We start from the raw sequence: 57671 nt of genomic DNA, 5'->3' as shown, positions 1-57671 counted from the left end.
TTTCATCTGGAAGTTGATCCATCAGAATCGAACTATCTGCAAGCATTACATTATTTACAAGCGGTTCAAAAGAAGCGTAGTTTAATACTATTATTTAGTGATATCCAAACATTTCTTCAAGAGGATAGAACGCTTGCCTACTTTGAAGGGATTAAGAAGCGGCATTTATTTCTTCTCGTAACAGTAGAAGATGAATTGATGGTGAAAAGAGCAAAGACGGATCCAACTGGTGTGAATCAAGCAATGATTAAAGGGGTTGCGCAACAACAAATTGTACACAAGAAAAGGCAAAAGGCAAAATGGGAAAGACAAGGTTTCTTACTAGTGGAAACAAAGGAAGAACGACTCGCAACGGAAGCCGTCTCCCAATACATCCACATTATGAATCAAGGCTTACTCTAGGTTGCTTTTGGTATGGTTATTCTAAAAGATGTGGCAATAAAAAAAGGAATATAAGATAGGCTTATCCTCTGAGTAGCCCGTATACACGGAGACTCCTTGAAAAAGAAAACCACTTTTTCTGCGTGCGATGTCTTTCTAAGAAGCTTTCCTTGTCCTATGGGAGGATAGGCATCGGTGAGACCCCGCAGCTCCGAACGAGCGAGGAGGCTCACCAGCCGCCCATGGAAAGTGGAGTGTATACGGGCTACGGACCCGGATTAACAATGAAGTTTACGAAGACAGCTTTTGATTTAAAAAAACTTTTCCGAGTGAAATATAGGCGATCATACCAATTACAGTAATCCCTGCGACAGCATATTTTGCTTCCAGTGAAATGGATGCTGGGGTAATGAAGCCTTCAATAACCCCAGCAATAACAAATAACGGAATAGTTCCAAGAAATAGTTGCACAGCTCGTTTTCCGTGATATTTTAGCTGATAAGCTCGTGAATACTTTCCTGGGGCGAATAACTTATATCCCATTAATAAACCGGCTCCACCCGCAATAAAGATGGCTGTTAACTCGACCATGCCGTGTGGAACAATATAAGCCCAGAATTCATAGGTCATATTAGAATGCCAGAAGAGCCCAGCTAGTGCGCCAACTAATAGACCATTATACACCATTAAATATATGGTCAAAATTCCAAACGTAATACCGCTTGCGAATGCTAGAATCGCAACCTGAATATTGTTCGTCATAATTTCAGCGGACATAAGGGAGGAGTCAATAGCATCATGTCCTTCTCCTAATCGTTCTGGGTCAACATTTTGGGAAACATCTGCAGGTAGAACAGAATAAATATGTAGCGGATCATCAACAATGGCAAGAAACCCTGCTAGACCACCTGCAAAGAATAAGAGCATGGCAACTACAATGAACTTCCATTGCTCAAATAACAAACCAACAAATTTTTTTGTGAAAAAATCACGAATTTGCTTACCACTTGTAACTTGGTCTTTGTATAGTAGATTATGAGATTTTGCCACTAAATCATTAATATAATGAGTAACATCTTCATCCGGAAAATACGTTTGACTATAGGATAAATGTTGGGCTACTTTCTGATACAGACGGTCAAATTCAGAAATGGTCTCATGGGAGATGGTTTTTCTCCCTTTACTTAATAGGCTTATTGACTGTTCAAGCTGCTTCCATTCCTTACGATTAAGCTTAATAAATTGTTTAATATCCAAATTACAAACCTTCTTTCCGAACTTAGTTATTAACTATTATTATAATTTAAAAAATACTGAAACACCAATAGGGGGGGATATGACTGTTTAACTAATTTTTCTTTTTCTGTTCAAAAGGTATTACTTTAGGAAGGTTTTATTCGATGTCATAGCGAATATAAAACTATACAACTTAAACAGGAAACGAGGTGAATAAGCATGTTATATAATCGGAAAATCAAACTTCAAACTACAAAAGAACAACAACTACAGCTAGATGGTCAATCAAAAATATGTAATTGGTTATACAATCAACTCTTTCAAATGGCTGAAGAGGATTATCAAAATGGAAAACCGAAGAAACTGTTAAGTGGTAGAAATTTGCGAAATGAAGTTCCAAAAATAAAACAAAATCATCCATTTTTGTATAAGGTTCATTCCTCCCCACTTAAGAATACCGCATTACGTTTAAAGGAAGCCTATAATCGGTTTTTTGATCCAAAATTAGATAATCAAAAACCAAAATTCAGATCCTGGAAAAAGAAATGGTTCTCTCTCTATTACGATGAACCAAATAAAGGATTTAAACTGTTGAATGAACAAGAATTATCCCTCACCTTTGGAAGGCTGACCGGTGAAGAATACGAAGAATTAAATAAAAAAGATAGAAAAGCAAAAAAGCAAATTACTATTAAGATTACGCTATTAGAATCATTGGTTTTAAATGAAAACGAGTGTATCAAAACAATGCGTATTACCAAAGACTTGAGTGGTTACTATGCAGTTTTTACGATTGAAAGTTTACAGAAAAAAGACATGGTGACAGAAGAAAGTTATATAGTATTCGATCCAAATCACAAGAATCTAGCTGTTGGTATTGATAACGAAGGACGATCTTACGAGTTAAAAGCACTATCTTCTACACTAAAATATTGGGACAAACGAATTGACCAATTAAAATCGAAACGAGATAAGTGTGTAAGAAAATCGAAGTTAGTTCAAACACCATATTCGGAGTATTGGAAACCAAGCAGACGTTGGGAATATTTAAATCGTGCATTAGAGCGAGCTCATCTCACTAGGCGAGAACAAATAAAGCAAGTGTTGTATAGCTATGCTCACTATTTTAATAAGAAATACGATCACATTTTAATAGGAGATTATGTACCAACTCCTGATGTTGCAAAATATGGTTCCATGAAACGAGCGATGTTAAACCAAACACCAATAGGACAGTTTCGTTCAATACTAGAATGGGTTCAAGAGAAGAATAACAAGTACTACACCAAGGTAGATGAAACCAACACGACAAAGGAATGTTGTGTTTGTGGACACAAAGAAAAGAAGGAGCCCCATGTCCGTATGTTTACTTGCAAAAACTGTCAGACAACTCTATATCGTGATATGAATAGTGTGGTTAATATCGGTAAAAAAGAAGGAAAGTTATTGCCTCGCTCGGGCTATGTAGGGGTGGAAAACCCTATGTATACAGTTTGGTGGGATTGGAAACGACAAAACATTGTTCGTGGAAGGTTTCGCAGACTGGCTGGTGTATGTGAATCACCAGGGGAAATAAAAGAGAACTCTTCGGTTGAAGAAGAGTCCCTCTTAAATACTGTTTAATGCTATTCAATTTTGAGTAGGATTGAATAACTTAAGGAGAGCGGGTCAGATATGAATCAGGGACAGGTAGAAATAAAAACACCGGAATTTGTTTCTTTGCAATATCAGATTGCAGGACTCGGTAGTCGAGGGGCTGCCATGATTATTGATCAATTATTGATACTAATTGCCAATATTGTAATCTACCTCATCTTTCTGATGGCAAATGTAGCAAATATATTTTATTTATCGGATTCTTGGATACCAATTGCAATTGCCATTCTTATCGTGTTTATCATCAACTGGGGCTATTTTTTTATTGCAGAGTATTTTTTTGGTGGGAAAACGCTTGGTAAGAAGTTAATTGGGATTCGTGTTATCCAAGAAAATGGGCATAGTGTCACATTACTGTCTAGTTTAATTAGAAATCTATTACGTATAATAGATATGCTACCGACTCTTTACTTCTTAGGAATGATATTTGTCTTCCTTCACTCCAAACATAAGAGATTAGGGGACATGGTTGCAGGCACTATTGTGGTACATGAACGTGGTGCTAAAAAAGAAGGCACATCTAAAATTGATAAAGAAATCTTGCGACGCGGCTTAACCAAAGACAGCTTATCGCTTGATGCTTATGCACTTCGCTCATTAGGAAAAAAGGAGTGGGAATTACTACGCATATACAGTAGTAAATTGCTGAATGTGAGAATGGTTGAAAGGATGCAACTTACAAGACAACTCTCCCAAAAACTTCTACCGAAAATCGGAATAGATGCAAGCGGTAGAGAAATTGCTGAGCTAGAAAATATTCTTTTAACACTTTATCTGATTACGAAAGATGAATGGGAGTATGAATTATAATTGGAGCTAGATTTGCTGATGCTGTAGGACAATTAACAGTTACTTGGTTAATAAACATTAAAGAGGCTGAGACAATACTTTGACTCAGCCTCTTTTTCAAATTTGCATTTTAAAATATTGAAAACTAATTATATAGTAAACCTTTTGACTATCCTTTAGGAGCGAATCCATTTCCAAATCTCACCAGGAGTAGCATTTTTACCATACATTAAAATACCAACCTTAAATATCTTACCAGCTAACTTCATAAATAATACGATACTAATAATTAGAACGACTAACGCAATAATGATTTCTACCCATGGCCATTCATCTAAGGCGGTTAATCGCATAATCAGGACACCAGGCGATGTGAAGGGAATATAGGATGCAACTTTAGCAACCATGCCACTTGGGTCGCTTAACACTGGTCCTATTAATGCGAATGATAGGAATGGTAACATCATTACTAACCCTTGGAAGTTCCCGCTAGTCGACATATCCGCCATCGTAGCCCCAATTCCCACGAAAATTGCTGCAAATAATAAATAGCCAAGTATGGCAATAAATACTAATAATAATGTTTCCGGAACAAGAAGGTACTCTATAATTGGTTCATCGATTTGAGTTGCTGCAAATGGTACGACAAAAATGAGAAGTACAACTACTTGAATAATACCAAGGACGAAATAACCAATAATTTTACCATTCATTAATTCACCAGGCGTTACAGAGGATAAGATAATTTCTGCAATTTTATCTTTCTTCTCCTGTGATGCACTCTGGAAGATCATCATACCAGTTACGACAATCGCAAACAGAATAATACCTGCGAAAATTCCCGGTACCAACTTCTCAAGAGGATTTTCTGAAGAAACGGACTCCTCCCCAGGTAGAGTATAATCTTCAGCTGAGGTTTCTTCAAAAACAATATTACTTGAGATAATCGCTAGTTCCTCTTCCGTTAAATTTAATTGTGCGATTCTAATTTGTTGTAATGGACCAGCAAGTAGTTGGACACTCGTACTGAATCCAGAATCAATGTCGTCTGTTGTATATACCGGGATAACACCACTTTCTAAAGCCTCGACCGTTAAGTAAATGTATGCGATATCTTCACCATTTTCAAGCTCATCTTGAATGGCATCTTCTGACAAATCGGTTCGGTTTACTATCCAATTTAAATCATATTCGTCAACGGTCTCAGCTAACATATCAAAAATTTCGATCTGATCATTTACAAAGACCGTTGTTTCGGTTGGCTCATCATCTGAACCAAATAAAGTACCTAGAAATCCAAATCCAAGAATGAGAAGTGGTGTTAGGAATAGCCCAATAACAAAGGATTTGTTTTTCAAATTTCGCTTTATTTCCCATTTAGCAACTTTCATTGAATTACGCATCTAGTTCACCTCATCCTGGATTAAGTTCTTATTTGTAGCAATATCAATAAAGATTTCATGTAGCGAAATTCGGTTCATTTTTAGCTCATGAACAACTACCTCACTAGGTAAACTTCTTAGCCAATTAGTCGGCTCAACATCTTGTTCAAGATATAGTACAGCCATTTCATCCTTTTGTTCAACTCGTCCAACCTGTGGGATGCTTTCCAATACTTGTAGGTTATTTTTGCCATGGATTGTACATTTAAAGTTCGCATATTTAGTTTTTACTTCATCCAATGTGCCATAAATAACTTTCTGCCCATTTTGAATCATGAATAAGCGATCACACATTTCTTCTACTAAATTCATTTGGTGTGAAGAGAGTAGAATAGCAGTACCATTATCGGCTAACCCACGAATTTCTTCTTTAAATAATTCTTGGCTGACAGGATCCAGTCCGGAAAATGGTTCATCCAGAATTAATAGCTCAGGTTCATGAAGAATGGAGCCAATAAATTGCACCTTCTGTCCCATTCCTTTTGATAACTCATCTACTGCGATCTTTTCCTTTCCTTCCAAATCAAATTTCTTTAAGTACATTAAAATACGTTCTTTTGCCTTATCCAGTGGATAATCTTTTAAGTCAGCAAGATATAGTAAAATATCCATGACCCTTACGTTTTTGTATAGGCCACGTTCTTCCGGTAAATAACCAATTTTATGTCTTGGGATTTCTTTTCCTTGATGATTATGGAAGGTGATCGATCCTTCATCTGGATACATGATCCCCATAATATTCCGGATAGTGGTCGATTTACCAGCACCATTTGGCCCCAGAATGGCCATAATTTCGCCTTTTCTTACTTCAAAAGAAATGCCTTTTAATGCCTGTTTGTTTTTAAAGGACTTTTTCAATCCATCAACCGTTAGCATGACTTCCATATTTGTATTCCTCCTATTGCCCTTTATTTTTAGTTAATAAAAGCGTAATAATATCTTCCATTTCCAATGAACTACGATTCGTCCATTTGGTGTTCATCTGCTCGAAATAGCTTTCTGTCTCCTTAGGATTATTGGAAATAAGGACGTGTTCCTCCCGTGATACAACACCAGGAATAGACTCCTCAGACACGGAATCACTAAGCCAATAACGGGCATAGTTCTCCATTAACGCTTCTTTCTCAAAATGTCCTAAAACTTCCCCATTATGTAGTACGAATAAGTAGTCGGAAAGTTTCTTAATATCGTCAATTTGATGGCTTGCAATAATAATGGATCGGTCACCTGGTTCCATCCAATCTACTAGTAAGTCGATTAATAGTTTCTTAGATGGAATATCCATGAACGATGTTGGTTCATCCAAAATTAATAAAGGTGCGTTTCTAGGTAACGTTAGGGTCAGATTCAGCTTTTGCTGTACACCTTGAGAGAGTTTGCTAAACTTCTTGTTTAATGGAATTTCAAATAACTCTACCATTCTAAGAAATAGACTCTCATCCCAGTTAGGATAAAGTGGAGCAATAAGATCTTTTAGCATTTCTCCCGTAAATGGATCCCATCCAATAATAGTCTGTGGTTGATATGCGACATATGGTTTCCAATTTTCATTGTCACTATGTACGAGTATATTGTTTACTTTGATATTGCCCATTCCTGGCTGCACTAAATTCATAATCATTTTCAGTAGTGTACTTTTTCCAGAACCATTATTTCCTATAAGGGCGGTAATGGTTCCGGGTTCAATCGTCAAATCCAATGGGCCAAGATGAAACTCATCAATCCTTTTTTCGAGATCTCTGATAGATAGTAAAGCATCCATATTACTTATCCCCTTTCTCTTTATCCTGTAATATGTTGAGAAAAATCTCTTTAACCTGTGAAAGATTATAATCATAGCTAAGCGCAGTTTCCACAGCATTTTCTAATATATTATGGACAGAAGTGACTTTTACTTCCTGCTTTAAGGATTCTGCAATATCTGCAACAAATGTCCCTTTTCCTTGAAGTGTTCGTATAAAGCCTTGTACCTCCAAATCCTGATAGGCCCTTCGCGTTGTTATAATGCTTATTTCCAAGTCCTTGGATAAGGCTCTAATAGAAGGGAGTGGTGTTCCAGCAGAAAGGTGACCACCAGCAATTAATGCTTTAAATTGATTCACGATTTGATGGTAGATTGGCTCTCTTGAATCCTTAGAAATCCTGATAGGAAGTTCCATGTTTATACTCCTTTCTATTAGAGGTAATCGATCTGTTTCAATTGTTTCATTAATTTTTTCTTCCAGTAGAAAAATCCTACTGTTGCAGCACTAATGGATAAAAGCGTAGAGATATAGGGCCACTTTTTAGCGATAATAATGGTCCATTCGACTACTCCATAGGTAAAGAAGTATGGAAATGACAGGATTAGTAACAGGATAGCTACAAATAATAACGAGGATAACACGATTGTTAAATTGTTATTATTTGAACTGGAACCTACATCTATTGTCAGTACACTAAAACCAATATAAATACCAAAGGAAAGCCAAATTATAGCAAAGGAAATATAAGTATCTAGTTCCATCGTATTCCTCACATCAGGGCTAATCAGATATAGCATAATTAACATATATAATTGAAATGGAAAGGAATGGATAACGTATTGAACAATTGATTTAAGCACAATAACCTGTTTCTTAATTGGTAAGTGGAGCCCCATAATTGTTGAAGGAGAGGCAAATATTTTCCCATTAATCTTTTGAAGTTGAAGTCCTTTTGGTTTAAACCAAGCCGGTCCAAAAATGAATAGCATCAAGAAAAATAGGTCTAAGCCTACAAATCTAGTTTCCTGAGCATGAAATCCCGTTGTAAATAGAACGGTAAATAAGGAATAATATAGAAATAGACCAATAAAGCTCCCCCATGATAGTTTTAATTCTTGTTTCATTAGTTGCATTGTAACCTTCAAATCGTCTTTCACTTTGCTTCCTCCTTAACCATACATTAACCTTCCTAACGATTTTCGCATGCTGTTTCTCCAGAAATGATAACCAAGGAACGCTAGTAAAATAGAAATCCCACCTGTTGCTAGTGGATAATCCCTTGCAAACAGGATCGACCAGTAAACAATACCATGATCAAAAACAACGTGAACTAGTGTTAGACCGAATAATAATATGATTATTAAAAGGAGAAATATTACACTAAAAATTGTGTTGTTTCCCCAAAACATTCGAACACCTATGTTTAAGCTAGGAACCATATACCCCACATATATGGAGAAGGATAACCAAATGAGTCCAAACGATATAAATGATCCAATGGATAGGATATTATGTAATGATGTCGTACTATAAAGTATTAATAGAGCTACCAATTGCATGGGAAATGTATATAAGGTATGCATAATTAATCTGCTTCTAATAATGACATTATTTTTAATTGCTAAGTGTTTTTGTAATACAACCATCGGTGAAACAAATAATTTACTCTGAATTTGCTGAACCTCAAATGCCTTTGGCTTTGGAAGTAAGGGTGCTGCACCAAACATAAATAGGAATACTAAATCAAAAAAAACTAATCCACTTTCTAAGTACAAAGGAAATTCTCGGGCTAAATAGAGTGAAAAAACAAGCATGACAAGGTAGCTCAGCATGATATTAAATATAGATTTTTTTAGTTCCCATTTGTTTATTTGGTAGGCTATTTTCCAGTTGTTCATACCTAATCCTCTCCTAGTCAAGTGTTATACTGTATATATCTATATACACAGTATAACTTTGGTGATTAGGAATGTCAATGGAGGAAAGAAGGTTCTGCTAATTGCTTGAATACGTGGACTATTCATGGCGTTCACAAACTCGTCAAAAAGATTGTGAAATAATGAGCAAAAAGATATTTACACATTAATATATTCATGATATTATCAAAGTGTAATAAGGAAACACATTTACAATATATTGTGAAATAGTGAGCAAAAGGAATTATAAAATATTATTAATCTGAAGGAGTTGTTTGTATTATGTTAAACTTCATTCGTGAAAATAAAGTAGTTGCAGGTATTCTAACATTTATCCGTATTTACATTGGTTATGCTTGGTTAACAGCAGGTATTGGAAAATTAACTGGTGGTGGATTTGATGCAAGTGGTTTTATCCAAGGTGCCGTTGCAAGTGCTGGTGGAGATCACCCAGCAGTCCAAGGCTGGTGGGCAGCATTCTTAGAAGCAGTAGCACTACCGAATGCGGAACTTTTTAGCTTCATGGTTATGTGGGGAGAAATCCTAGTTGGTGCAGCACTAATTCTTGGAATCTTTACTAACTTTGCAGCGCTAATGGGTGTGACAATGAACTTCGCATTCCTATTTAGTGGCACAGTAAGCACGAACGCTCAAATGGTATTATTAACAGTATTCTTAGTCGTTGCAGGTTTCAACGCTGGAAGATATGGTCTAGACAGATGGGTTATTCCTTTCCTAAAAGACCACACTCCAATTCGCAAATTAACTAAAAAAGTAGCAGTTGCTTAAGTCTAGTAATAAAAGCTGGTCTTCAATTGAAGGCCAGCTTTTTAAATATCTTCTTAGCAAACATAACTTGAAAGCACACTTTGTACTTTATAGATATTTAATTGTTTATTAAAATTCTTTTGTATCGGTGTGCCACTGCCTGATAACCATATTTTAAGTTCAGCTTCTAAGTCAAAGGTTCCTGCAGTTTCAATGGAAAAATGAGTAATGCTTTTGTATGGAATTGAATGATACTCTATCTTTTTTCCAGTAACGCCTTGCTTATCCACAAGAATTAATCTTCTGTCCGTAAAGATAATCAAGTCCCGTATTAATTTGTAGGCATGCTCAACATGCTCCGATTCAGATAATAATTCCTTAAGCTCCTTTTCAGCCTCGTGGTTCTTGATTTCTGACGCGTTTCCCATCATTCCATCAAATAGTCCCATAAGAATATCCCTCCAATAATAATTAATTATCATTAATGCAAGCTGTTATCATAATGTTTGATGCTTATTATTTTCGCAGTTGAAGGAAACTGCGCGGTAACTTTAGAGTTTTTTTGACCCATACATCATTTAGAATCGTCAACATGGTTGAAATGAACTAGAAGAGCGGTTCATTTTGATGACATCGAGATGTTGAAATGACCCACAAGTGCTGGTTGCAGTTCATTTTGATGCCGAGATGTTGGAATGATGAATGGAAAGTGGGCTATACATCATTTTAAAGTGGATCTATGGCCGGAATTGATCAGATGCCCATCCTTCCATCATTAGTCACCGCACACTCTATACAAATTGTGTAACTAACAACAATCTATTAGAAAACAGCTTTAATTTATGTTTAATGATACCTATACATGTAAATAATGTAAACGATTACCAAACATCTGGAGGGATAAACATGAAGAAAGTAAGTTGGTTAGCTTTTTTGGCTGCTTTTGTTGCTATATACATCATTGCCTATGGAGCAACATCGGCAGGTGACGACAAGATTAGTAATGAGGAAGAGAACCCTAGCATAGAAACATCCGGCATGCTTAAGGAATCTGGTAAACCAATATTAGTTACCATGGTTAATACAAATGGCGAAACAATTGGTGAGGCAAGACTTGAGCAAAAACCAGATGGGGTGAGTATAAACCTTGATGCATCGAAATTGCCACAAGGAACACATGGATTCCATATTCATGAAAATGGATCATGTGAGGCACCAACCTTCGAATCAGCTGGTGCACACTTTAACCCAACTAATGCAGAACATGGATTTGATAATCCAAAAGGTCCACATGCAGGAGATTTGCCAAATATAAACGTGAATAATTATGGATTTGTTTCCACGACCGTTCTAGCTAATATGGTGACATTGGAAAAAGGGAAGAAGAATTCGTTATTAAAAGAAGGTGGCACATCCTTAATTATTCATTCCAAAGCAGATGATTATAAATCACAGCCAGCTGGTAACGCTGGGGAACGTATTGCTTGTGGTGTAATTGCAAAATAATTTGAAGAAAAAGGGACACTGAGTGATTACATTCAGTGTTTCTTTTTTTGTTTAGGTAGGTTAGGAAAAAACTTTCCGTACTTAACGAAAAAGCACGGCTGTAGGCTATAATTCTTACCTATGCTTTCTTAATGAATGAAAAAAAGTAACATTAATCATTGACAAATTTGTGATAAAGTAACATAATTATGTTAGTTATTAACATTAGTGCTGTTAGAAAATAACAATTAAGGGATTGATGTTATGCAACCATCAGAACGTAGAAAATGGTTATTAAAAAAAATTCAGGTCAATGGCAAGGTAGAAATTGATCAACTTTCCGAGGAATTAGATGTATCCGCTATGACTATTCGAAGAGATTTGGACCAACTAGAAGAAGAGGGAAAGGTCATTCGAGTTCATGGTGGAGCGGTAGGAGCAAATTCGTTAACAAAAGAGACTCCATTCCTTACAAAAGAAGGACGCAATATTGAACAAAAAAGAATGATTGCCCAAAAAGCGTTGTCACTTATTCAAGATGGACAAACCATTCTTTTAGACTCTGGAACAACGACAATAGAGCTTGCAAGATTATTAAAAACTAAAAATCATCTTACCGTTATTACTAATGATATAAAAATTGCTGCTGAATTAGTTGATAGTAAATTAAAGGTAATTGTTACTGGTGGCGAGCTACAAAACGATGTAGGGGCATTGTTCGGTCCTCAAGCACATCATTTTTTAAATCAAATTCATGTTGATTTATTCTTCTTAGGAGCACACGCAATTGATTTAGAGGCTGGAATAACATCTCCAACCTTTGAAAAATCGCTAATTAAGCAGTTAATGATTAAAGCTGCTGCCCGTACATGGTTACTAGCTGATTCTAGTAAGCTTAATCAAAAGGCCTTTTCAAAAGTATGTGATTTAAATGAATTAAAAGGCTTTATTACAGATGATGGTATGTCAGAGCAGATAAGATTAATTCTTTCTGAAAGACTTGAGATTTTATAGATAAGGGGTTGATATATCATGAAAGTTGGGGTTGTTGCTGACGATTTAACCGGTGCAAATGCCACGGGCGTTCGACTAAGTAAACAAGGATTCACTTCTGCGACTGTAGTATTTAATGATACTATTCCAGATTTGGTGGGATTAAATGCGGTTTGTATTGATACGGATTCCCGTTATGCTTCAGACCAGATTGTTGAAAATAGAGTGAAGAATGCAACACAAAAGTTCCTCGAATGGGGTGCTAAGGTTATTTGTAAACGAATTGATAGTACGGTTCGTGGGAAAATCGGACTTGAAATTGATACCGTTTTAGAAGCTGTCGGCGGAAATAGTGTTGCTGTAGTTGTTGCCTCATTTCCTGATTCAGGTAGGGTCTGCTCTGGAGGATATTTACTGGTAGATGGTGTCCCCGTACAAGAAACAGATGTAGCAAAGGATCCCGTCATGCCAATAACAAAGTCTTACGTTCCATTAATTATTTCTGAACAAAGTAAATATGAAGTTGGACATATTGGACTCGATATCGTCTTATCCAATACAAGCGACATTAAAGTTGAATTGGAAAGACAGATAAAAGAAGGAAAACGGATTGTCGTGGTTGATGCTGTAACCGATGAGGATATTGAAGAGATTGCTGAGGCAATGACACAGATTAAACATGTTAACCTTATTCCTACTGATCCGGGCCCACTTACTGCTGCATATTCAAAAGCGTATACCCATCAGCATTCTGAAACTAATAAGGTAATTGTGACAGTAGGAAGTGTAACAAGTAAGTCTGGTCAACAGCTTCGGTACTTAATTGATAAAACAAATTCTACTCCTGTTTACGTTTCCGCAGAAAAGCTAGCTACAATGGGGCAAAGCTGGGATAAGGAAGTAGAAGGAGCGATTCAAATAGCATTGGAACGCATTAAAGAAGATGATGTATTAATCATTACTACTTACAAAGAAGGCAGCGAATTAGTAAACTTTAAAGCCATTGCAGCCAAAGAAAATACAACACAAGATGCTTTGGCAAAACGTATTACCGATGGTTTAGCTAAAATAACAAGACGAGTAATGGAAAAAACAAATTATCCAATCCAAGGTTGCTTTACAAGTGGAGGAGATGTAACTGCCTCTCTATGTGCATTAAGTATGGCGTCTGGGATTAAGTTGGAGGATGAAGTATTACCGTTAGCTGCATACGGAACTTTTATCGGGGGGCATTTCCCTGGCTTACCAATTGTAACAAAAGGCGGTATGGTAGGGGATAAAAAGGCTATTTACGCAAGTGTTAAATATTTGAAAACAAAAAGGAGTGCTGAGAAATGACACAGGTAAGAGAAATTATTGCAATTCCAATGGGTGACCCTGCAGGGATTGGTCCGGAAATCACTGCAAAAGCATTAGCAAATAAAGAAATTTATGATATGTGTAAACCGGTTGTAGTTGGGGATGCCAATGTATTTACGAAAGCAATTGAAATTGTTGAAAAGGACTTGAAAGTTAATATTATTTCATCTCCTGAAGAGGGACTATATGAGTATGGCACAGTCGATTTTATTGACCTTCATAACATTGATATGAACGAATTAGAGTATGGTGTCGTACAAGCGCAATGTGGTAAAGCTGCTTTTGAGTATATTGAAACGTCTGTAGGTCTTGCAAAAGAAGGCAAAGTGAAAGCGTTAGCTACAACACCAATTAATAAAGAATCGTTAAAAGCAGCAGGAGTTCCTTATATAGGGCATACAGAAATGCTTGAGACATTAACGAATACAAAAGATCCATTAACCATGTTTGAAGTTCGCAATATGCGTATCTTCTTCCTTACTCGTCACCTGTCATTAAAAGATGCCATTGCAGAAATGACTAAAGAACGTGTGCGTGATTATTTGAATCGTGTGGATAAAGCGATGCAACGACTTGGTCTTGAAAATCGTAAAATTGCGGTAGCAGGTCTTAATCCACATAGTGGAGAAGGCGGATTATTTGGAATGGAAGAAGTAGAAGAAATTCGTCCTGGTATTGAAGCTGCGATTGAGGATGGAATTGATGCCGTAGGACCAGTTCCTGCAGACTCTGTATTCCACCATGCGCTAAATGGGAAATTTGATGCAGTATTATCTCTTTACCATGACCAAGGGCATATTGCTGCTAAAATGACAGATTTCCATAGAACGATTTCTATCACGAATGGACTTCCTTTCTTAAGAACATCTGTTGACCACGGTACTGCTTTTGATATCGCTGGTAAAAATATTGCAGCAAGTCTAAGTATGGAAGAATGCATTAAACTAGCTGCGCAATATGCACCTAAGTTTACTGCTGAAACAATGGAATAAAAATAAAAAACAGAAAATTATACGCTGGCTGAGGATATTGAGTTATTCTCAGTCAGCTAAGGGCTCAAATGAAAGCCGTTACAATTGGGAGGGAGAAAGTAACATGGAAGTTTCAGGAACTCAAATGATCATAGGACTTGTATTGGCTGTAGCTGTCTTAATCTTATTAGTTTTAAAAACAAAGATTCATGCTTTCCTTGCATTGATTATTGCTGCATCTATTGCAGGTATCGTTGGTGGGATGAAGCCTACAGATGTAATTAGCACGATATCAAGTGGATTTGGAAGTACACTAGCCTCCATCGGTATTATTATTGGACTTGGGGTTATGATGGGAAGAATATTAGAAGTATCCGGTGCAGCGGAAAAGCTTGCCTATACATTAATTAAAACTTTAGGGAAGAAAAAAGAAGAATGGGCAATGGCCGTTGCTGGTTATATTGTTGCGATTCCGATCTTTGTTGACTCAGCATTCGTAATCTTACAACCATTAGTGAAAGCTTTATCGAGGAAAACAGGAAAGTCCGTTATTGCTCTAGGTGTAGCACTTGCAGTTGGGTTAGCTGCAACACACCATGCAGTACCACCTACTCCTGGACCATTAGGTGTAGCGGGAATATTTGGGGCAGATGTCGGTTTAATGATTATTGCAGGTCTTTTATTTTCTATTCCAATTATCATTGTTGGTGTGTTTTACGCGAAGTGGGTTGGTAAGAAGATTTACCAAGTTCCAGAAGAAGAAGGAGAAGGATTTGTACGTTTAGAAAGCGATAAACAAGTATACAAAGAATTCTTAGATGCAGTGGATGAAAGGGATAAAGAACTACCATCATTCATGAAATCGATTTTACCAATTTTAGTACCAATCTTTCTAATTTTCTTAAATACAACATTAGGTGCACTAGATAGCTCAGGGGCTTTGGCAATAAATGATACACTTCTATCCTACATTCAATATCTAGGTAATCCAATCATTGCTGTTGCATTAGGTTTAATTATTGGTATTTATACGTTGGCAAATCATTTGCGACGTGACGAAGCGCTTAACCGTATGGAAGAAGGTATTCAAACAGCAGGTATTATCTTATTAGTATCTGGTGCTGGTGGTGCATTTGGTGAAGTGTTACGTGTAAGTGGTACAGGGGATTACATTGCAGAGCAAATTGCAACATGGCCAATACCAGCAATATTAGTACCATTCTTCATTGCGACATTTGTACGTTTGGTTCAAGGTAGTGGTACGGTAGCCATGATTACCGCAGCATCTATTTCGGCGCCAATTGTTGCTACATTAGATGTTAACTTAGTATTAGCTGCTCAGGCGGCTGCATTAGGTGCGATGATCTTCTCGTACTTTAATGATAGCTTATTCTGGGTAGTAAATAGAATGCTAGGAATAAAGGAAGTAAAAGAGCAAATCTTAGTATGGTCAATTCCAACAACGATTGCTTGGGGAGTATCATTAGTAATGCTAGTTATTGCTGACTTTGTTATCGGTATGTTTTAATAGAAAAAAGGACTTTGAGGCGTAAATCTCAAAGTCCTTTTATATGTAGTTGGAAAAGTTCTTTGTGCTTTGACTTAGATAGAATCTATGTCCAGTTCTAAGTGCAACTTCGAGACTGATATGTAGGGATAACAAAGGAAAGAAAAATTAACTTTGTCAAAATACGAATACATGTTCGTGTTTTTGGTAAAACTATGCTATAATCGAGGACAAGATAATGTTCTGATGGGGTTATACATTAATTGTGTGGAGGTGATGCTACTGGGGATGTATGAAGTAATGATTATTCTTGGAAACTTTGGCACGTTGCTGATTACATTAATTGCGTTGATTGTAACAATGATCAACAAGAATTAAAAATAGATCCACTAAATTAGAGGACCTATTTTGTGCTTATATACAGTACCCCGGAGAGAACCGCTTATCAAAGAGTTCAGTTGCAGCTGGACTCTTTTCATATACATTCCACAGTATAACATTATTTAGTATAACAGTGTAAGGACACTTTCTAAAATACTATTACATATAGAATGAAAACTTCTTCCTTGTCCCCCATTCCAATTCTAATAAGACTCCTGTATAATATATTTCGAGTATCGAAAGAAGGGAGAAAACTATGGGGGCACATGCTGAAGTACAACACCAAGAAGTAATACAAGAAAAAATTTGGACGCGAGACTTTGTATTAATATGTCTGGCTAATTTTTTTATCTTTTTTGGGTTTCAAATGACCTTACCAACACTGCCATTATTTGTGAAGGAACTTGGTGGCAGTGATCAGTTAATTGGCGTTATTGTAGGAATTTTTACTTTTTCAGCCCTTGTTTTACGTCCATATGCAGGGCATGCGTTAGAGTCAAAAGGACGTAAATTTGTATATATGACTGGACTCGCGATATTTGTTATTTCTGTTGGTGCATTTGCTTTTATCACGAGTATTGCATTTTTATTAATTGTCCGGGTTCTACAAGGTGTTGGTTGGGGACTATCGACAACAGCAACTGGTACAATCGCAACAGATATCGTTCCCGCAAAGCGACGTGGAGAGGGACTCGGGTATTTCGGTTTATCGGGTAATATTGCCCTAGCTATCGGACCAGGCTTAGGACTTGCATTGGTAGGCAAAATTTCCTTTATGTCCTTGTTTTTAATTTGTGCAGCTTTTGGTTTAGTAGCTCTCCTTCTTTCGTCAAAAGTTCGGTATAAAAAGGTGGAGGAGATACCAGATAGGGCGGTTACTCCAAGATTTGATATTTTTGAGAAGACAGCGATTCAACCATCCATTCTAGTTTTATTTATCACCTTTACATTTGGGGGAATTGCAACATTCTTGCCACTACACGCTATTGAGCAAAACGTCGCGGGAATTGAAGCGTACTTTCTTGTATATGCTGTATTTCTATTAATCTCACGAACCTTTGCTGGCAGAATATATGATAAAAAAGGTCATTTATACGTATTCTTACCGGGGACCGTCATGATTTTTATTGCGATGATCCTCTTGGCATGGTTACCAAGTACTTTTATTTTACTGCTAGCTGCAGGACTGTATGGATTAGGTTTCGGAAGTGTTCAGCCAGCCCTACAAGCATGGGCGGTTGATAAAGCTGCAGGGAATAGAAAAGGAATGGCCAATGCAACATTTTTCTCTTTCTTTGATTTAGGAATAGGATTTGGTGCATTAACATTCGGGCAAATTGCGTTTCTTTTCAACTATAGTACGATATATGCAACAGGGGCGGGCTCTATATTAGTATCTATGTTAATCTATATTCTTTTAGTGATAAGAGCAAAAAAACAATCAGTAAGTCATTAAATAAAACGAAGCAATTTGGGAAATTGCTTCGTTTTTTGCACCTAAGAGGTATATTCTAGCTCTGCTTTTCCTATCCTATAAGAATAGAAACGAATCCATTTAAATTTATCCCAATCTCTTATACAATGAGAGTATAAAAGCGTTTTAAAAGGCAGGTTAATAGATTTTGAAAAAACTAAGTGAGATCAATATCCAAAAGCTATTTCCATCATTAATCTATAAACGTGGATTAGAATATTATAATAAAGGGCATGTTTCTGATTTATCCTATGATATCAATTACAATGTATGGACAGCAACAGTACAAGGAACCGAAGATTATTTTGTGGAAATTAATATGAAGGATTTTGAAAAAGGGTCGGTTGATACATATTGTGACTGCCCAGCTTTCCATTCTTATGGGTCTTGTAAGCATATTGCTGCTACATTAATTGGAATTGCCAACAAGGAAACACCACAAGAGATGGCTTACTCAAATTATGACTATGAAATTACTAATCGTTTTATCCGAGCGTTAAGTAATGTTGGTCAGCCTTCTGAGATGACAGAGATTTTGCCAGAAAAAGCCGCCCTTCATGTAGAATATATATTGAAATGGTCCTATGATAGAAATCTATTAATTGAACTAAAAGCAGGAGTTACCCGTGATTATGTAGTGAAAGATGTCCATGAATTTCTCCAAGATGTTTTAAGTGGTAATGAGCATTTCTTCACGAAAATGTTTGCCTATGCGCCAAGTCAGCATTTTTTATTGCCAGAAGACCAGGAGATATTTGAACTTCTTGGCTCTATCCAAAAGAATGAAAAAATCTATGATGGGTATCATGTCTATCATTATCGGGGTAACGTGAGTGATAAACGATCGATTACGATTCCGCCTTTAATTGCTGAGAATTTACTTGAGAAGCTTCTTCACCGTGATTTCGTGGTGGAAGCAAATAGTCGTACATTTTCCAATCTTGCTATGGAAAAGGGGAAACTTCCATTCCACTTTGACTTAAACAAAAATGAACGGGATGATTTACTCTTAACGATGCATGAGGTAGACGGCAGTGTGTATTTCAATAATTACGAAATGCTATTTTATAACGGAATCTTCTATTTCCCATTGAAAGAACAAATACCGATACTAGAGCTAGTCAGTCAGTTTGGGAAAGTTGAACAACAGCTACCTATTTCAAAAAAACAAGCGGATACCTTTTTATCGGAAGTACTTCCTTCCTTAAAGAAAGTTGGGGAAGTTGAAATTTCTGAGAAGGTTTCATCAGAAATTATTCAGGTCCCACTTAGAGCAAAGCTTTATTTAGAAGCAAAGGAAGAATGGATTACTGGTAGATTAGAATACCATTATGGGAATCATATGATTGATCCGTTTGGTGGTCGTGAGAATCATGAAGTGATTATTATCCGGGATGTGGATAAAGAGAAGCAAATTATGCAGTTAATTGAATATGCTAACTTCCATTATAATGGTAGAGAATTATTTATTGATGCCGATGAGGAAGAATTGTACGACTTTCTGTATAAGGTTTTGCCGGTTCTAGATGAATATGTTGAATTATTTCTAACGTCTGAGGTTCGTGGTTTTATTATCGAGAATGAACCAATTCCAAGAACAAGTGTAAGAATGGAATCCTCTAATAATTTACTGGAAATTGGTTTTGATATGGATGGCATGGATGATTCGGAAATAAATAAAATTCTAGATGCTGTTATTGAGAAGAAACGATACTATCGCTTACAAAGTGGTGAAATGCTTTCCCTAGAAGGGGAAGAATTTATCTCTATCCAGAACTTCTTTCGGGATATGGATATCCATAAAAGTGATGTTCAAGATGGAAAAATCCAAATGCCAGTATACCGTGGTACGCAGATTGATGAGCTAATTGATACAAAGAAAAACTATGATCCAGCTTTTAGAAACCTACTCCATCAATTAAAAGAACCAGAGGAACAGCATTATGAGCTTCCGAGTATATTAGATGCTTCTTTGAGATCGTACCAAATGACTGGTTACCAATGGTTTAAATCACTAAGTCAATATCACTTAGGTGGTATATTGGCAGATGATATGGGTCTCGGAAAAACATTACAGAGCATTGCGTATTTAGCATCGGAGCTTGGCGATCACCCACATCTAATTGTGGTACCGTCATCGGTTGTTTATAACTGGAAAAATGAGTTTGAAAAGTTCACGCCTACCTTAAATGTGCGGGTGATGACCGGTACTCCACAAGAACGTCAAGAAAAGATAAAGCTCTATAAGGATGCTGACGTTTGGATTACTTCCTACGCAACATTGCGACAAGATATTGAAGAGTACCGTGAATTAACATTTCAAACTGTAATCTTAGATGAAGCACAATTTATTAAGAACTATGCAACCAAAACATCAAAAGCAATTCGGGAAATAAAGGCAGGCCGTCGATTTGCATTAAGTGGAACACCAATTGAAAATTCGATTGATGAGCTATGGGCGATTTTTCAGGTGGTATTACCGGGGCTTATGCCAAATCAAAAAGCCTTCAAACAACTATCGCATGAAAAAATTGCATCTATTTCTAAACCATTTATATTACGTCGTTTGAAAAAGGATGTTTTAAAAGAACTTCCTGATAAGATTGAATCGGTTAGTGTATCTGAGCTAACAAATGAACAAAAAGAGTTATATGTTGGCTATTTAAGACAAGTACAACAGGAAGCAGCACAATCTATAAAAGAGAGTGGATTCCAACATAATCGGATGAAGATACTAGCTGGATTAACCCGGTTGCGACAAATATGCTGTCATCCATCTCTGTTCATAGAGAATTATGCAGGCAAGTCTGGAAAGCTTGATTTATTAATGGAAACAGTCGAAACAGCTATTGCCAATGGGAAGCGGATGTTGATTTTCTCTCAGTTTACCAGTATGCATGAGATTATCATCGGAAAGTTAAAAGAAGCGGGAATCGATTACTTCTACTTAAGTGGAAAGACCCCATCTAGTGAACGTGTAGAGATGAGTGATCGATTTAATGAAGGAGAGAAAAGTGTATTTCTAATTTCTCTAAAAGCTGGTGGTACAGGTCTGAATTTAACCGGCGCAGATACCGTTATTCTATATGATTTGTGGTGGAACCCTGCAGTTGAGGATCAGGCAACAGGTCGTGCACATCGCTTTGGGCAAAAGAATGTCGTCCAAGTAATTCGTCTCATTACAGAAGGAACAATTGAAGAAAAGATTTATGAATTACAACAAAAGAAACGCGAACTAATAGATAAAGTCATCCAACCAGGAGAGACCATGTTGTCATCCTTAAGTGAGGATGACGTGAGAGAGTTGCTAAGTATATAAAATAGAAAAAGCGCCGCAGATTTGTGGTGCTTTTTTTGTAGTAGGAAAGTATAAAGAGTTTCCGCCAACATAAGAAATCCCTACAAAACCATATAAATTCCATTTTAGAATATCTTTATAAGCAAATCACAATTCTATACATCATTTCGATAGGAAATCCGGTTTGAAATGACAAATAGAGCGCTTCTATACATCATTTCAAACTCAAATCCGGTTTGAAATGACAAATAGAGCGCTTCTATACATCATTTCAAACTCAAATCCATTTTGAAATGACAAATAGAGCGCTTCTATACATCATTTCAATCTCAAATCCATTTTGAAATGACGAATAGAGCCCTTCTATACATCTTTTCAAACTCAAATCCATTTTGAAATGACAAATAGAGCCCTTCTATACATCATTTCAATCTCAAATCCGGTTTGAAATGACAAATAGAGCGCTTCTATACATCATTTCGAAGTCAAATCCATTTTGAAATGACAAATAGGGCGCTTCTATACATCATTTCGATAGGAAATCCATTTTGAAATGACAAATAGAGCCCTTCTATACATCATTACAAACAAAATACCAGTTCGAAATGAAGTGCAGTCTCCTTCGTCACAAGAATATTTGTTAGATACTTGTAGATATTAAACAATAATATTTCTTATGGGAGTTTTGTTATGGCATCTTATCGAAAAGAAAAGACAATCTTAGCTGCCTCTATTATCACAAGTGTTGTATTAGTACTTAAATTTGTGCCAAGAAATAAAGTTCGACCAGCAATATTATCTTTTCTCTTCAAGCAGGTGATAACTTGGCTTTTTGGCTTACTTGTTGTTGAAAAGAATCTGATCAAGTATCCATATCGGGTATTTTTCAAAAAAACATATAAGGCAAGCTTTAGTTTTGAATTCATTGCTTACCCTGCATTTTGTATTCTATTCAACTTGTATTATCCCGAGAAGAAGAATATATGGATAAAGGTAACATACTATTTCATCCACACATCAATTCTCACAGGATTAGAAGTATTGATGGTTAAGTACACGAAGTTAATTCGATATGTAAAGTGGAAGTGGTATTTTAGTTTTATTACAATGTGGCTTTCTAATTATCTTTCACATATATTTTATAGGTGGTTCTTTAAAATTAAAAAACATCCAATCCTTCCAAGAAAAGAATTGGATACTCCTTAAAAGACGGATACTAAAGAGGATAATCACGTATGTAATTGAATCATACATACATGATTATCCTTTAATCAATAAGTCACATATTTATTTGAAATAATTTTCTTGGTCTACCTTTGACATATGGCTTTTCTTCCCCAACTACCTTAATTACATTCCCGGTCAGTAGCTTATTCACCGTTCTTTCGGCACTTCGCTTTGTTACGCGATAATAATTAGCAATGTCATTTGATGAAAATGGCTCATTATTTCGTAGTTGAACAAAGTCGATAAAATTATATGAAAGCTCGTTATTTAGCTTTGCCTTATGAATAAGAGCTTGATAGAGTCTTGAAGTGTCAAAGTGCTTTTTTACACCGAGTGGTCCAATGGTTTCCCCGCGGTCATTCACGATATAACAGCTACTATTACTATCTTGAACACATGCACCCAGTGCAAGTTTTGCATGATCTTCAGCTTGTTTTGCAGTTAAACCGAGTCCGAAACCAATTTCTACTGATGCATCTAGTGCATTTTCAATTTCCTTAATAAGGGGAAAGTCACGATAATGATTCGTAATATGATCTAAAATACCTCTTGTACCAAAGATGACATATTGATTTTCATTATTAGTAAGTACGGAGGCAAATGTTTTATGCCCGAATTTAAGTAGAATTTGATAAAGCTTAAACTGGAGATCCTTTAGGTATAAATCTCCTTTTTCTTCTGTAACTTTTACGATATCTTTTATTCGAATATAGCCGGCTACGATTTGTGCACTTTTACTCATATTTAAAGTAGCGATTGATTTGCATTCCTCCATAGCACGGTCCATATTGCGTTTTGGAATAACCATTTGGTAAGTTGGAATACCATGTTCTTTAAGACTTTTTTCTACTTCATGTAACGAGGTAAGCACATAATCAATTTTACCTTCTTCAAAGAGCTGTTTATGATAATTTACAATTTGACTAGTATTTACTTCTTCATCTTGTTTGTAACTATATGTATAAATGTCATCGCCAGCTAAATTTAATTCGGAAAGCACTTCCGAAACATGTATTTCATCTAGAACATCAATGGATAAACGATGTAATTGTTGATGGTATTTATTTTTTAAATGGTAAAATGATGTTAGAATCATATACTCATCAAAGGCGACTTGGATAGCGGGTAATCGTTTTTTCTTAATTTTACTTTGTGCGTGTAGATATGGAAAACATTCTAGAAATAAATAAACATCGCACATAAAGGCCTTTTCAATTAGATCGGCAGCTTCACTTGCTTTTCTATAAATAAAAGGTATAACTTCGATATCATGTTGGTCTGTTACATAATCTTGGAACCGGTCGACTAATTCACTTCTTCCGAATAAAGCAACCTTTATTTTCACCATTCTTCCCTCCTGAATGTAATGATGGGGTCTAATCGATTGTTCAATGATGTTACCTATTAAAGGAACATTTGTTATATTTTATGGAAAATTCAGTTAATTAATAGTAAAAGATTAACGCCTATTTAGTGAACTAATAAGCGACAAGTTTGCCAATTTATCTTAGTCTAAGGAATTTTCGCAATATTGTCAAGTAGTTAAAATATTAGAATGCAGATAGTATTTAATAGAGGAGCCTCATAGACTCCTCTAATTATATCTTTACTCTTGTGGGCTATACCTTGATTTTACTTGTTCACGAAGTTCTCTCTTTAGGAATTTGCCTACTGATGATTTAGGGATTTCTTCAAAGAATAGTACATCATCTGGTAACCACCATTTTGGAAATTGTGGTTTTAGAAACGCTAGAATATCTTCTTTAGTTGTTTTATCTTCATAGCCTTCATGTAAAACAACACAAGCAATTGGTCGCTCTTGCCATTTTTCGTCTGGAATGGCAACAACACTCGCTTCAAAAACAGGACCGAATGCCATGATAGCGTTCTCAATTTCGACTGAGGAAATCCATTCGCCACCGCTTTTAATTAAATCCTTTGTACGATCAACGATTTTAATCGTTCCTTCTTCATCAACTGTTACAACATCACCGGTATAGAACCATCCATCTTTAAAGGCATCCTGGCTACGGCTATCCTTGTAATACTCAGCTGCAATCCATGGACCTTTTAATAATAATTCGCCCATGTCTTTTCCATTCCATTCCACATCACCATGATCACTAATAACCTTCATTTGAAGACCAGGGACCAGTATACCTTGTCTGGCACGTTCCTGAAATTTATCTTCTTGTGTTATAACTGATTGATAGCTCTTTAACCGAGATATTGTTGCAAGTGGAGTAGTTTCTGTTGCGCCATATGCATGATAAAATGGTATGTTATGTTTTTCTTCAAATGCCTTAATTAATCCAAGTGGAGCGGCCGAACCGCCACATAATACTGCTCTTAGACTAGAAGTATCATAGTTACCTGTTTCTAACTCTCGTAGCAGGCCCAACCAAATAGTTGGTACTCCTGCCGTAATCGTTACGTTGAAGCGATCAATGAATTCCGCTAAACGTTTTGGTGTAAAACGAGGACCGGGTAATACTTGTGTAGAACCGAACCATGTACAGGCAAATGGTGTACCCCATGCATTTACATGAAACTGTGGTACAACGGGCATGGAGATATCAGATTCTGATATTGCTGCTGTGTCAGCCAGTCCTAAAGCAAAGCTATGAAGTACAATTGCTCTATGGGTATATACAACTCCTTTTGGTTTACCAGTTGTTGCTGATGTATAACACATACCAGCAGGTTGATTTTCATCAATATCTTTTACAAATTCATAGGATGGATCACCAGTTGAGAGTAGCTCTTCATAAGAGTAGAGTGGTTGAATAGTAGATTCTGGAAGTTCAGCTTTATCCGTCATGACTACAAAAGCTTCTACAGTAGTTAAGTGCGTGTGTATGTGTTCAATAAGAGGCAAAATATCTTCGTCGATAAATAGTATTTTATCTTCTGCATGATTAATAATGTAGATAATATCCTCAGGGGAAAGACGAATGTTAATCGTATGTAGTACAGCGCCCATACCTGGTGCAGCAAAGTAAATTTCTAAATGGCGATGATGATTCCAGGCTAAAGTGCCTACCCGATCTCCTTTATTGATACCAAGCTCATTCAAAATACTCATTAACCGCCTTGTTCGCTGACCAATTTCCCCATAATTTAACCGGTGTAGATTATCATGTGTCTGGGATATAACTTCTTTCTTCGGGAAAAAACGTTCAGCGTGTTCCATCATTGATCCAACCGACAGTGGGACTTGCATCATACTAACTATCATCTCCTTTAATAATTTGGCCCTTTTAAGTAGATTATTGGGTTTGCTAGAAATCTTAGCAGTAGAAGTGTGAGAATTATTTCAAAGGACTGCAATATACATTTATATACTTAACTATATAATATCACATTATTTTGATTGTTTGTAATAAAATTAATATTTATCGTAGTTGTGTTAAAATTTAACAATAGATAATGTTATAAAACTAAAAAGGGTTATCTTTTTTTTCTCTTTTTCGACAGATAAGAAAGGTATAAAGTTTTGGCTTTGTTAAGTTCTTGTGCAGGAACAGCCACGTCTCACTCCGCGCCCAGGGACTAGCGAGACTTCCCTCGCCTCCGTACGATAAGTCAACATCGACTCCCTACGGTCGTCGTGTTTCCTTTATCTCCTACGGCTCAGTCCAGTCCGTAGTCCCTAACCGGGCGCTTGCGCTTTTGTTCTGTTAGAATAAGTACTGAATGAAGTATGAAAGGTTGTTTTATTGTGAAAAAGCAACATGATTTTACACAAGGTAATATTTGGAGACAATTAATGGTCTTTTCGGGACCGATAATGCTAGCAAATTTGCTCCAGACCTCTTATCAATTAATCGATAGTTTATGGGTAGGGAATTTGCTTGGCGCCGATGCCTTGGGTGCAGTAGCTATATCTGGAACTATTATTTTCACCGTATTATCCTTTATCATTGGATTAAACAATGCGGCATTAACGATTCTTTCTCAACAAAAAGGACAAAAGAACTCAGATGGTCTGAAGCGATATTTAAATGCTTTTGTTGTGTTATTATCCATCATGTCTATTTCCCTAGGAATAGTGGGGTTTATATTTGCGGAAAATCTTCTGCTTTTATTAGGGACACCAGCTGAAATTCTAAGTCTAGCCACATCCTATTTACAGATAAATTTTCTTGGGATGTTATTTTTATTTGGCTATAACTTTATAAGTACCGTACTACGTGCATTAGGGGATAGTAAAACTCCGTTGCGATTTGTATTTATAGCGGTGCTATTAAACCTTGTTCTAGATCCTATATTTATTTCTGTGTTTAAATTAGGGGTAGAAGGTGCAGCATATGCCACCATTATTTCACAAGGATTTGCTTTTCTTTACGGAGTTTTCCATGTGCTAAGGAAAAGACTTGCTCCATTTACTGTACCGAGCCTTCCAAGTTTTCAGGAGATTAAGCTTATCCTAAATTTAGGAATTCCATCAGGATTACAAATGTCCGTTATATCTGCAGGTTCCGCGGCAATAATGAGTGTTGTAACTTCTTTCGGTTCCTCAGTAGTTGGCGGATTTGGTGCTGCACAACGTTTGGATAGTATCATTATGCTTCCAGCGCATGCACTGGGAACTGCAGTTGGTAGTATGGCAGGGCAGAATATCGGAGTAAGGAATTGGGAACGTGTTCATAAAATCGCAAAGTATGGTGTCCTGTATAACTTTACGGTAATGATCGCTATTGGGCTATTCGTTGTTCTATTTGCAGAGCCTGCTGTTCGTCTGTTTATTCACGAGGAAGAGGCTGTTAAATTTGGTGCAACTTACTTGAAAATTATTGCACTCTGTTATCCATTTTTAGGAATTAACTTTATTTTAAATGGTGTTGTTCGTGCGGCGGGAGCAATGTACCCGGTGTTGATTCTCAATATTATTTCGTTCTGGATACTAAGATATCCACTAACTTTTCTATTCTCAGAATTATATGGTGAGAATGGGATCGCAATGGGGATGGGAGTAAGCTTTATTATTAGTAGTGTATTTGCATATATGTACTTTAGATATGGGAAATGGCGAGATAAAGTTCTGTTTAAAGAAAGAAAAAGATGAATAGTTATACACAATTTGTGGATAGCATGAGGATAACCTCTATATTTTGTAGTGGGTTTCGACAAAGGATACGAAATATTGACAAGTTCCATATGTTTTCTGTGGATAACTTTTTATTTGATTGTAGAGTGATGGGGAATGAAGAAACAAACGAAGAAAGCTATAAAGCAAACAGCATTCTTGGCTATAGGGATTGTGTTGGTTATGGTATGTATATCACTTATCGTTGATAAAGGGCAATGGAGTGACCCAGCTATTAACAGTGAGGTTCTAAAACATAAACCACTTGTTGAAAAGTATGCGGAAGAATATCAGATTGCAAGCTATGTGGATATATTACTTGCTATGATGATGCAGGAATCGGGTGGAAGAGGGACTGACCCCATGCAATCATCTGAAAGTTATTGTGGAAAAATAGGATGTATTGATAATCCAGAGCTTTCCATAAAACAAGGAGTTTTTTACTTTTCTGAAACACTGAAAGATGCTGGTTATGATTTGGAGCTCGCTATTCAGTCCTATAATTTTGGAAGAGGATTTATAAATTATGTGCAAGAAACAAGTGGACAATATTCACAGGAAGTAGCAATTGCATTTTCGAAAGAGATGTATGAAAATGCCCCAGATAAGTCTATATATAGCTGTTTGAGAGAGGAAGCAAAACAGTATGATGCCTGTTACGGAGATATCTATTATGTGAAATCTGTGATGGGGTATGTAGATCGTATTAGGGAACAGTAATAGTTGTAAAAAACAAATGATAAGAGCTATGATTTAACCAAATCAAACTAAAGGAGGAAAAAAGATGGGAAAAGAAATTTTTACTGAGAAAGCTCCAGCAGCAATTGGACCTTACTCACAAGCTGTTGACATGGGGAATGTACTATTTGTATCTGGACAAATTGGTATTAATCCAGAAACAGGAGAGGTTGTACCAGGTATTGAGGCTCAAACAAAACAAGTGATGGAAAATCTGAAGGCAATTCTGCATGTTGCAGATGCTGACTTTTCAAAGGTTGGTAAGTTCACCATTTACTTGTCTTCGATGGATGACTTCGCTACGGTGAATGAAATTTATGGTAGCTATTTAGAAAAGCCCTATCCAGCACGCGCAACAGTAGAAGTAAGTAGATTACCAAAAGATGTACTAGTAGAGATTGATGCAATCGTAGTAAAAGATTAAGGAGGAACAGATTTGGATAACTTTACATACTACAACCCAACAAAACTTATTTTCGGTAAAGGGCAGTTAGATACTCTGCCTGCTCAAGTAAAACAATATGGTAAAAAGGTGCTTCTTATATATGGTGGTGGCAGTATTAAACGTAACGGTATTTATGATAATGTCATGGATAAACTTGCGCAGATTAATGCAGAAGTTTACGAATTACCAGGCGTTGAGCCGAATCCAAGAATATCGACTGTTCGTAAAGGTGTAGATATTTGTAAGAAGGAAGGTATTGAATTCCTGCTTGCAGTTGGAGGCGGTAGCACGATTGACTGTACAAAGGCAATCGCAGTTGGTGCGAAAACAGAAATTGATATGTGGGATATTGTTACAAAGAAAAAACAAGCAAATGATGCACTACCATTTGGTACAGTATTAACCATCTCAGCAACCGGATCAGAAATGAATAGTGGTTCTGTCATTACAAATTGGGAAGAGAATGAAAAACATGGCTGGGGTGCTGCTCCATACACATATCCGAAGTTCTCTATTTTAGATCCAGCCCATACTTTTTCAGTACCTAAAAATCAAACCATCTATGGCATTGTAGATATGATGTCACATGTGTTAGAACATTACTTTCATCAAGCTGAAAATACGAAAGTACAGGATCGTTTTTGTGAGTCAATCTTAATCACGGTTATGGAAACGGCACCTAAGCTATTAAAAGACCCGGAGAATTACGAGTTACGTGAAACAATCATGCTTTCTGGAACATTGGCATTAAACAATATGCTTAACATGGGATTCCGAGGGGACTGGGCAACCCATAACCTAGAACATGCGGTTAGCGCCGTTCATGACATCCCACATGGTGGAGGATTAGCAATACTGTTCCCATACTGGATGAAACATGTACTAGACGAAGAGAATGTATCAAGATTTAAACAACTAGCCGTACGAGTCTTTAATGTAGAGGTAGATGGGAAACCGGATAAAGAAGTAGCTCTCGAAGGAATCGAAAAACTAAGCCAATTCTGGGAAAGTATCGGAGCCCCGACCAAACTTTCCGACTACGGAATAGACCCAACTACGCTTGAACAAATGGCAGATAAAACCGTAGTAGCCGCAACGGAGTATGGTAATTTTAAGAAATTGACAAGGGAAGATTCTTTGGAGATATTTAAGGCAAGTTTGTAAGTGAAATTTGACGTTGAATAGTTCTATTTATTTGTTTTGGGAGAACTACTGAAGAGGGCAATATTTGATATTTACACGGAGTGTATTCGGGCCACGGACTTGGCCATATAAACAAATAATTAGACAAAATATTTCCCCGGCAATAAAAACTGTCGAATAAAAAGAACTAGCCATTTATCACTGATAAATAGCTAGTTCTTCCTTAATAACTTCCCTAATTTTATCCAAACATTCCTCTGGGGTCTTCCCGAAAATCCTCCGGTTATTAACAATCGCATATGGCTTTACTCGACATAATCCACAAAACGATAAACAATCACTAGTTAAAACCGCAACCTCAGGAAACTCCTCTTCTAAAATTTCTTCTATATTTAAAGTTGTAATAGCATTACCATCACATACTTCAACAACAACAATACCCATAAGCCATCACTTTCTTTCATGAATTACATGGAATGACTGAATAATAGCATTATCAACATTTCATTTCAATTATCTTGCTTCCCCTGTAACTTCATCTTTATCTTTTTGGACAAAACTCATATTTACCCAATTACGTTGTTTCCAACGACGAAGCATTAATACCCCACGTAACCATTCATCAGCAATGAAAGCAATCCATATCCCAATTAAACCAAGTTCAAGATAAATGCCAAAGAACCAGCTAAAGGTAACACTAACTCCCCACATAACTACGATTCCAATATAAACAGGAAACTTTACATCACCTGCTGCTCTTAAGGAACTAATCATAACCAAGTTAAATGCACGGCCAGGCTCTAGTGCAATGGTTAAAAGTAATAGAAATGTCCCTGCTTCAATGATCGATGCATTATCCGTAAAGATTCCAAGAAATGGTTTGGCGATAAGATAAACAATCCCTGCCATTGTTAACGAAATAAAGATAGAAAGGCGTAAACTCTTAAGCGCTCGTTCATAGGCATCTTCAATTTTTCCGGCACCAATCATATGTCCTATCAATATTTGTGTACCCTGGCCAATAGCAACGGAAAATAAAAAGATAAACATCATAATATTTTGCGTATATACTTTTGTTGTAATTGCAATAGTTCCAAGCTGTGCTACAAAATACGTAATAACCATTTGACTAGCATTATAGGATAATTGTTCACCTGCAGAAGGTATTCCTATCTTTAATAAGCTCTTCACATGCATTTTTTCATAGCGGAAAAAGTACTTAAAATTAATTTCCTCACCCGTACGTTTCACAAGAAGTAAAATAAGGGCAATGAATCCTATTAATCTACTGATTGCTGTAGAATAAGCTACCCCTTCCACACCAAGAACAGGAAAACCAAAAGGGCCAAAAATTGCAAAATAATTTCCTATAACATTAAGGATGTTCATCCCAATGGTTACAATCATCGTGTCTTTCGTATGACCATAGCTTCTTAAAATAGCACCTGTCGTCATGATCAATGCTTGAATAAATATGAAGCCACCTACAATTTTCATATAGGATAGTCCTTCACCCATCAACTCTGGAGGTAAATCCATCATCGTTAATATTGGCTTACCCCAAATGAATAAGCAGATGCTCAAGAGAATAGAAAACAGTAAATTCATACTTAATGCATTAAGAGCAATTTGTCCAGCTGCTTTTGGTTTGTCTGCACCGATATTTTGAGCAATTAAAACTGCTGCCCCCTGTGCAACAAATCCGAACATAACAATAACTACGGAAAGTATCTGATTAGAAACTCCAACTGCAGCAACCGATTCATCCGAATACTGGCTTAGCATGAGCGTATCTGCATTACCCATTAACATATGTAGTAAAATCTCAATAAAAATTGGCCAAGTAATAGAAAACAATGTTAAATTTTTTGTGGTTTTAGAACTCAAGATGTACCCTTCCTTCTATCAAACAATAGGAATAGTTTACAATGAATTGAAAGAAATAAAAAGAGTATATTATTAGATTTGCGAAAAAAGTGGAAATATCATATGGAAAATGAATTACTAATAGCTGTTGGTTCATTTCATCATTACACCTTCCTTAAAATGAACCGCAACAGGATCTTGTGATTCATTTCATCTATTAATCTGCTACTAAATTTCGCGTCGCAATATCCTTTATAGTAAAAGAAAAATCCGAACTAATACAAACATCCAATAGGAGAATATTGTATACTAGTTCGGATCACATATTAAAACATATTAATCTCAAAGTAAATTTAGAATCATCGTGAAGATAAGGAATGACTTTTACTAGTTGCATATTCATATTTATACCAAGCAACTAGTAGGAACACACCACTTAAAATAAGTACGCCACTTGTAAAGAAAAATACAGATGAAATACCATAGAATCCTGCAATAAGTCCACCAAGAGCAGGACCGATAATATTACCTAAGAATCTTAAACTAGTGTTGTAGCCTAGTACCTCACCTTGCATGGATAATGGTGCTTCTTGACGGATATAAGCAATCCTTAACGGAATAATTCCACCAATTGATACCCCTAACAAGAAGCGGACAAGCACAAGTTGCCAAATGGATGTAACAAATGCACCTGATAAATAGACAATGCCAGCCATGAAAAGTAACACGATTAAAAACTTAATATATCCGTGTTGGTCTCCAAGTTTACCCCATTTTCTAGTCATGATTAAATTACCAACTCCAGCTGCTGAGAATGCAATTCCGGAGAAAAGGGCTATATTTAGTGGTCCGTGAATTTCTTCCACATATAACGAGAGGATGGGCTGCACACTGAAATGTGCAATTTGTACTAGTGCGGAGATAATCATCACAACAAGTAAAACAGGATGCTTTACAATATGCAGAATAACTTCCTTACTAGAGTATGCCTTATGTTCTTTATCAGAGGAAAATTCTAATCGCTTTTCCTTTATCCCAAAAAGAACGATAAGGGCAGAAAGTAAAATGGAAAATGCTACCCATTTAAATGTAGAAGAAAATCCAAATGTATCTGCAAGTGCTCCTCCAAGTAGTGGCCCCATTAGCGACCCAGTAATACTACCAGTTTGGAGTGTTCCTAGAACTTTTCCAGCAACATTCTTAGGAGTTTGTGTTGCAATAAGTGCTTGGGACATCGGTATAAATCCGGTGAAAATCCCCATGATAAGTCTTAAAATGAATAATTGCCAAACGTTGGTTGCAAATCCCATTAAAAATATGGATACTCCCATACCGGTTGCGAAAAAGACAAGTAATTTCTTTCTTCCATACTTATCCCCAAACCGTCCCCAAATTGGAGAAAAGATAAAAGCAGCAATAAATGTAACTAAAAACACCCAGCCTGCCCAATTCTGAACATAGACATCAGAAAAGTCACCAAAGGAATCGATATAAAGTGACAGGAATGGAATAACCATGGTCATGCTTCCTGCTACGAAGAAATTAGCAAACCACATAATAACTAAATTACGTTTTACAAGGAAGTTTTCGGTATTAATGGATCGTTGCCTTCTTTCTATAAAATATTTCGTTACCCTAAATATACCGGAATACGAAATAAATTGAAAGAATAATAGCCTCTAGATAAAAGGTGTTATTTTTTTGAAAATGGGTATAATCGAAGTAGTCATCTAATATTTTGTTAGACAAGTAGTGTGAAAGAAATTTAGAGGAAAAGGAGCTATAAACGATGAAACGATATGTAAAATTAACAGCTCTGTTTACATTAATTATCACTTTGGTAGCGTCTTTTGCCATGCCGGTAAGTGCGGATGAAGTTATTAATGAAAAACTTGGTGTGCCTATTGTAGTCTATGGTGGCAGCTTAACGGAAGAACAAAAAGCAGAGACACAGAAGATACTGGAAGTAACAGACTCAGAGATGGTTGACGAGTATACGGTAACTGGTGAAGACTTAGTAAACTATATTGGTGGAAACTCAAAAGCTAGAATGTTCTCTTCTGCAAAAATTACCATGGAGGAGGAAGGAAAAGGTTTAAGTGTTACCATTATTACTCCTGATAACATAACAGAAGTAACTAGTGAAATGTATACGAATGCTTTACTTACTGCTGGGGTAGAACATGCTACTGTTATTGTAGCTTCGCCTGTAAAAGTAACTGGGCATTCTGCCTTAACAGGGATATACAAAGCCTACGACGCTGAAGGTGTAGAGCTTGATAAAGAAAGAATGGAGCTCGCAAATGAAGAACTTAATGTTGCTACAGGCTTAGTATCTGATGCTGGGCTTAGTAAGGAACAAGTAAGTGAATTAATTACAGAAATTAAACAAGCTATTGCCGAACAAAATCCTGCAACAATAGATGATGTTGAAAGAATTGTTCAAGAACAATTGGACAAACTAGAAATTTCTTTAAGTGAAAAAGATAGACAACTTCTAATCGACTTATTTGAGAAGATGCGTGACTTAAATATTGATTTTGATAAAGTGAAAAATCAATTGAGTGATATAGCAACAAAAGTTCAAGATCAAATTGATGATTTACTAGCTGATGAAGGATTCTGGGATAGTGTAGGGAACTTTTTCAAACAATTATTTGATGCGATTGCAGAGTTTTTTACTAATCTATTTAAATAGTATCATGAAGAATAGTTAGAGCGTCGAGGGACAGACACCTAGCAACGAGATGAGCATAATTAGCTGATTTTGTTGAAAAGGGTCTGTCTCTCTTTTTGTAATTAAAAAAATAAGGCATTCTTCCTAATTGAATTTAACTAATAATTCCATTTTTAATGACTATTTGCCCATGTTTGAATTAGCTAATTTGTAATAATAAATTAAATTTTATAAAAAAGTTGATGAAAATTTTTAGAATAGGTTGTATAATGGAAAACAAGTTCAGGATTTAGACTATCCCGAATTGTAAGAATATAAAAATAGGAGGGTCTACACATATGTGGAAAAAGTGGTCATTACTATTAGTTCTTTTATTTGCACTCGGCCTAGTTCTTGCTGCATGTAATGGTGGCGATGATGAGGCTAACGGCGAGAGTGGGGATAAGGAAACGGAAGAAAAGAGTGAGGAATCAGGCGATTCTGCTACAAAAGATGAAGGTGAAGATACTGGAGATGTTGAACAAGTATTAAACGTGAACATTAAATCAGAACCACCTTCATTACACCCTGGTCTTGCAACAGATACAACTTCTGGTGCGGTTCTTGACCAAGTATTCGAGGGGTTAATGCGTATTAACCAAGAAGGCGTTGTGGAGCCAGCGATGGCAGCCGCCGAGCCTGAGATTTCAGAAGATTTGTTAACGTATACATTTACAATTCGCGATGATGCAAATTGGTCAAACGGTGATCCAGTTACTGCGCACGACTTTGAATTTGCATGGAAATGGGTACTAGACCCTGCTAATGCTGATACGGATTATGCTTATCAGTTATATGTAATCAAGGGAGCACAAGCTGCTAAAGAAGATGGTGGCTCTCTAGATGAAGTTGGTGTTAAAGCTCTAGATGACAAAACACTAGAGGTTACTTTGGCACAGCCAACACCATATTTCTTAGATTTAACTGCTTTCTATACTTATTACCCTGTTAACAAAGCTGTTGCAGAGGCTAATCCTGATTGGGCACTTGAAGCTGGTGATAACTACGTATCAAACGGTCCATTCGTACTTGATACATGGGAGCACAAAAACAAGGTCGTAATCAAGAAAAACACTGGGTACTGGGATGCAGACACAGTAAAACTTGAAACAATTAACATGTTAATGGTAGATAATGAAGATACGGCACTTCAAATGTATGAATCTGGTGACCTTGATTGGGTTGGATCTCCAACTGACTCGGTTCCATTAGCTGCTATTCCTTCACTTAAAGAAGATGGATCTTTAAACATTACTGCACTTGCTGGTGTATACTACTATGCATTTAATACAGAAGCAGAACCATTCAATAATGAAAATATTCGTAAGGCATTTGCTTTAGCAATTAACCGTCAAGGTATTGTTGAAAACATCACAAAAGGTGAACAACAACCAGCGATGGCATTAGTACCACCTTCTATTTGGGAAGAAAGCAATGAAGGATACTTTGCTGATAATGATGTGGAAACAGCCAAGGAATACTTAGAAGCTGGTTTAGAAGAGCTTGGACTAGAAGAGTTGCCGCCACTTAAGTTATCTTATAACACAAGTGAAGCACATGGTGTAATTGCTCAGGCAGTTCAAGATATGTGGAGCAAGAACCTTGGTGTTGAAGTTGAACTTGGAAATGAAGAGTGGAACGTTTACCTAGATTCTATGGGTTCTGGTAACTTCCAAGTTGGACGTATGGGATGGCTTGCAGACTTTAACGATGCAATTAACTTCCTTGAGATCTTCAATACCGTTGGTGGAAACAACTACACGAACTGGGAAGATGCTGAGTACCAAGAATTACTTGCACAATCTAGAACAGAAACAGACCCTGCTGCTCGTAAAGAAGTCCTAAGAGAAGCAGAAGCAATCTTCATGGATGCTCTGCCAATCGCACCAATCTACTTCTACACAAACGTATGGACTGCTAAAGACTACGTGAAGAATGTTGAAGTATCAGGTCTTGGTGGGGTTCAATACAAGTGGGGCTATATCGAAAAATAATAGTTCGCTAGAAAAAATATGAAGTAATACCAAGATAGGAAGCATGAAGTATGTTTCCTTATCTTGGTTGCTTCTATATTAATTGGAAATCCTTTTGTAACTTGTGTGAACAAGGCTTTTCAAGAGATTTAGAGAATAACAATTTAATATCTAGAAGACATGCAAAAAGAAACCGTTGACGCCTTCTTAGAAATACAGGACAAGAGTATTTCTTTCGCATAAACATAGGATGATTATTCTTTTTTCTTGAAAAGGAAAAGGGAATAGGAGGGGTGGATTGTTTCACCTCTTTTTTTCGTTTCGAAAGTATTAGTTGTACAAGTTAATTGGAGGTGTATATATTGGTAAATTATATTTTGAAAAGAATTGGGTATATTGCTCTCTCTCTTTTCTTAATCATCAGCGCAACATTCTTTTTAATGCAAGCAGCACCAGGAAGTCCATTTGCGTCTGAACGTAAAATGACACCAGCCATAGAAGAACAAATGATTGAAGCATATGGGTTGAATGACCCTATTCATGAACAATATATTACGTATGTGGTAAATTCACTAACGTTTGATTTTGGTCCTTCCTTTAAATTTGTTGGACAAGAGGTAATGGATATTATCCTACGTAGTTTCCCATATTCCCTTGTTTTAGGGCTGGAAGCCGTATTTATAGCGATAGGATTTGGTGTCTTATTAGGTGTTTTTGCAGCACTGAAACATAATCGATTTGGAGATTATACGGCAATGATCATCGCTGTAATGGGTATATCCGTACCGAGCTTTATCATGGCGACTATTCTACAATACATATTCGCCTTTAAACTAGAAATGTTTTCGGTTGCAAGGATGGAATCCTTCTCTGATACGATTCTACCTGCAATAGCGCTAGCGACTACACCACTTGCATTTATTGCACGTTTAATGCGCTCCAGCATGCTGGATGTGTTAAGTTCAGATTACATTAAAACGGCAAAGTCAAAAGGAATGAGTCAGCGAATTGTAACTTATAAACATGGACTTAGGAATGCTTTGTTACCAGTAATCTCCTATATGGGGCCGTTAGTAGCAGGGATATTAACAGGAAGTTTTATTATTGAACAGATTTTTGGTATCCCTGGTCTAGGTAGTGAATTCGTTACTAGTATAACAAATCGAGACTATACAGTTATAATGGGAACAACAGTATTTTATAGTGTTATTCTTTTAGTTAGTATATTAATAGTAGATTTAATTTATGGAATAGTTGATCCAAGAATTAAGCTCGTAGCAAAGGGCGGTGGAAAGTAATGGCACAGTCGCAGCTTTCAAATGCAGATTTTGAACGACTTAATATTGATTATGGAGAATCAGAGAAAATCGTCGGACAAAGTACTTCCTATTGGAAAGATGCTTGGAGAAGGTTTAGAAAGAACAAATTAGCGTTAATGGGAATCATCGTTCTACTTTTATTAGGATTCATGGCAGTTTTTGGTGCTGAAATATCCGGGAAGAACTATAAAGATACAGATTTAATGTCAACGAATTTAACTCCATCCGCAGAGCACTGGTTTGGGACAGATAATATCGGACGAGATATTTTTGCAAGAACATGGGATGGTGCTAGAATTTCCTTGTTTATTGGACTAACAGCAGCATTTCTGGACCTTATTATTGGAATAATTTGGGGAGCCTTTGCTGGATACTTTGGTGGGAAAGTAGATGAATATATGATGCGAATAGCGGATATTCTGTCAGGACTCCCATATCTGTTAGTTGTTATTTTGCTGATGGTAGTAATGGACCAAGGTATATGGACGATGATTATTGCCATGGTTATCACAGGGTGGATTAATATGGCCAGAATTGTTCGTGGACAAGTTATGCAGCTCCGTTCTGAAGAATATGTGTTAGCATCACGTTCTCTTGGGGCAAGTAGTTCGCGATTACTATTCAAGCATTTGATTCCCAACACACTTGGGCCGATCCTTGTTACGTTGACACTAACAGTGCCAAGTGCGATTTTTACGGAAGCATTTCTAAGCTTCTTAGGACTAGGTGTGCCGATGCCGCACTCAAGCTGGGGTGTAATGACAAGTGATGCACTTGGTGCATTGCGGTATTCCCCATATCAGCTTTTCTTCCCAGCGTTCTTTATTTGTTTAACGATGCTGGCATTTAACGTAATTGGTGACGGTCTAAGAGATGCATTAGATCCGAAAGAACGTAAATAGGAAGGGGAGATACAAATGAAGAAAATACTAAGTGTAAAAGACCTTTCTGTCAATTTTGAAACATATAAAGCAGAAGTACAAGCAGTTCGTAAAGTTTCCTTTGATTTACATGAAGAGGAAACACTTGCAATAGTAGGGGAATCTGGCTCAGGGAAAAGTGTAACAGCTCAATCAATTATGCGGCTTATTCCGATGCCTCCAGGAAAATTTGTTAGTGGATCCATTGAATTTAATGGCGAAGACCTAATTGAAAAGTCTGAGAAGCAAATGGAGAGTATTCGCGGTAAAGAGATCGGTATGATTTTCCAAGACCCGATGACTTCATTAAACCCAACAATGACAATAGGAAAACAAATTGCAGAAGGACTAATTAAGCATCAAAATATGTCTAAAAAAGAAGCCCATTTACGTGGGGTTGAATTATTAAAATTAGTTGGTATACCTAACCCGGAGAAGAGAATAAAGCAATATCCGCATGAATTCTCTGGTGGTATGCGTCAGCGTGCAATGATTGCAATCGCGTTAGCATGTAATCCAAAAATTCTAATCGCAGATGAACCGACCACTGCACTAGATGTAACCATTCAAGCACAGATATTAGATTTAATGAAGGGATTACAAAAGGAAACGGGAACAGCAATTATTCTTATTACACATGACCTTGGAGTAGTTGCGAATGCAGCACATCGTGTCGCGGTCATGTATGGTGGAAAAATAGTAGAAACGGGTTCTGTTGATGAGATTTTCTATAATCCAAGACATCCCTATACATGGGGTTTACTAGGTTCTATGCCAAAACTAGATAATCATGATGAGGAACTAAAAGCCATTCCTGGTTCCCCACCAGATTTATCTGACCCACCACAAGGGTGTCCATTTGCTGCTCGTTGTCCATATGCAATGAAAGCATGTTCAACCCAAATGCCGGAGTACTTTGAACTATCCGAAACACAAAAAACTGCATGCTGGCTGTTAGATGAGCGTGCACCAAAAGTCGAACCACCAGAATTTGTGAATGTAGGAGGTTTGAAGGTAAATGGCTAAACCAAAAGAAAAAATTCTTGAAATTAAAGAACTAAAAAGACATTTCAAAGTAGATCGTAAAAATGTGTTAAAAGCAGTTGATGGTCTTACGTTTGACATATATAAAGGGGAAACATTTGGCCTTGTAGGTGAGTCTGGATGTGGGAAGTCAACAGCCGGCCGTACGATTATGGGGCTTTATCAAGCAACGGATGGAGAAGTTGCCTTTAAGGGGGCAAGCGTTCATGCTAAGAAATCAAAGAAACAATTAAAAGAATTAACTCGCAGTATGCAAATGATATTTCAAGATCCATATGCTTCGTTAAACCCGAGAATGACCGTGAAGGATATTATTGCTGAAGGTATCGATATTCATGGCCTTGCAAAAACAAAAAAAGAACGGGAAGACCGTGTGATTGAATTATTAGAGACAGTTGGATTAAATGCTGAACACGCCAACCGCTATCCACATGAATTTAGTGGTGGGCAAAGACAAAGAATTGGAATAGCTAGAGCACTAGCAGTCGATCCGGATTTCATCGTGGCGGATGAACCTATCTCAGCGCTGGATGTATCAATTCAGGCCCAGGTGGTTAACTTACTTAAAAAGCTGCAGAAGGAAAGAGGATTAACATACTTATTTATTGCGCATGACCTATCCATGGTTAAGCATATTAGTGATAGAGTCGGTGTTATGTATCTAGGGAACATGGTGGAAATTTCAACAAGTGAAGAATTATATGAAGAGCCACTACACCCGTACACCCAAGCATTATTAAGTGCTATCCCAATGGCGGACCCACAGGTGGAACGAACAAGAGAAAGAATTATTCTTGAAGGTGACGTACCAAGTCCTATTAATCCACCAAGCGGCTGTCCGTTCCGAACAAGATGCCCTATGGCAATGGAAATCTGTTCAAAAGCAGTACCACAATTCATTGAACATAAAAAAGACCATTGGGTTGCTTGTCATTTATATGGTGATAAAAAATAAATCGTATAGAAAAGAAGTTTAAAAAAGATTAGTGTGATAGATGATTATTATTACACTAATCTTTTTTTGTGTTTTTATATACTTCGCTTTGCTCCGGGTTCTAGAAGAAATGCCTCCATTACAACGAGACCATTCATCCTTAACCCCATATTCCGTGAATCAAACCTTCTACCCTCCTAATCATATTACAAAATCGTATAAATCATTAAAATAGTATGAAAAAATAAATTATTTAGCGACGCGAAATATTATGAAAATTTTAATTAAAATCAAATAATAAAAATTCAGTAAAAAAATCTAGTGATATTAAACTATTATAAAAGCACCAACAAAACCAGTACCATCAAGTGTTTTGGGGAATTGAAGGATATGAATATTGAAATTTTATAAAATTTTTTAAACATAGGGGGTGACATTTTTGGGAGAATAGTAGTATAATTACTTTCATCAAGTAATTCCAATAACACTAAATTATCAGAAAAATTTATACAATTACATGATTAATATGTCTCATAAATACTATAAAAATGTAAACCCTAAAAGGGCATGATGTCTTGGGCCGATTACAATTAATAGGGGGAAATAAAATGGCAGATAAACTTTTAGAAATTAAAGACTTAACAACATCGTTTCGTATAAAAGATGATTATCATGCTGCTGTAGATAATCTTTCCTTAACCGTAAATAAAAATGAAGTGCTTGCAATTGTAGGAGAATCAGGTTGCGGGAAAAGTGCATTAGCATTTTCTATCATGGGTCTTCATACACGTGCAAAAATTGAAGGTGACATTCTTTTTAAGGATAAGAACATTGCAAAGATGTCTTCATCAGAATTAAATAAAGTACGTGGTAAAGATATCGGTATGATATTCCAAGATCCACTAACTTCATTAAACCCACTAATGCAAATTGAAGAACAAATCGGAGAAACTCTACTACTTCATAATAAAGACATGTCTAAAACTGCTCGCCAAGAAAGAGTATTAGACTTATTAAAAAAAGTTGGAATCCCACGTGCGGAATATGTTATGAACCAATTTCCGCATGAATTATCTGGGGGAATGCGTCAGCGCGTTATTATTGCGATGGCAATTGCAAATAAGCCAGAATTGTTAATTGCAGATGAACCTACAACTGCGCTAGATGTTACGATTCAATCTCAGATTCTAGATTTGATTAATAAGCTGAAAGATGAAATGGATTCTGGTATTGTCCTAATCACTCATGATCTAGGTGTTGTGGCTGAAATGGCAGATCGTGTGGCTGTTATGTATGCAGGTCAAATTGTTGAGGTTGCAGATGTGAAAACACTATTTGCGAAACCATTACATCCATATACTAGATCATTATTAAATTCTGTTCCAAACTCTGATAAGGAACAAGATAAATTACACGTAATTCAAGGTATTGTTCCTTCGTTGCAAAATCTACCAAGAGAAGGTTGCCGATTTAGTGCGAGAATACCGTGGGTGGATGAATCCGCACATGAAAAGCACCCTGAATTACGAGAAGTAGATCCAGGGCACTTAGTGCGTTGTACATGCTATAAGCACTTCAGTTTCCCTGATGAAACGAAGGAGGAGCAACATGTCTTATCTTGAGGTTAAAGATTTAAAAGTTCACTTCCCAATTAAGGGTGGTATCTTTGGGGGAACAGTTGACCACATTAAAGCAGTTGATGGGGTTTCAATCTCCTTAGAAAAAGGTAAAACGTACGGATTAGTAGGAGAATCGGGTTCGGGGAAATCTACTACTGGTAGAGCAATAATTGGACTGAATAAAATCACTTCTGGAAAGGTTATCTTTGATGGAGTAGATATAACGAATATTAAACGTACAAAGTCTGAAGCAACAAAAAATATTCAAATGATATTCCAAGATCCATATTCCTCTTTAAATCCTAAAAAGCGAGTAGTGGATATTGTTTCTGAACCACTTCGTAATTTTGAAAACTTATCGCGTAAAGAGGAACGCAAAAGAGTACAGGAATTATTGGAACTAGTTGGTTTAAGTCCAGAGAGCATTTTAAAATATCCACACGAATTCTCTGGTGGGCAACGACAACGTATCGGCATTGCTAGAGCAATTGCTTTAAAACCAAAATTAATTATTGCGGATGAGCCTGTATCGGCACTTGATGTATCCGTTCAAGCACAGGTTCTAAACTTTATGAAAGAAATTCAAAAGGAACTGGATTTAACCTATCTCTTTATCAGTCATGATCTAGGAGTAATCAAACATATGTGTGATGACATCGGTATTATGTACAAGGGTCGCTATGTGGAAGAAGGAACCGCAGATGACATTTTTAGTAATCCACAGCACATCTATACAAAGCGATTAGTTGCAGCTATTCCAGATATCGATCCAAATAAGCGAGATGAAAAACGTAAATTCCGTGAAGAAGTGAAAACGGAATATGATCAGTCTTACAATGATTACTTTGATGCAGAAGGTTTAGCTTATAAATTACAGCCGGTTTCTGACACGCATTTAGTAGCTTTACCGGAGAAAGGTTGATAATATGTGGAAATTTTCAGTACGTCGTACGTTGATTATGATTCCTCAATTAATTGTCCTTAGTATATTAATATTTGTTCTAGCACAATTAATGCCAGGGGATGCGTTATCTGGACAAGTTGGACCAGATGTCGACCCGAAACGACTTGACGAAATCCGTGAACAAATGGGTTGGAATGACCCATGGTATGAACAGTATGCAAGCTGGATGGGTGGAGTTCTTCAGGGGGATTTGGGACAATCATTTAGATTTAAAATACCTGTGACAGAATTGATTGGTCAACGCATTTATAACTCTTTTTGGTTATCTGTAGCAACATTAATTTTAACTTATTTAATCGCTATTCCTTTAGGGATTACAAGTGGTCGTTTTAATGATACATGGCGTGACCAACTGATTACAGGTTACACCTATGTTGGATTTGCTACACCATTATTTATTTTTGCATTAGTAATGTTATGGATATTCGGTTTCGCATTAGGATGGTTCCCGACCAGTGGAAGTGTATCACCAGGTCTTGTACCAGGTACATTTGAGTACTTTATGAGCAAACTATATCATTTATTACTACCGGCAATTTCTATGGCACTTATTACAACATATAGTACGATTCAATATTTGCGAAATGAAATCGTAGATACGAAACAAAAAGATTTTATTTTAACGGCACGAGCAAAAGGTGCTTCGGAAACTAGAGTATACAATCGACATATTTTACGAAACTCACTATTACCAATTGCAGCATTTTTTGGATTTGAAATTACGGGATTAATTGGAGGATCTATTTTTATAGAGAACATTTTTGGTTACCCAGGAATGGGACAACTATTAGTAGAATCCATTACTTTACGTGATTACACAACATTAATAGCTACAACACTTATATTTGGTGTTGCTTCAATACTAGGTGCTCTTTTATCCGATATCACCTTAAGTATTGTCGATCCAAGAATTCGTATAAAATAAATAAGGTAAAGAGTGAGGTGAAATAAATGGAAAACAAAGCAGTAGAAGTGAAGTCAAATCAACCAATAAAAAGCCCTTCAGGTTTTAATATAATATGGCGCGAAATAGTTCGAGATAAACTTGCGTTAATATCATTAATTTTTCTTGTTTTAATCATTGCATTTGTATACGGAATAGCACTTTTCTTAGACCAAGATGAAATTGTTAGAGTAGACTTGTTCTCCATCTATCAACCACCTGGCGAAGGATTTATATTAGGAACCGACTACGGTGGTCGTGATATCTTTGGACAATTAATTATTGGAACAAGAAACTCTCTGTCGATTGCAATATTAGTAACATTAATGACTGGTGTCATAGGAATTGCATATGGATTGATTTCAGGTTACTTCGGTGGGCATATTGATAATATCATGATGCGTATCTTAGATTTCTTCTTAATCTTACCATTCACAATGATTGTTATCGCTTTTGTAGCAATTGTGCCGAAGTATACGGTAGTGACATTCTCGCTTATCATGACTGCATTTCTATGGATGGGGATAGCCCGTTTAATAAGGTCTAAGGCGTTACAGGAGAAAGAACTTGACTATATACAAGCTTCTAAAACGCTTGGAAGCTCTAACTTTAAGATAATCTTTACACAATTATTACCTAACTGTAGCTCGCTAATCATTGTTACGATGACACTTAACTTAGCGGCGAATATTGGACTTGAATCTGGACTTTCTTTCTTGGGATTTGGTTTCCCAGAAAGTACACCAAGCTTAGGTACACTATTAAGTTATGCAACCAACCCGCAAACGCTTGAATATAGATGGTGGATCTGGGTTCCTGCATCAATCATGATTCTGCTTCTTATGCTATCCGTAAATAATGTTGGACAAGCATTAAAACGTGCAACAGATGCAAGACAAAGAAGAGGATAATTTTAGTAGTTAGGAAAGTATAAAAAACTTTCCGCACGTATAGTAAAGCTAACACATTCGCAAAAGGACGAGCGAATGCGAGTTTTTCTAATCATATAAGAACGGGGAGTCCTACTCCCCTACGTTAAAAAATCAGATTATTGCTACTAAACATTAATTTAATATTCAAATGTATATAGCTTGGTCGCGTATAAAAAGGAATGACCAAGAAAAAGAATAACAAAAATAGGGAGGCAACAAAGATGAAAAAGACAAGCAAATGGCTTTTAGCTCTTATGCTGGTTTTACTTCTTGCACTAGCTGCTTGTGGTGGCGATAGTGATTCAGATTCTTCTGATAAGGGTACAGAGGATAAGAAAAGTGAAAAAACTGCTGAAGGAAATAAAGATGGCATCTTCAGTATTGAAGATTTCAGTATGACTAAGACAAATGAAGGAGAAGCAATTGAAGGCGGAGAACTTACTTATGGTGTAGTTGCTAGCTCAGCATTTGCTGGTACGTTAAACTACAACTTCTATTCAGACGCTTATGACTATGAGTTCATTGCTTGGTTTGATGAGCCGTTATTTGATTCAGATATAAACTATACGTATACAAATGATGGTGCTGCAGAATACGAGGTGTCTGAAGACGGATTAACATTCACTTTAACGATTAAAGATGGTGTTAATTGGCACGATGGAGAGCCTGTAACTGCTGAAGACTGGGCATTTGCATATGAAGTAATCGGTCACCCAGACTATGTAGGTATTCGTTATGGTTCCGACTTTGAAAATGTTGTGGGTATGGCAGAATACCACGCAGGAGAAGCAGATACAATCTCTGGTATTGAAATTGTAGACGAAAAAACATTGAAAATTACGCATAAAACAACAGGTCCATCGATGCTAGCTGGTGGTATCTGGCCATATGCATTACCAAAACACTTACTTGGAGAAACTCCAGTAGCAGAAATGCCTGAATCTAAATGGGTTCGTGAAACGCCAATCGGTATGGGACCTTATAAAGTAGAAAGCATCGTTCCAGGTGAGTCTGTAACTTATGTTAAGAATGAAGACTACTGGCGTGGAGAACCACAATTAGATAAAGTTACTGCAAAAATTATTAGCCCAAGTACAGTAATTAATGCACTTGAAACTGGTGAAGTAGATATGGTTGATAGCTTCCCAACTGACCAATTCGTTGATGCTGCGGACATGTCTAATGTTGAATGGTTAGGTATGATTGATAATGCTTATACGTACATTGGATTTAAATTAGGTAAATGGGATGCAGATAAAGGCGAAAACGTATTAGATCCAGATGCTAAAATGGCTGATGTAAACCTACGTAAAGCTATGTGGCACGCGGTTGACAACGATGCAATCGGTGAGCGATTCTATAATGGATTCCGTTGGAGTGGAACAACCTTAATTATTCCATTCTTCTCTGAGTTCCATGATTCATCTATCGAAACACCAACATATGATCCAGAAGAAGCAAAACGTATTTTAGATGAAGCTGGTTATGAAGATAAAGATGGTGATGGATTCCGTGAGACTCCAGAAGGTGAAGAGTTAGTAATTAACTTTGCTTCTATGGAAGGTGGAGACACTGCTGAACCATTAGCAAATTACTACATCCAAGCTTGGGGAGATGTAGGACTTAAAGTGGAACTTGTAGATGGTCGTCTACTTGAATTTAACTCATTCTATGACCGTTTAGAAGCGGATGATTCTGCATTTGATATTTACCAAGGAGCATGGGGTACTGGAACAGATGTAAACCCTGAAGGAATTCATGGACTTAACTCATTTGCAAACTATACTCGTTATACAAATGAAGAATTAGATCAGTTACACTTAGATGGTAACTCTAATGAAGCATTTGATTTAGATTATCGTAAACAAGTTTACAGTGACTGGCAACAACATATGGCTGACAACATTCCATTGTTCCCAACACTATACCGTTCTGTATTAGTTGGAGTTAACAATCGTGTAATTAACTACTCAATGGATCCAGCGTCTGATTTACGTCGCTATGACATTGGTGTAACTCAAGAAGCACCGGTTGTCGCTGAATAAATTATTTGAAAAGGAAGCCGACTGGCTTCCTTTTTTTTTTGATATTAATCATTATCTTCTTACAAACTTACTCATTTACTGTTTTAATAATAAATACTTCTACTAACATACAAGATTCGACATAATTCCACTGTGTTTTTTACAAATTATTTATCCGGTATAACTCTATTAAATAAGCAATGGTGATATTCTTTGTAATTCGCCATTAAATGAATTGTCAAAACAGTTATAATAAATTGTAAAAAAAGCTTGTTAAAACTCTGAAAATATTATATACTTTAAAAAAATCAAATTTATATTACAATTACATTACGGAATATGGAAAAAACATAAAAATAGTAATATAGTTTCAAAGGAAAATTAATAGAAAATTTAAATAAAATGAGAAGGGTAGACGTATTAATAACATAAAATCTAGTAGTTTGGTACGAGAATATACCTTTTATTACTAGAAATTGCATTTTTTTACATAGAATTTTCGAAATTTTTAGTTAGGGGGATTAATTTGGCAGAAAAGTTATTGGAAATCAAAAACCTGAAAACATCTTTCCGTATAAAGGATGATTACTTTGCGGCGGTTGATGATGTTTCTCTTACTGTAAACAAAAATGAGGTTTTAGCCATAGTTGGAGAATCTGGATGTGGTAAAAGTGCGTTAGCTTTCTCTATTATGGGACTTCATACTCGAGCAAAAATGGAGGGGAACATCTCTTTCAAAGGGGAAAATATTGTAGGTATTTCGCCTTCTAAGTTGAATAAACTACGTGGGAAAAATATGGGGATGATATTTCAAGATCCATTAACTGCACTTAATCCACTAATGGAAATTGGTGATCAGATAGGTGAAGCGTTGCTACTTCACAACAAAGAACTTTCCAAAACACAGCGAAAAGAGAAAGTGATTAAATTATTAAATAAGGTAGGAATTCCTCGTCCAGAGTATGTTTATGAGCAATTCCCACATGAATTATCTGGTGGTATGCGACAGAGGGTTGTTATTGCAACAGCTATTGCTAATGAACCAGAATTATTAATTGCTGATGAACCAACAACTGCATTGGACGTAACCATTCAGTCTCAAATCTTAGATTTGATTAAGGATTTAAAAGAAGATATGGACTCAGGTATTGTACTAATTACCCATGATTTAGGTGTTGTGGCTGAGATGGCCGATAGGGTAGCGGTAATGTATGCAGGCCAAATTGTTGAAATTGCAGATGTAACTACTTTATTTGAAGAACCGTTACACCCATATACTAGATCATTATTTAATTCAGTACCAAATGCTAAAGAGGCACAAGATAGGCTGCATGTTATTCAAGGAATTGTTCCTTCACTGCAAAATCTACCACGTATAGGATGCAGATTTGCTCCAAGAATGCCATGGATTGATGGGGAAGCTCACGAGGAACATCCAGAAATGCATGAGGTAAAACCGGGGCATTATGTTCGCTGTTCTTGTTATAAGCATTTTCATTTCCCGGAAGAAAGCAAGGAGGAAGAGCATCATGGGGTTTCTTAAAGTAGAAGATTTAAAAGTTCACTTTCCAATTAAGGGAGGTATCTTTGGAAGAACAGTAGATCATGTTAAAGCAGTTGACGGTGTTTCTTTCTCATTAGAAAAAGGAAAGACATATGGGCTAGTTGGTGAATCGGGTTCTGGTAAATCTACTACTGGTAGAGCAATCATTGGATTAAATCATATTACAGGCGGAAACGTATTTTTTGAAGATAAGGAAATTACGGGAGTAAGAAAAGCAAAATCAGATATTCGTAAAGATATTCAAATGATTTTCCAAGACCCTTACTCATCATTAAATCCCAAAAAACGGGTACTGGATATTGTTGCCGAACCTTTAAGGAATTTCGAAAACCTATCAAGAAAAGAAGAACGTGTAAGGGTACAAGAATTGTTAGAATTGGTTGGGCTAAGTCCGGAAAGTATTCTTAAGTATCCACATGAATTCTCTGGGGGACAACGTCAACGTATTGGTGTTGCAAGAGCAGTTGCATTGAAACCCAAACTGATTATTGCAGATGAACCAGTTTCGGCTTTGGATGTGTCCGTCCAAGCACAAGTATTGAACTTTATGAATGAAATTCAAAAGGAATTAGATTTAACCTACATGTTCATTAGTCACGATTTAGGTGTTATTAAACATATGTGTGACCAGATTGGAATCATGTACAAAGGAAGATTTGTTGAAGAAGGAACCGCAACGGAAATTTTTGAAAATCCACAACATATCTATACAAAGCGACTAGTTGCAGCAATTCCTGATATTGATCCAAGAAAACGTGAAGAAATGAAAAAATTCCGAGCTGAAGTCAATACAGAGTACGAACAAGCTTATAATGATTACTTTAATGAGGAAGGTTTGGCTTATAGTCTAAAACCGATATCTGAAACTCATCTAGTGGCTTTACCGGAGAAAGGTTGATATTATGTGGAAATTTAGTTTGCGTCGTATTTTAATAATGATTCCGCAACTTTTTGTTCTAAGTGTTTTATTATTTGTTCTTGCAAAAATGATGCCAGGGGATGCATTATCGGGGATGATTGATCCTAACGTGGATCCGGAGCGAATTGAAGAACTTCGTAATCAATTGGGATTTTATGATCCGTGGCATGTGCAATATGCTAGCTGGGTTGGTGATTTATTAAAAGGGGATTTGGGAACTTCCTTCCGATTTAAGATGCCGGTAACAGAATTAATGGGACAAAGAATTGTAAACTCATTTTGGCTATCACTCGCTACATTGATTCTTACCTATTTGATTGCTATTCCACTCGGAATTACAAGCGGAAGATTCAATGATACGTTAAGAGATCAGCTAATTACCGGATATTCCTATGTTGGATTTGCAACGCCGTTATTTATCTTTGCACTAGTCATGCTGTGGTTATTTGGTTTCCATCTTCAATGGTTCCCGACTAGTGGAAGTGTTGCACCTGGATCGGTACCTGGTACGTTTGAGTACGTAATGAGTAAACTTTATCATTTGTTATTACCGGCCTTATCAATGGCCCTTATCTCTACCTATAGTACAATTCAATATTTAAGAAATGAAATTGTTGATACGAAGCAAAAAGACTTTATTCTTATGGCCCGTTCAAAAGGTGCATCTGAATCAAGAGTTTATAACCGACATATATTTAGAAACTCACTTTTACCAATTGCAGCATTTTTTGGATACGAAATTACATTGCTAATCGGGGGATCCATCTTTATAGAAAATATCTTTGGATATCCAGGGATGGGGCAATTACTATTAGAATCAATTAGTCAACGGGATTATAGTGTTGTAGTTGGGACTACGCTACTATTTGGTATTGCTTCCATATTAGGTGCATTACTATCGGATATCATTTTAAGTATAATTGACCCACGAATTCGCATTAAATAATTGGTATATAGTGAGGTGAACGAAATGGAAGCAAACTCAGCGAATGTAGAATTGCAGTCAAAAACAGTAACAAAGACTCCATCAGGATTTAGTGTAGTGTGGAGGGAAATAGTTCGAGACAAATTAGCATTACTTTCTCTCATATTCTTAGTGGGAATATCGGCTTTTGTATATGGAACAGCGATAGTACTTGATCAAGAAGAAATTGTAAAGGTCGATTTATTCGCTATATACGAAGCCCCTGGGGAGGAATATATATTAGGTACCGATTATGGTGGCCGTGATATCTTTGGGCAGCTAATTATAGGTACTAGAAACTCTTTATCTATCGCAATATTAGTAACCGTAATGACTGGTTTTATTGGTGTTGTATTTGGATTAGTGGCAGGATTCTTTGGTGGACATATTGACAATATCATGATGCGTGTTCTTGATTTCTTTAATGTCTTGCCATTTATGATGATTGTAATTGTTTTTGTTGCCATTGTACCAAAGTACAGTGTATGGACATTTTCACTCATCATGACAGCCTTCCTCTGGATGGGGATTGCAAGGCTAATTAGATCTAGAGCATTACAAGAGAAAGAGTTAGATTATATCCACGCGGCGAAAACGCTTGGAACATCAAATATAAAAATTATTTTTAAACATGTCTTACCAAATATTAGTTCACTTGTCATTGTAACAATGACACTAAACTTAGCTGCTAATATTGGATTAGAATCTGGTCTTTCTTTCTTAGGATTCGGATTTCCAGAAAGCACACCAAGTTTAGGAACACTTCTAAGTTACGCGACAAACCCACAAACACTTGAATATAGATGGTGGATTTGGGTACCTGCATCAGTCATGATTCTGTTATTAATGTTAGCTGTTAATAATGTTGGTACAGCACTTAGAAGAGCTACAGATGCAAGACAGAGAAGAGGTTAAGATTGAAAGCCAAAAGGCCTTCTATATGTAATAGCTAAGTGAATTCTTGCTCTTCGGGGAGGTGAGGCTTGAAGAAACGGATGAATTAGTTACCTACATTAATACTACATTGGTATTAATGTTGAGTATAAATAGTCGAATTAATCGACAAAACACATGGGTTTTAAAAAAAGGGAGGGTATTTAGATGAGCAAGAAATTTAAATGGCTATTTGCACTAATGCTGGCAATGCTTCTAGTATTAGCTGCATGTAACAACGAATCTGCTGATAAGCCTAAGGATGAGCCTTCAGAAAATACTGAAGATCCAGCAGAAAAAGATGATGAAAAAGAAGATGAGGAAGAGCCTGCAAATGAAGATGGCCTATTCTCAATCGAAGACTTTGTTATGACAAAGACTAATGAAGGAGAAGCAATTGAAGGCGGAGAACTTACTTATGGTGTAGTTGCTAGCTCAGCATTTGCTGGTACATTAAACTACAACTTCTATTCAGATGCTTATGATTATGAGTTCATTGCTTGGTTTGATGAGCCGTTATTTGATTCTGATGTGAACTATGCGTATACAAATGATGGTGCTGCAGAATACGAAGTATCTGAAGACGGATTAACATTCACTTTAACGATTAAAGATGGTGTTAACTGGCATGATGGAGAACCTGTAACTGCTGCGGACTGGGCATTTGCATATGAAGTAATTGGTCATCCTGATTATGTAGGTATTCGGTACGGTTCTGATTTTGAAAATGTTGTAGGTATGAAAGAATACCATGCAGGAGAAGCAGATACAATCTCTGGTATTGAAATTGTAGACGAAAAAACTTTGAAAATTACGCATGAAACTACTGGTCCATCGATGCTAGCTGGTGGAATCTGGCCATATGCATTACCGAAACATTTACTAGGAGAAACTCCAGTAGCAGAAATGCCTGAATCAAAATGGGTTCGTGAAACACCAATCGGTATGGGACCATATAAAGTAGAAAGCATTGTGCCTGGTGAGTCTGTAACATATGTTAAGAATGAAGACTACTGGCGTGGAGAACCAAAATTAGATAAAGTAACAGCTAAAATTATTGGCCCAAGTACAGTAATTAATGCACTTGAAACTGGTGAAGTAGATATGGTTGATAGCTTCCCAACTGACCAATTTGTTGATGCTGCGGACATGTCCAATGTTGAATGGTTAGGTATGGTTGATGCTGCGTATACTTATATCGGATTTAAATTAGGTAAATGGGATGCAGATAAAGGCGAAAACGTATTGGATCCAGATGCTAAAATGGCTGATGTAAACCTACGTAAAGCTATGTGGCATGCGGTAGACAATGACGCTGTTGGTGAGCGATTCTATAATGGCTTCCGTTGGAGTGGAACAACATTACTTATTCCGTTCTTTGAAAACTTCCATGACTCTACTATCGAAACACCAACATATGATCCAGAAGAAGCAAAACGTATTTTAGATGAAGCTGGTTATGAAGATAAAGATGGTGATGGATTCCGTGAGACTCCAGAAGGTGAAGAGTTAGTAATTAACTTTGCTTCTATGGAAGGCGGAGACACTGCTGAACCATTAGCAAACTACTACATCCAAGCATGGGGAGAAGTAGGAATTAAAGTTCAGCTTTTAGATGGTCGTCTACAAGAATTTAACACTTTCTATGATCGTGTTGAAGGTGACGATCCAGACATCGATATTTACCAAGGAGCTTGGGGAACTGGTACAGATGTAAACCCTGCAGGTATCCATGGACTTACATCATTTGCTAACTACACTCGTTACGCAAGTGAAGAATTAGAGAAATTGCACATTGATGGTAACTCTGAAGCTGCATTTGATTTAGAATATCGTAAACAAGTTTACAGTGACTGGCAACAACATATGGTTGATAACATTCCAATGTTCCCTACACTATACCGTTCTGTATTAGTAGGTGTTAACAACCGTGTTATTAACTACTCAATGGACCCAGCGTCTGATTTACGTCGCTATGACATTGCGGTAACACAAGAAGAGCCAGTTGTTGAATAATAAGAATTTTAAAAAAGGAAGCCAAGTGCTTCCTTTTTTTGTGCCTACCAAAGAACAAAAAAATAAAATTCACGGAGAGTAAAGGCTTGATACAATAGAAGTATTTATAATACGTTATTCTATGAATCTAATAAATTTCTCCTACTTTTGTATCAAATCTATTAATTATGTAATAAATCATAGTAGTTTTGGCAATCCTTGTAACAGACTTATAAAAGTCTTGTAACGGTATAGCCTATTAAACTATGTTACGATTAGGCTTGTCCGGAATTTAAGGAGGGACTACTATGAAAAAGATGGTAGCTGCAATTGCTACAGGAATTGTACTTCTAGCCCCAACAACAAATGCATCAGCATTAGAACTGGAGCATGAAGTACTAGAAGGTGATACCCTTTGGGGAATTGCAATGGAACATAACACAACCGTAGATTCAATTTCTGAATTAAACGACTTACAGACAAATATAATTTATCCAAAACAAAAACTAGCGGTCTATAAAAAGTATCTAGTAGAAAAAGGAGATACGCTTTATGGTATTTCAAAAAAACATGGTGTAACGATTGATGAAATCAAAGAGTTGAACGAATTGACATCTGATTTAATATTAGTTGGACAAGAACTATTAATTCAAGAAGCAGAAGAACATAAGGTGGTAGCTGCGGCAAAGTCAATTCAACCAACAGAGGTTAAGTCAAGTACCATGACAAAAGAAGTACAACAAGAAAAAGAAGAACAACCTGAAGGGAAGACCCTTACAGTTACTGCTACAGCATATACTGCAGAATGTGATGGGTGTTCTGGAATAACCTATACAGGAATAAATTTAAATGAGGACCGTAATGCAAAAGTAATTGCGGTAGATCCAACTGTCATTCCTCTAGGATCAAAAGTTTATGTTGAAGGCTACGGTTACGCAATCGCAGGTGATATAGGAAGTGCGATAAAAGGAAATAGAATCGATATTCATGTACCAACTAAAGAAGAAGCATTTAATTGGGGCGTAAGAGAAGTGAAAGTAACAATTATAGAATAATATTGTTAAAAAAAGGAAGCATTCTTGATGGATGCTTCCTTTTAAATTTGTTAGATAGCGTACGATTAATATTAAGACTGTATACTAATGGTATTAGAATTAGCGGGCTTAATGACCCCTTCAGGTTCATTTAATTGTTGATTTACTCCTACTACCCCAAAACCTAAGATAATCATTACAAACAATACAATTAAAAGCTTTCTCATAGCTGCCTTCCTCCAAATTGATATGTCCCTAAAAGCTAGTATAATAGATAGTACCTTATCTATTCAATGAGAATCTCAAAAAAATATGAGGTAATATTTGTATTTAGATTACAACAGGAAAAGAGGACCTGTTTGTTAGCCTAAACATTTAAAGTAGATTATGATAAACTTAGTATGGTAAGCAACATGGTAACGCTTACAACGTTATAACTCTATAAATTAGGAGGATTTAATGATGAGTAGTAAAACATTGGATAACTTTTTAAATGAAAATCTTGCCGATTTGAAAGCAAATGGATTATATAATGAGATTGATCCAGTTCAAGGTGCGAATGGGCCAGTTATTAATATTCGTGGAAAAAACGTAATTAACCTTTCCTCTAACAATTACTTAGGACTTGCTACAGACGAGCGTTTGAAAAAAGTTGCAAAAGAAGCTGTTGAATCACACGGGGTTGGTGCAGGTGCAGTACGTACAATCAATGGCACACTTGATTTACATATTGAGCTTGAAAAGAAATTAACTGAATTCAAAGGAACAGAAGCGGTTATTTCGTACCAATCTGGTTTTAACTGTAATATGGCGGCAATTTCAGCTGTTATGGATAAAAATGATGCTATTCTATCGGATGAATTAAATCATGCATCTATTATAGACGGATGTCGTTTATCCAGAGCGAAGATTATCCGATTTGGTCATTCAGATATGGAAGATTTACGTAAGAAGGCGAAAGAAGCAGTTGAATCAGGTCAGTATAATAAAATTATGGTTATCACTGATGGTGTATTTTCTATGGATGGCGATGTAGCTAAACTTCCTGAAATTGTAGAAATCGCAGAGGAATTTGATTTAATCACTTATGTGGATGATGCACACGGTTCGGGTGTACTTGGAAAAGGTGCTGGAACAGTAAAACATTTTGGATTGCAAGATAAAGTAGATTTTCAAATGGGTACACTTTCCAAAGCAATTGGTGTAATCGGTGGCTATGTTGCTGGTAAAGCGAATCTAATTGATTGGCTGAAAGTTCGTTCACGTCCATTCCTTTTCTCAACGGCTGTTTCACCTGCTGACGCAATTGCAAGTAGAAAAGCAGTAGAGATCCTAATGGAAAGCACGGAATTACATGATAAATTATGGGAAAATGGTAAGTACTTAAAAGCCGGGTTAAAGAAATTAGGCTTTAATATTGGTGAGAGTGAAACACCAATTACACCATGTATTATTGGAGAAGAGAAAGCTGCACAAGAATTTAGTAAGCGATTATTTGATGAAGGCGTCTATGCTAAGTCTATCGTATTCCCAACGGTTCCAAAAGGCACTGGCCGTGTGCGTAATATGCCTACAGCAGCTCACACAAAGGAAATGTTAGACCAAGCAATTGCTGCTTATGGTAAAGTCGGTAAGGAAATGGGATTAATTTAGACTGTTTAAATAGAGGGGAAAACCATGAAGAAAATACTTGTTACAGGAGCTCGTGGACAAATTGGTTCCGAGCTAATTACAAAGTTAAGAAGTGTATATGGTAATGATAACATTATTGCAACTGACATTCGTGCAGTAGAAGGTGAAGTAGAAGAAGGACCATTTGAGATATTGGATGTAACCGATGAAAAGCGGATTTTTGAAATTGCAAAGAATTATCAAGTGGATACCATCATGCATTTAGCTGCACTTCTTTCTGCAACCGCGGAAAAAATGCCTAAAACAGCATGGGATATCAATATGGGGGGCCTTGTAAACACATTAGAAGCAGCCCGTGAACTTAATTTGCAGTTCTTTACCCCTAGTTCTATTGGAGCCTTTGGACCATCTACACCAAAAGTCCAAACACCACAGGATACACTGCAACGTCCAACAACCATGTATGGGGTAAATAAAGTAGCTGGTGAATTACTTTGCGATTACTACTATGAACGCTTTGGGGTCGATACACGTGGTGTTCGTTTTCCTGGATTAATCTCGTATGTGGCACCTCCAGGCGGGGGAACAACGGATTATGCAGTGGAAATTTATTATGAAGCAATCAGACAAAAATCCTATACTTCCTATATTGCAGAAGGAACCTATATGGATATGATGTATATGCCAGATGCATTAGAGGCAATTGTTCAATTAATGGAAGCAGATCCATCGAAGCTAGTACATCGTAATGCATTTAACATTTCTGCAATATCAGCAGAACCAATGGATTTTGCAAAAGCAATTCAAAGCTACATCCCAGATTTTGATATTTCATTCGATGTTGACCCAGTAAGGCAAAAAATTGCCGATAGCTGGCCAAACAGTATAGATTCATCTGCTGCAGAAGCAGAATGGGGTTATAAGGCTAAATATGATATCGATAGTATAACAAAGGATATGCTGGAGAAGATTGCTGGGAAACTAAGATAATATGTGACGCTCTCACTTTTTGGGTGGGGGCGTTTTTATTATTGGAGAGGGACTTGTGAGCATGATATATTTATAGAGTTGAGTTAGTGGTATAGAACTATAGAATATTAGCCATGATTTCGGGATATCAGCCGAGATTTCGGAATATCAGCCGAATTTGCGAAATATCAGCCAAACTCCCGGACTATCAGCCGAACTCCTGAAATATCAGCCAAACTCCCAGAATATCGGCCAAACTCCTGGGTTATCAGCCAAACCCCTGAAATATCAGCCAAACTCACAGATTATCAGCCAAACTCCCGTACTATCAGCCAAACCCCCGAAATATCAGCCAAATCCCCGG

49 protein-coding genes (1 of these 49 running past the window's edge) are annotated in these 57671 nt (G+C 36.7%); 35 read left to right on the top strand and 14 right to left on the bottom strand.

Annotated features, from left to right (window positions below; genetic code table 11):
- Window positions 1-402, top strand: the end of a protein-coding gene (locus tag K332_RS0113060; protein WP_026907853.1) for a DUF58 domain-containing protein. It extends 957 nt beyond the left edge of the window; the window shows 402 of its 1359 coding nt (coding positions 958-1359); the start codon falls outside the window, past its left edge; the stop codon is at window positions 400-402.
- A 270-nt stretch (window positions 403-672) separates the two neighbouring features.
- Here the strand turns inward: K332_RS0113060 and K332_RS0113055 are convergent, their stop codons facing one another.
- Window positions 673-1638 carry a stage II sporulation protein M gene (locus tag K332_RS0113055; protein WP_026907852.1) on the bottom strand — a complete coding sequence of 322 codons (966 nt, stop codon included), beginning with the start codon at window positions 1636-1638 and terminating at the stop codon, window positions 673-675.
- 198 nt (window positions 1639-1836) lie between these two features.
- Between K332_RS0113055 and K332_RS22520 the strand changes: the two genes are divergently transcribed.
- Together K332_RS22520 and K332_RS0113045 are read left to right on the top strand one after the other, a co-directional pair.
- Window positions 1837-3240: an RNA-guided endonuclease InsQ/TnpB family protein gene (locus tag K332_RS22520; RefSeq protein ID WP_211237418.1), complete on the top strand. Its 1404-nt coding sequence runs from the start codon at window positions 1837-1839 to the stop codon at window positions 3238-3240.
- A gap of 51 nt (window positions 3241-3291) precedes the next feature.
- On the top strand, window positions 3292-4083 hold the full coding sequence (locus tag K332_RS0113045) for an RDD family protein (protein ID WP_026907851.1): 792 nt from the start codon (window positions 3292-3294) through the stop codon (window positions 4081-4083).
- Between the two features lie 155 nt (window positions 4084-4238).
- On the opposite strand, the gene K332_RS0113040 is transcribed toward K332_RS0113045, so the two are convergent.
- From K332_RS0113040 to K332_RS0113015, 6 genes are read right to left on the bottom strand one after another with little or no spacing between them, the layout of a single operon-like run.
- A complete protein-coding gene (locus tag K332_RS0113040) occupies window positions 4239-5465 on the bottom strand; it encodes an ABC transporter permease (RefSeq protein WP_026907850.1) in 1227 nt (408 codons plus the stop codon).
- Entirely contained in the window at window positions 5466-6389 is a 924-nt protein-coding gene (locus K332_RS0113035; RefSeq protein WP_026907849.1) for an ABC transporter ATP-binding protein, read from the bottom strand.
- A 13-nt stretch (window positions 6390-6402) separates the two neighbouring features.
- Complete coding sequence (locus tag K332_RS0113030; RefSeq protein ID WP_026907848.1) at window positions 6403-7266, bottom strand: ATP-binding cassette domain-containing protein; 864 nt, start codon at window positions 7264-7266, stop codon at window positions 6403-6405.
- A gap of 1 nt (window position 7267) precedes the next feature.
- Window positions 7268-7663: a GntR family transcriptional regulator gene (locus K332_RS0113025; RefSeq protein WP_026907847.1), complete on the bottom strand. Its 396-nt coding sequence runs from the start codon at window positions 7661-7663 to the stop codon at window positions 7268-7270.
- 17 nt (window positions 7664-7680) lie between these two features.
- Window positions 7681-8406: a hypothetical protein gene (locus K332_RS0113020; RefSeq protein ID WP_026907846.1), complete on the bottom strand. Its 726-nt coding sequence runs from the start codon at window positions 8404-8406 to the stop codon at window positions 7681-7683.
- Window positions 8407-8418: 12 nt separating this feature from the next.
- The gene (locus K332_RS0113015) at window positions 8419-9147 is read right to left on the bottom strand and encodes a hypothetical protein (RefSeq protein ID WP_026907845.1); all 729 of its coding nucleotides are present in this window, start codon (window positions 9145-9147) and stop codon (window positions 8419-8421) included.
- A gap of 300 nt (window positions 9148-9447) precedes the next feature.
- Here K332_RS0113015 and K332_RS0113010 point away from each other — a divergent pair, with 300 nt between their 5' ends.
- A complete protein-coding gene (locus K332_RS0113010) occupies window positions 9448-9954 on the top strand; it encodes a DoxX family protein (protein ID WP_036688905.1) in 507 nt (168 codons plus the stop codon).
- A 53-nt stretch (window positions 9955-10007) separates the two neighbouring features.
- On the opposite strand, the gene K332_RS0113005 is transcribed toward K332_RS0113010, so the two are convergent.
- Complete coding sequence (locus K332_RS0113005) at window positions 10008-10382, bottom strand: PH domain-containing protein (RefSeq protein WP_026907843.1); 375 nt, start codon at window positions 10380-10382, stop codon at window positions 10008-10010.
- A 457-nt stretch (window positions 10383-10839) separates the two neighbouring features.
- On the opposite strand from K332_RS0113005, the gene K332_RS0113000 reads away from it, so the two are divergent.
- From K332_RS0113000 to K332_RS0112965, 8 genes are all read left to right on the top strand, one after another.
- Window positions 10840-11439 carry a superoxide dismutase family protein gene (locus K332_RS0113000; protein ID WP_026907842.1) on the top strand — a complete coding sequence of 200 codons (600 nt, stop codon included), beginning with the start codon at window positions 10840-10842 and terminating at the stop codon, window positions 11437-11439.
- A gap of 243 nt (window positions 11440-11682) precedes the next feature.
- Entirely contained in the window at window positions 11683-12432 is a 750-nt protein-coding gene (locus tag K332_RS0112995) for a DeoR/GlpR family DNA-binding transcription regulator (RefSeq protein WP_026907841.1), read from the top strand.
- Between the two features lie 18 nt (window positions 12433-12450).
- Entirely contained in the window at window positions 12451-13749 is a 1299-nt protein-coding gene (locus K332_RS0112990) for a four-carbon acid sugar kinase family protein (RefSeq protein WP_026907840.1), read from the top strand.
- A complete protein-coding gene (pdxA, locus tag K332_RS0112985) occupies window positions 13746-14762 on the top strand; it encodes a 4-hydroxythreonine-4-phosphate dehydrogenase PdxA (RefSeq protein ID WP_026907839.1) in 1017 nt (338 codons plus the stop codon). Before K332_RS0112990 ends, pdxA begins: the two co-directional genes overlap by 4 nt.
- Window positions 14763-14865: 103 nt before the next feature.
- The gene (locus K332_RS0112980; RefSeq protein ID WP_026907838.1) at window positions 14866-16269 is read left to right on the top strand and encodes a GntP family permease; all 1404 of its coding nucleotides are present in this window, start codon (window positions 14866-14868) and stop codon (window positions 16267-16269) included.
- Window positions 16270-16885: 616 nt separating this feature from the next.
- Window positions 16886-18085 (top strand): MFS transporter, encoded by a 1200-nt coding sequence (locus K332_RS0112975; RefSeq protein WP_051359458.1) that lies wholly within the window; start codon window positions 16886-16888, stop codon window positions 18083-18085.
- 166 nt (window positions 18086-18251) lie between these two features.
- Window positions 18252-21422 (top strand): DEAD/DEAH box helicase, encoded by a 3171-nt coding sequence (locus K332_RS0112970; RefSeq protein ID WP_026907836.1) that lies wholly within the window; start codon window positions 18252-18254, stop codon window positions 21420-21422.
- Window positions 21423-22091: 669 nt separating this feature from the next.
- Entirely contained in the window at window positions 22092-22607 is a 516-nt protein-coding gene (locus K332_RS0112965) for a CBO0543 family protein (RefSeq protein ID WP_051359457.1), read from the top strand.
- Window positions 22608-22680: 73 nt separating this feature from the next.
- Here the strand turns inward: K332_RS0112965 and K332_RS0112960 are convergent, their stop codons facing one another.
- Window positions 22681-23976, bottom strand: a complete 1296-nt coding sequence (locus tag K332_RS0112960) for a hypothetical protein (protein WP_245604682.1) — start codon at window positions 23974-23976, stop codon at window positions 22681-22683.
- Window positions 23977-24234: 258 nt separating this feature from the next.
- Entirely contained in the window at window positions 24235-25854 is a 1620-nt protein-coding gene (locus K332_RS0112955) for a long-chain fatty acid--CoA ligase (RefSeq protein ID WP_026907833.1), read from the bottom strand.
- 492 nt (window positions 25855-26346) lie between these two features.
- Here K332_RS0112955 and K332_RS0112950 point away from each other — a divergent pair, with 492 nt between their 5' ends.
- The 4 genes from K332_RS0112950 (at window position 26347) to K332_RS0112935 (ending at window position 30064) form a co-directional block, all read left to right on the top strand.
- Window positions 26347-27696, top strand: a complete 1350-nt coding sequence (locus tag K332_RS0112950; RefSeq protein ID WP_156914202.1) for an MATE family efflux transporter — start codon at window positions 26347-26349, stop codon at window positions 27694-27696.
- A 138-nt stretch (window positions 27697-27834) separates the two neighbouring features.
- Window positions 27835-28437 carry a lysozyme family protein gene (locus K332_RS0112945; RefSeq protein ID WP_026907831.1) on the top strand — a complete coding sequence of 201 codons (603 nt, stop codon included), beginning with the start codon at window positions 27835-27837 and terminating at the stop codon, window positions 28435-28437.
- Window positions 28438-28501: 64 nt separating this feature from the next.
- Window positions 28502-28879 carry a RidA family protein gene (locus K332_RS0112940; protein ID WP_026907830.1) on the top strand — a complete coding sequence of 126 codons (378 nt, stop codon included), beginning with the start codon at window positions 28502-28504 and terminating at the stop codon, window positions 28877-28879.
- A 12-nt stretch (window positions 28880-28891) separates the two neighbouring features.
- The gene (locus K332_RS0112935) at window positions 28892-30064 is read left to right on the top strand and encodes an iron-containing alcohol dehydrogenase (RefSeq protein WP_026907829.1); all 1173 of its coding nucleotides are present in this window, start codon (window positions 28892-28894) and stop codon (window positions 30062-30064) included.
- A 177-nt stretch (window positions 30065-30241) separates the two neighbouring features.
- Here K332_RS0112935 and K332_RS0112930 read toward each other — a convergent pair whose 3' ends face one another.
- The 3 genes from K332_RS0112930 to K332_RS0112920 form a co-directional block, all read right to left on the bottom strand.
- Window positions 30242-30487: a YuzB family protein gene (locus K332_RS0112930; RefSeq protein ID WP_026907828.1), complete on the bottom strand. Its 246-nt coding sequence runs from the start codon at window positions 30485-30487 to the stop codon at window positions 30242-30244.
- Between the two features lie 69 nt (window positions 30488-30556).
- A complete protein-coding gene (locus K332_RS0112925) occupies window positions 30557-31930 on the bottom strand; it encodes an MATE family efflux transporter (RefSeq protein ID WP_036688902.1) in 1374 nt (457 codons plus the stop codon).
- 338 nt (window positions 31931-32268) lie between these two features.
- On the bottom strand, window positions 32269-33465 hold the full coding sequence (locus K332_RS0112920; protein ID WP_036688899.1) for an MFS transporter: 1197 nt from the start codon (window positions 33463-33465) through the stop codon (window positions 32269-32271).
- Between the two features lie 233 nt (window positions 33466-33698).
- On the opposite strand from K332_RS0112920, the gene K332_RS0112915 reads away from it, so the two are divergent.
- From K332_RS0112915 to K332_RS0112830, 17 genes are all read left to right on the top strand, one after another.
- Window positions 33699-34607 (top strand): DUF1002 domain-containing protein, encoded by a 909-nt coding sequence (locus K332_RS0112915; RefSeq protein ID WP_026907825.1) that lies wholly within the window; start codon window positions 33699-33701, stop codon window positions 34605-34607.
- A gap of 317 nt (window positions 34608-34924) precedes the next feature.
- The gene (locus K332_RS0112910; protein WP_026907824.1) at window positions 34925-36619 is read left to right on the top strand and encodes a peptide ABC transporter substrate-binding protein; all 1695 of its coding nucleotides are present in this window, start codon (window positions 34925-34927) and stop codon (window positions 36617-36619) included.
- A 341-nt stretch (window positions 36620-36960) separates the two neighbouring features.
- On the top strand, window positions 36961-37896 hold the full coding sequence (locus K332_RS0112905) for an ABC transporter permease (protein ID WP_026907823.1): 936 nt from the start codon (window positions 36961-36963) through the stop codon (window positions 37894-37896).
- Window positions 37896-38819 (top strand): ABC transporter permease, encoded by a 924-nt coding sequence (locus K332_RS0112900; protein ID WP_026907822.1) that lies wholly within the window; start codon window positions 37896-37898, stop codon window positions 38817-38819. The genes K332_RS0112905 and K332_RS0112900 overlap by 1 nt, the downstream gene beginning before the upstream one ends.
- 15 nt (window positions 38820-38834) lie before the next feature.
- Window positions 38835-39863, top strand: coding sequence for an ABC transporter ATP-binding protein (locus tag K332_RS0112895; RefSeq protein ID WP_026907821.1), 1029 nt, complete (start codon window positions 38835-38837; stop codon window positions 39861-39863).
- The gene (locus tag K332_RS0112890; protein ID WP_026907820.1) at window positions 39856-40836 is read left to right on the top strand and encodes an ABC transporter ATP-binding protein; all 981 of its coding nucleotides are present in this window, start codon (window positions 39856-39858) and stop codon (window positions 40834-40836) included. The genes K332_RS0112895 and K332_RS0112890 overlap by 8 nt, the downstream gene beginning before the upstream one ends.
- A gap of 587 nt (window positions 40837-41423) precedes the next feature.
- Window positions 41424-42437 (top strand): ABC transporter ATP-binding protein, encoded by a 1014-nt coding sequence (locus K332_RS0112885; RefSeq protein WP_026907819.1) that lies wholly within the window; start codon window positions 41424-41426, stop codon window positions 42435-42437.
- Window positions 42424-43356, top strand: a complete 933-nt coding sequence (locus K332_RS0112880; protein ID WP_026907818.1) for an ABC transporter ATP-binding protein — start codon at window positions 42424-42426, stop codon at window positions 43354-43356. Before K332_RS0112885 ends, K332_RS0112880 begins: the two co-directional genes overlap by 14 nt.
- Window positions 43357-43360: 4 nt before the next feature.
- On the top strand, window positions 43361-44323 hold the full coding sequence (gene opp4B, locus K332_RS0112875) for an oligopeptide ABC transporter permease (RefSeq protein ID WP_026907817.1): 963 nt from the start codon (window positions 43361-43363) through the stop codon (window positions 44321-44323).
- A gap of 26 nt (window positions 44324-44349) precedes the next feature.
- Complete coding sequence (locus tag K332_RS0112870; protein ID WP_026907816.1) at window positions 44350-45252, top strand: ABC transporter permease; 903 nt, start codon at window positions 44350-44352, stop codon at window positions 45250-45252.
- Window positions 45253-45494: 242 nt separating this feature from the next.
- Complete coding sequence (locus tag K332_RS0112865) at window positions 45495-47318, top strand: oligopeptide ABC transporter substrate-binding protein (RefSeq protein WP_026907815.1); 1824 nt, start codon at window positions 45495-45497, stop codon at window positions 47316-47318.
- Between the two features lie 505 nt (window positions 47319-47823).
- Window positions 47824-48840, top strand: a complete 1017-nt coding sequence (locus K332_RS0112860; protein ID WP_026907814.1) for an ABC transporter ATP-binding protein — start codon at window positions 47824-47826, stop codon at window positions 48838-48840.
- On the top strand, window positions 48827-49759 hold the full coding sequence (locus K332_RS0112855; protein ID WP_026907813.1) for an ABC transporter ATP-binding protein: 933 nt from the start codon (window positions 48827-48829) through the stop codon (window positions 49757-49759). The genes K332_RS0112860 and K332_RS0112855 overlap by 14 nt, the downstream gene beginning before the upstream one ends.
- Before the next feature lie 4 nt (window positions 49760-49763).
- Complete coding sequence (gene opp4B, locus K332_RS0112850) at window positions 49764-50726, top strand: oligopeptide ABC transporter permease (RefSeq protein ID WP_026907812.1); 963 nt, start codon at window positions 49764-49766, stop codon at window positions 50724-50726.
- 24 nt (window positions 50727-50750) lie between these two features.
- On the top strand, window positions 50751-51659 hold the full coding sequence (locus tag K332_RS0112845) for an ABC transporter permease (RefSeq protein ID WP_026907811.1): 909 nt from the start codon (window positions 50751-50753) through the stop codon (window positions 51657-51659).
- A gap of 186 nt (window positions 51660-51845) precedes the next feature.
- Complete coding sequence (locus K332_RS0112840; protein WP_026907810.1) at window positions 51846-53693, top strand: oligopeptide ABC transporter substrate-binding protein; 1848 nt, start codon at window positions 51846-51848, stop codon at window positions 53691-53693.
- Window positions 53694-53980: 287 nt separating this feature from the next.
- Entirely contained in the window at window positions 53981-54727 is a 747-nt protein-coding gene (locus tag K332_RS0112830; RefSeq protein ID WP_026907809.1) for a 3D domain-containing protein, read from the top strand.
- Window positions 54728-54798: 71 nt separating this feature from the next.
- Here K332_RS0112830 and K332_RS24720 read toward each other — a convergent pair whose 3' ends face one another.
- Window positions 54799-54933, bottom strand: coding sequence for a hypothetical protein (locus K332_RS24720; protein WP_281170928.1), 135 nt, complete (start codon window positions 54931-54933; stop codon window positions 54799-54801).
- Window positions 54934-55168: 235 nt separating this feature from the next.
- Here K332_RS24720 and K332_RS0112820 point away from each other — a divergent pair, with 235 nt between their 5' ends.
- On the top strand, window positions 55169-56359 hold the full coding sequence (locus K332_RS0112820) for a glycine C-acetyltransferase (RefSeq protein ID WP_026907808.1): 1191 nt from the start codon (window positions 55169-55171) through the stop codon (window positions 56357-56359).
- Window positions 56360-56383: 24 nt separating this feature from the next.
- A complete protein-coding gene (locus K332_RS0112815) occupies window positions 56384-57328 on the top strand; it encodes an L-threonine 3-dehydrogenase (RefSeq protein WP_026907807.1) in 945 nt (314 codons plus the stop codon).
- The last annotated feature ends 343 nt before the right edge of the window (window positions 57329-57671 follow it).

The organism is Paucisalibacillus globulus DSM 18846 (genome assembly GCF_000482485.1).
In the GTDB taxonomy this organism is placed as follows: domain Bacteria; phylum Bacillota; class Bacilli; order Bacillales; family Amphibacillaceae; genus Ornithinibacillus; species Ornithinibacillus globulus.
This window is presented reverse-complemented; position numbering and strand designations above follow the sequence as displayed.

Coding starts and splice junctions, on each gene's coding strand:
- K332_RS0113005 (WP_026907843.1), bottom strand. CDS start 10,382: ATGGGACTATTTGATGGAATGATGGGAAACGCGTCAGAAATCAAGAAC.
- K332_RS0112990 (WP_026907840.1), top strand. CDS start 12,451: ATGAAAGTTGGGGTTGTTGCTGACGATTTAACCGGTGCAAATGCCACG.
- pdxA (WP_026907839.1), top strand. CDS start 13,746: ATGACACAGGTAAGAGAAATTATTGCAATTCCAATGGGTGACCCTGCA.
- K332_RS0112920 (WP_036688899.1), bottom strand. CDS start 33,465: ATGTGGTTTGCTAATTTCTTCGTAGCAGGAAGCATGACCATGGTTATT.
- K332_RS0112830 (WP_026907809.1), top strand. CDS start 53,981: ATGAAAAAGATGGTAGCTGCAATTGCTACAGGAATTGTACTTCTAGCC.
- K332_RS0112930 (WP_026907828.1), bottom strand. CDS start 30,487: ATGGGTATTGTTGTTGTTGAAGTATGTGATGGTAATGCTATTACAACT.
- K332_RS0112980 (WP_026907838.1), top strand. CDS start 14,866: ATGGAAGTTTCAGGAACTCAAATGATCATAGGACTTGTATTGGCTGTA.
- K332_RS0112855 (WP_026907813.1), top strand. CDS start 48,827: ATGGGGTTTCTTAAAGTAGAAGATTTAAAAGTTCACTTTCCAATTAAG.
- K332_RS0112845 (WP_026907811.1), top strand. CDS start 50,751: ATGGAAGCAAACTCAGCGAATGTAGAATTGCAGTCAAAAACAGTAACA.
- K332_RS24720 (WP_281170928.1), bottom strand. CDS start 54,933: ATGAGAAAGCTTTTAATTGTATTGTTTGTAATGATTATCTTAGGTTTT.
- K332_RS0113000 (WP_026907842.1), top strand. CDS start 10,840: ATGAAGAAAGTAAGTTGGTTAGCTTTTTTGGCTGCTTTTGTTGCTATA.
- K332_RS0112885 (WP_026907819.1), top strand. CDS start 41,424: ATGGCAGATAAACTTTTAGAAATTAAAGACTTAACAACATCGTTTCGT.
- K332_RS0112840 (WP_026907810.1), top strand. CDS start 51,846: ATGAGCAAGAAATTTAAATGGCTATTTGCACTAATGCTGGCAATGCTT.
- K332_RS0112955 (WP_026907833.1), bottom strand. CDS start 25,854: ATGATGCAAGTCCCACTGTCGGTTGGATCAATGATGGAACACGCTGAA.
- K332_RS0113010 (WP_036688905.1), top strand. CDS start 9,448: ATGTTAAACTTCATTCGTGAAAATAAAGTAGTTGCAGGTATTCTAACA.
- K332_RS0113015 (WP_026907845.1), bottom strand. CDS start 9,147: ATGAACAACTGGAAAATAGCCTACCAAATAAACAAATGGGAACTAAAA.
- K332_RS0112960 (WP_245604682.1), bottom strand. CDS start 23,976: ATGGTGAAAATAAAGGTTGCTTTATTCGGAAGAAGTGAATTAGTCGAC.
- K332_RS0112820 (WP_026907808.1), top strand. CDS start 55,169: ATGAGTAGTAAAACATTGGATAACTTTTTAAATGAAAATCTTGCCGAT.
- K332_RS0113030 (WP_026907848.1), bottom strand. CDS start 7,266: ATGGATGCTTTACTATCTATCAGAGATCTCGAAAAAAGGATTGATGAG.
- K332_RS0112870 (WP_026907816.1), top strand. CDS start 44,350: ATGGAAAACAAAGCAGTAGAAGTGAAGTCAAATCAACCAATAAAAAGC.
- K332_RS0112890 (WP_026907820.1), top strand. CDS start 39,856: ATGGCTAAACCAAAAGAAAAAATTCTTGAAATTAAAGAACTAAAAAGA.
- K332_RS0112880 (WP_026907818.1), top strand. CDS start 42,424: ATGTCTTATCTTGAGGTTAAAGATTTAAAAGTTCACTTCCCAATTAAG.
- K332_RS0113035 (WP_026907849.1), bottom strand. CDS start 6,389: ATGGAAGTCATGCTAACGGTTGATGGATTGAAAAAGTCCTTTAAAAAC.
- K332_RS0113040 (WP_026907850.1), bottom strand. CDS start 5,465: ATGCGTAATTCAATGAAAGTTGCTAAATGGGAAATAAAGCGAAATTTG.
- K332_RS0112865 (WP_026907815.1), top strand. CDS start 45,495: ATGAAAAAGACAAGCAAATGGCTTTTAGCTCTTATGCTGGTTTTACTT.
- K332_RS0112975 (WP_051359458.1), top strand. CDS start 16,886: ATGGGGGCACATGCTGAAGTACAACACCAAGAAGTAATACAAGAAAAA.
- opp4B (WP_026907812.1), top strand. CDS start 49,764: ATGTGGAAATTTAGTTTGCGTCGTATTTTAATAATGATTCCGCAACTT.
- K332_RS0112995 (WP_026907841.1), top strand. CDS start 11,683: ATGCAACCATCAGAACGTAGAAAATGGTTATTAAAAAAAATTCAGGTC.
- K332_RS0112895 (WP_026907821.1), top strand. CDS start 38,835: ATGAAGAAAATACTAAGTGTAAAAGACCTTTCTGTCAATTTTGAAACA.
- K332_RS22520 (WP_211237418.1), top strand. CDS start 1,837: ATGTTATATAATCGGAAAATCAAACTTCAAACTACAAAAGAACAACAA.
- K332_RS0112945 (WP_026907831.1), top strand. CDS start 27,835: ATGAAGAAACAAACGAAGAAAGCTATAAAGCAAACAGCATTCTTGGCT.
- K332_RS0112815 (WP_026907807.1), top strand. CDS start 56,384: ATGAAGAAAATACTTGTTACAGGAGCTCGTGGACAAATTGGTTCCGAG.
- opp4B (WP_026907817.1), top strand. CDS start 43,361: ATGTGGAAATTTTCAGTACGTCGTACGTTGATTATGATTCCTCAATTA.
- K332_RS0112915 (WP_026907825.1), top strand. CDS start 33,699: ATGAAACGATATGTAAAATTAACAGCTCTGTTTACATTAATTATCACT.
- K332_RS0113045 (WP_026907851.1), top strand. CDS start 3,292: ATGAATCAGGGACAGGTAGAAATAAAAACACCGGAATTTGTTTCTTTG.
- K332_RS0112965 (WP_051359457.1), top strand. CDS start 22,092: ATGGCATCTTATCGAAAAGAAAAGACAATCTTAGCTGCCTCTATTATC.
- K332_RS0112900 (WP_026907822.1), top strand. CDS start 37,896: ATGGCACAGTCGCAGCTTTCAAATGCAGATTTTGAACGACTTAATATT.
- K332_RS0112940 (WP_026907830.1), top strand. CDS start 28,502: ATGGGAAAAGAAATTTTTACTGAGAAAGCTCCAGCAGCAATTGGACCT.
- K332_RS0112910 (WP_026907824.1), top strand. CDS start 34,925: ATGTGGAAAAAGTGGTCATTACTATTAGTTCTTTTATTTGCACTCGGC.
- K332_RS0113025 (WP_026907847.1), bottom strand. CDS start 7,663: ATGGAACTTCCTATCAGGATTTCTAAGGATTCAAGAGAGCCAATCTAC.